Annotated in this window: 41 protein-coding genes, 3 tRNA genes and 1 pseudogene; 31 read left to right on the plus strand and 14 right to left on the minus strand. The window is 32.7% G+C overall.

The window, feature by feature from the left end; translation table 11 throughout:
• A partial coding sequence (locus AAC053_RS02710) for a zinc-dependent peptidase (RefSeq protein WP_339752579.1) occupies positions 1 to 140 on the plus strand: 140 nt, incomplete at its 5' end.
• 207 nt (positions 141 to 347) lie between these two features.
• Here the strand turns inward: AAC053_RS02710 and AAC053_RS02715 are convergent.
• Positions 348 to 432 (minus strand) — tRNA-Ser (locus AAC053_RS02715).
• 176 nt (positions 433 to 608) lie between these two features.
• Between AAC053_RS02715 and AAC053_RS02720 the strand changes: the two genes are divergently transcribed.
• From AAC053_RS02720 to AAC053_RS02735, 4 genes are all read left to right on the plus strand, one after another.
• Positions 609 to 1,388, plus strand: coding sequence for a DUF3108 domain-containing protein (locus AAC053_RS02720; RefSeq protein ID WP_339752476.1), 780 nt, complete (start codon positions 609 to 611; stop codon positions 1,386 to 1,388).
• A gap of 49 nt (positions 1,389 to 1,437) precedes the next feature.
• Positions 1,438 to 1,776: an FUSC family protein gene (locus AAC053_RS02725; protein WP_339752479.1), complete on the plus strand. Its 339-nt coding sequence runs from the start codon at positions 1,438 to 1,440 to the stop codon at positions 1,774 to 1,776.
• A 68-nt stretch (positions 1,777 to 1,844) separates the two neighbouring features.
• Complete coding sequence (locus tag AAC053_RS02730) at positions 1,845 to 2,876, plus strand: M28 family metallopeptidase (protein ID WP_339752481.1); 1,032 nt, start codon at positions 1,845 to 1,847, stop codon at positions 2,874 to 2,876.
• A gap of 128 nt (positions 2,877 to 3,004) precedes the next feature.
• Entirely contained in the window at positions 3,005 to 4,585 is a 1,581-nt protein-coding gene (locus AAC053_RS02735; protein ID WP_339752484.1) for a M28 family metallopeptidase, read from the plus strand.
• A 117-nt stretch (positions 4,586 to 4,702) separates the two neighbouring features.
• On the opposite strand, the gene AAC053_RS02740 is transcribed toward AAC053_RS02735, so the two are convergent.
• Positions 4,703 to 4,778 (minus strand) — tRNA-His (locus AAC053_RS02740).
• 60 nt (positions 4,779 to 4,838) lie between these two features.
• On the minus strand, positions 4,839 to 5,561 hold the full coding sequence (gene bshB1, locus AAC053_RS02745) for a bacillithiol biosynthesis deacetylase BshB1 (protein ID WP_339752485.1): 723 nt from the start codon (positions 5,559 to 5,561) through the stop codon (positions 4,839 to 4,841).
• Between the two features lie 221 nt (positions 5,562 to 5,782).
• On the opposite strand from bshB1, the gene AAC053_RS02750 reads away from it, so the two are divergent.
• Genes AAC053_RS02750 through AAC053_RS02760 form a run of 3 tightly spaced genes read left to right on the plus strand, consistent with a single transcriptional unit; the run spans position 5,783 to position 10,040 of the window.
• Positions 5,783 to 7,621, plus strand: coding sequence for an SLC13 family permease (locus AAC053_RS02750; RefSeq protein WP_339752487.1), 1,839 nt, complete (start codon positions 5,783 to 5,785; stop codon positions 7,619 to 7,621).
• 58 nt (positions 7,622 to 7,679) lie between these two features.
• The gene (gene pckA, locus AAC053_RS02755) at positions 7,680 to 9,290 is read left to right on the plus strand and encodes a phosphoenolpyruvate carboxykinase (ATP) (RefSeq protein WP_339752489.1); all 1,611 of its coding nucleotides are present in this window, start codon (positions 7,680 to 7,682) and stop codon (positions 9,288 to 9,290) included.
• A gap of 57 nt (positions 9,291 to 9,347) precedes the next feature.
• Positions 9,348 to 10,040, plus strand: a complete 693-nt coding sequence (locus AAC053_RS02760) for a DUF2490 domain-containing protein (RefSeq protein WP_339752492.1) — start codon at positions 9,348 to 9,350, stop codon at positions 10,038 to 10,040.
• Here the strand turns inward: AAC053_RS02760 and AAC053_RS02765 are convergent.
• The 4 genes from AAC053_RS02765 to AAC053_RS02780 all read right to left on the minus strand — a co-directional run bounded on the left by AAC053_RS02765 (position 10,015) and on the right by AAC053_RS02780 (position 16,506).
• The gene (locus tag AAC053_RS02765; protein WP_339752495.1) at positions 10,015 to 11,172 is read right to left on the minus strand and encodes an aminotransferase class I/II-fold pyridoxal phosphate-dependent enzyme; all 1,158 of its coding nucleotides are present in this window, start codon (positions 11,170 to 11,172) and stop codon (positions 10,015 to 10,017) included. The genes AAC053_RS02760 and AAC053_RS02765 overlap by 26 nt on opposite strands.
• Positions 11,173 to 11,223: 51 nt before the next feature.
• Positions 11,224 to 12,630, minus strand: a complete 1,407-nt coding sequence (locus AAC053_RS02770) for an MATE family efflux transporter (protein ID WP_339752498.1) — start codon at positions 12,628 to 12,630, stop codon at positions 11,224 to 11,226.
• 165 nt (positions 12,631 to 12,795) lie between these two features.
• Positions 12,796 to 15,993 carry a cytochrome c biogenesis protein CcsA gene (gene ccsA, locus AAC053_RS02775; RefSeq protein ID WP_339752500.1) on the minus strand — a complete coding sequence of 1,066 codons (3,198 nt, stop codon included), beginning with the start codon at positions 15,991 to 15,993 and terminating at the stop codon, positions 12,796 to 12,798.
• Positions 15,994 to 16,116: 123 nt separating this feature from the next.
• A complete protein-coding gene (locus tag AAC053_RS02780; protein WP_339752502.1) occupies positions 16,117 to 16,506 on the minus strand; it encodes a group III truncated hemoglobin in 390 nt (129 codons plus the stop codon).
• 70 nt (positions 16,507 to 16,576) lie between these two features.
• Between AAC053_RS02780 and AAC053_RS02785 the strand changes: the two genes are divergently transcribed.
• The 10 genes from AAC053_RS02785 to AAC053_RS02830 all read left to right on the plus strand — a co-directional run bounded on the left by AAC053_RS02785 (position 16,577) and on the right by AAC053_RS02830 (position 27,034).
• Positions 16,577 to 17,389, plus strand: a complete 813-nt coding sequence (locus AAC053_RS02785; RefSeq protein ID WP_339752505.1) for a DUF2520 domain-containing protein — start codon at positions 16,577 to 16,579, stop codon at positions 17,387 to 17,389.
• The gene (locus tag AAC053_RS02790; RefSeq protein ID WP_339752508.1) at positions 17,376 to 17,909 is read left to right on the plus strand and encodes an HAD-IIIA family hydrolase; all 534 of its coding nucleotides are present in this window, start codon (positions 17,376 to 17,378) and stop codon (positions 17,907 to 17,909) included. Before AAC053_RS02785 ends, AAC053_RS02790 begins: the two co-directional genes overlap by 14 nt.
• Before the next feature lie 8 nt (positions 17,910 to 17,917).
• The gene (locus tag AAC053_RS02795) at positions 17,918 to 18,232 is read left to right on the plus strand and encodes a hypothetical protein (RefSeq protein WP_339752511.1); all 315 of its coding nucleotides are present in this window, start codon (positions 17,918 to 17,920) and stop codon (positions 18,230 to 18,232) included.
• Between the two features lie 8 nt (positions 18,233 to 18,240).
• A complete protein-coding gene (locus AAC053_RS02800) occupies positions 18,241 to 19,170 on the plus strand; it encodes a geranylgeranylglycerol-phosphate geranylgeranyltransferase (RefSeq protein WP_339752513.1) in 930 nt (309 codons plus the stop codon).
• A 1-nt stretch (position 19,171) separates the two neighbouring features.
• Positions 19,172 to 19,765, plus strand: a complete 594-nt coding sequence (locus AAC053_RS02805) for a Maf family nucleotide pyrophosphatase (protein WP_339752516.1) — start codon at positions 19,172 to 19,174, stop codon at positions 19,763 to 19,765.
• Positions 19,766 to 19,871: 106 nt separating this feature from the next.
• Positions 19,872 to 20,813 (plus strand): septum formation inhibitor Maf, encoded by a 942-nt coding sequence (locus AAC053_RS02810; RefSeq protein ID WP_339752518.1) that lies wholly within the window; start codon positions 19,872 to 19,874, stop codon positions 20,811 to 20,813.
• A gap of 36 nt (positions 20,814 to 20,849) precedes the next feature.
• On the plus strand, positions 20,850 to 21,383 hold the full coding sequence (locus AAC053_RS02815; protein ID WP_339752520.1) for a mechanosensitive ion channel domain-containing protein: 534 nt from the start codon (positions 20,850 to 20,852) through the stop codon (positions 21,381 to 21,383).
• 3 nt (positions 21,384 to 21,386) lie between these two features.
• Entirely contained in the window at positions 21,387 to 22,463 is a 1,077-nt protein-coding gene (gene corA, locus AAC053_RS02820) for a magnesium/cobalt transporter CorA (protein WP_339752522.1), read from the plus strand.
• Positions 22,464 to 22,566: 103 nt separating this feature from the next.
• Positions 22,567 to 25,089, plus strand: coding sequence for a PIG-L family deacetylase (locus tag AAC053_RS02825; RefSeq protein ID WP_339752524.1), 2,523 nt, complete (start codon positions 22,567 to 22,569; stop codon positions 25,087 to 25,089).
• Positions 25,090 to 25,225: 136 nt separating this feature from the next.
• Positions 25,226 to 27,034 carry a sodium:solute symporter gene (locus tag AAC053_RS02830; RefSeq protein ID WP_339752525.1) on the plus strand — a complete coding sequence of 603 codons (1,809 nt, stop codon included), beginning with the start codon at positions 25,226 to 25,228 and terminating at the stop codon, positions 27,032 to 27,034.
• 378 nt (positions 27,035 to 27,412) lie between these two features.
• Here AAC053_RS02830 and AAC053_RS02835 read toward each other — a convergent pair whose 3' ends face one another.
• Complete coding sequence (locus AAC053_RS02835; RefSeq protein ID WP_339752528.1) at positions 27,413 to 28,261, minus strand: DUF2911 domain-containing protein; 849 nt, start codon at positions 28,259 to 28,261, stop codon at positions 27,413 to 27,415.
• A gap of 645 nt (positions 28,262 to 28,906) precedes the next feature.
• On the opposite strand from AAC053_RS02835, the gene folE reads away from it, so the two are divergent.
• The 7 genes and pseudogenes from folE (at position 28,907) to AAC053_RS02870 (ending at position 33,300) form a co-directional block, all read left to right on the plus strand.
• Positions 28,907 to 29,599, plus strand: a complete 693-nt coding sequence (gene folE / locus AAC053_RS02840; protein WP_339752530.1) for a GTP cyclohydrolase I FolE — start codon at positions 28,907 to 28,909, stop codon at positions 29,597 to 29,599.
• A 3-nt stretch (positions 29,600 to 29,602) separates the two neighbouring features.
• A complete protein-coding gene (locus tag AAC053_RS02845) occupies positions 29,603 to 29,830 on the plus strand; it encodes a hypothetical protein (RefSeq protein ID WP_339752533.1) in 228 nt (75 codons plus the stop codon).
• A gap of 193 nt (positions 29,831 to 30,023) precedes the next feature.
• Positions 30,024 to 30,533, plus strand: a pseudogene (locus AAC053_RS02850) (glutathione peroxidase).
• 7 nt (positions 30,534 to 30,540) lie between these two features.
• Positions 30,541 to 30,711 carry a Lacal_2735 family protein gene (locus AAC053_RS02855; RefSeq protein ID WP_339752536.1) on the plus strand — a complete coding sequence of 57 codons (171 nt, stop codon included), beginning with the start codon at positions 30,541 to 30,543 and terminating at the stop codon, positions 30,709 to 30,711.
• A 1-nt stretch (position 30,712) separates the two neighbouring features.
• Positions 30,713 to 31,177 carry a TspO/MBR family protein gene (locus tag AAC053_RS02860; protein ID WP_339752539.1) on the plus strand — a complete coding sequence of 155 codons (465 nt, stop codon included), beginning with the start codon at positions 30,713 to 30,715 and terminating at the stop codon, positions 31,175 to 31,177.
• Positions 31,178 to 31,392: 215 nt separating this feature from the next.
• Complete coding sequence (locus AAC053_RS02865; RefSeq protein WP_339752542.1) at positions 31,393 to 32,697, plus strand: deoxyribodipyrimidine photo-lyase; 1,305 nt, start codon at positions 31,393 to 31,395, stop codon at positions 32,695 to 32,697.
• A 243-nt stretch (positions 32,698 to 32,940) separates the two neighbouring features.
• Positions 32,941 to 33,300 carry a SnoaL-like domain-containing protein gene (locus tag AAC053_RS02870; RefSeq protein WP_339752545.1) on the plus strand — a complete coding sequence of 120 codons (360 nt, stop codon included), beginning with the start codon at positions 32,941 to 32,943 and terminating at the stop codon, positions 33,298 to 33,300.
• 113 nt (positions 33,301 to 33,413) lie between these two features.
• Here the strand turns inward: AAC053_RS02870 and murA are convergent, their stop codons facing one another.
• The 3 genes from murA to AAC053_RS02885 form a co-directional block, all read right to left on the minus strand.
• The gene (gene murA, locus AAC053_RS02875; protein WP_339752548.1) at positions 33,414 to 34,730 is read right to left on the minus strand and encodes a UDP-N-acetylglucosamine 1-carboxyvinyltransferase; all 1,317 of its coding nucleotides are present in this window, start codon (positions 34,728 to 34,730) and stop codon (positions 33,414 to 33,416) included.
• 6 nt (positions 34,731 to 34,736) lie between these two features.
• Positions 34,737 to 35,399 (minus strand): DUF4290 domain-containing protein, encoded by a 663-nt coding sequence (locus AAC053_RS02880; protein ID WP_339752551.1) that lies wholly within the window; start codon positions 35,397 to 35,399, stop codon positions 34,737 to 34,739.
• A 90-nt stretch (positions 35,400 to 35,489) separates the two neighbouring features.
• Positions 35,490 to 35,783 carry a DUF493 family protein gene (locus AAC053_RS02885; RefSeq protein WP_339752554.1) on the minus strand — a complete coding sequence of 98 codons (294 nt, stop codon included), beginning with the start codon at positions 35,781 to 35,783 and terminating at the stop codon, positions 35,490 to 35,492.
• A 91-nt stretch (positions 35,784 to 35,874) separates the two neighbouring features.
• Between AAC053_RS02885 and AAC053_RS02890 the strand changes: the two genes are divergently transcribed.
• The 5 genes from AAC053_RS02890 to AAC053_RS02910 all read left to right on the plus strand — a co-directional run bounded on the left by AAC053_RS02890 (position 35,875) and on the right by AAC053_RS02910 (position 40,422).
• The gene (locus AAC053_RS02890) at positions 35,875 to 36,417 is read left to right on the plus strand and encodes an ATP-binding protein (protein ID WP_339752557.1); all 543 of its coding nucleotides are present in this window, start codon (positions 35,875 to 35,877) and stop codon (positions 36,415 to 36,417) included.
• Entirely contained in the window at positions 36,417 to 38,312 is a 1,896-nt protein-coding gene (locus AAC053_RS02895; protein WP_339752560.1) for a RecQ family ATP-dependent DNA helicase, read from the plus strand. The genes AAC053_RS02890 and AAC053_RS02895 overlap by 1 nt, the downstream gene beginning before the upstream one ends.
• Positions 38,309 to 39,268 (plus strand): methionyl-tRNA formyltransferase, encoded by a 960-nt coding sequence (fmt, locus tag AAC053_RS02900; RefSeq protein WP_339752563.1) that lies wholly within the window; start codon positions 38,309 to 38,311, stop codon positions 39,266 to 39,268. Before AAC053_RS02895 ends, fmt begins: the two co-directional genes overlap by 4 nt.
• Positions 39,269 to 39,465: 197 nt before the next feature.
• Positions 39,466 to 39,738 (plus strand): HU family DNA-binding protein, encoded by a 273-nt coding sequence (locus AAC053_RS02905; protein ID WP_008271173.1) that lies wholly within the window; start codon positions 39,466 to 39,468, stop codon positions 39,736 to 39,738.
• A gap of 129 nt (positions 39,739 to 39,867) precedes the next feature.
• Positions 39,868 to 40,422, plus strand: coding sequence for a YqgE/AlgH family protein (locus AAC053_RS02910; protein ID WP_339752581.1), 555 nt, complete (start codon positions 39,868 to 39,870; stop codon positions 40,420 to 40,422).
• Positions 40,423 to 40,505: 83 nt separating this feature from the next.
• Here AAC053_RS02910 and AAC053_RS02915 read toward each other — a convergent pair whose 3' ends face one another.
• Entirely contained in the window at positions 40,506 to 41,357 is an 852-nt protein-coding gene (locus tag AAC053_RS02915) for an aminotransferase class IV (protein WP_339752571.1), read from the minus strand.
• Positions 41,358 to 41,424: 67 nt separating this feature from the next.
• Positions 41,425 to 41,817, minus strand: coding sequence for an START-like domain-containing protein (locus AAC053_RS02920; protein WP_339752573.1), 393 nt, complete (start codon positions 41,815 to 41,817; stop codon positions 41,425 to 41,427).
• Positions 41,818 to 41,947: 130 nt separating this feature from the next.
• Here AAC053_RS02920 and AAC053_RS02925 point away from each other — a divergent pair.
• Positions 41,948 to 42,021 (plus strand) — tRNA-Met (locus AAC053_RS02925).
• A 264-nt stretch (positions 42,022 to 42,285) separates the two neighbouring features.
• Here the strand turns inward: AAC053_RS02925 and AAC053_RS02930 are convergent.
• On the minus strand, positions 42,286 to 45,609 hold the full coding sequence (locus tag AAC053_RS02930) for a PKD domain-containing protein (RefSeq protein WP_339752576.1): 3,324 nt from the start codon (positions 45,607 to 45,609) through the stop codon (positions 42,286 to 42,288).
• Positions 45,610 to 45,955 lie beyond the last annotated feature (346 nt).

Genomic DNA, 45,955 nt, shown 5'->3' on the forward strand with positions numbered 1-45,955 from the left:
GTGGCACAAACCAAGCTGAATTCTTTGCAGTAGCTTCAGAATACTTTTTTGAACGCCCAGACTTACTGAAAAAGAAACATCCAGAACTTTATAAAATGTTGGTGGAGTGTTTCAAACAGAAACTTAGTCGTGGCGAATGATTAACTCGGCACATTACCATTCTATTACGTCGCAATCCATTTTTGGGTGTTTATTTTTTAAAAAGGGTTTACAAAATACTAATTTTGATTTACAATTGTGTTGACTAGACGTGCTTTTGAAACTATTTAAAAAAGAAAAAACCCTTTAAAGATAAACTTTAAAGGGCTTAGTAATCTATTAAGCTTCATTTGAAACCTAAATCTCAGCGGAGAGTAAGGGATTCGAACCCCTGGAGGTGTGACCCTCAACAGTTTTCAAGACTGCCGCATTCGACCACTCTGCCAACTCTCCTTTAGCGGGTGCAAATATAAAATCCTTTTTATTGTAGCCAAAGGTATTTTGTAGTTTTTTTTAAAAAAAACAATAGATTGATTTACAAAACAAAAATTAGTATCATTTAATAAAGCATTGTATTTTTCGGCATAATATATGCTAGTTATAACGTTATTATCAATAAATCAATTTTTATGAAACATTTTATTTTTGTATTTATCGCTTTTATAAGCCTTAATAACTTTGCTCAAAATAAAACTATTGCAGCTGGTGAAAAGCTTGTTTATACAGCATCATATAACATGTCAGGTTTACTGACTGATATTGCACAAGTAAAAATGGAAACAAGTAAAATTAAGACATCTAAAAGCACTCTTCTTCGTTTAAAGTGTACTGCAGTAACTTATAAAAAATGGGACAACTTCTTTAAGATAAGAGACCTTTATGAAAGTTATGTTAACCCAAAAACACTTACTCCATATTTATATAAAAGAGATATTAGTGAAGGAGGGTATTATAAATTTATGCAATATAAATACAATCATAAATCTAAGCTCGTAAAAAGTCTAAAGCGTAAAAAAAATAAAGAAGGTAAAACTTGGGATGAAAATAAAAATATAAAGATTGGCGCATCAACTAAAGATCTTGTAAGTACCTTGTATAGTATTAGAAATATGGATATCCATAAAGCGAGTCCTGGAGATCAACAAAATTTCACAGTTTTATTTGATAATAAAGAAATAATTATCACAGTAAAATATCTTAAAAAAGAAACTATTTCTACAAAGTTAGGTAGCAAAGAATGTTATAAACTCGCTTTATCAATTAAAGGTAGTGATATACTAAAAGGTAATAATAATAACCTTTTATGGTTAACAGCTGATGACAATAAAATTCCTGTTTATGCAAAGTTCAAAATTCCTGTAGGTAATGGTGAGTTAAAAATTGTTTCTGCAACCGGACTTAAAAACTAATTGACATGAAATTGAAGATTTACGAATACCATACAAAAATAAAAATAGCATGAGTAAAAAATTATTCATCATTTTAGGTTTTATAGCAGCAATACTAGCCGTAATTATAGCAGTTACACCTTTATCTAATTTAGCGGTTGCACCAATTATTGTAGCTTTCCTAAGTGGATTAATCGTTCTCTTTCTTTCAAAAAAGCACAAAACTAAAACGAAGTCAATTCAATATATCTTTCTTCTAGTGATTATTTCATTAATCTTAACGATATACAAAGGTGTTTTTTCAACTACAAAAGTAGGTGATACAGAACAACTTGAACAGCGTGATGAAGAAAACCTAGAAGATTCTAAAGAAATTCTTGAAGATATTGAGATTGACGAAGATTTTTAAAATTTGGATAAAATTGTAAGAAACCATTTCGTCTATTTACCTTATTTTTGTTTAAATCAATCACTTATATGAAAGTATTAGTTGCAGCTGCACTTATTCTTGTTGGTTCTTGCTCAACCCTTAGACATAGCAAAAAAATTGACAACCTTAAAAACAGTATCTCTTTTGAAGATGAAGCTGTTGTTAAAAAGTATTTAAATACCATCAAAATTAGTGAATTAAAGATACAGGTTGAAGAAGTATCTTCAGACAAGTATAATGGTAGAATGACAGGTGAAAAAGGTCATAATGAGGTTTGTAATTATATTAGAAATTATTATATATCTCAAAATATAAAGGCTCCTGAATCTCATTCTAATTACTATCAAAAAGTTCCTAAAGAAATTCTACCCAACGATTTAAATGATTCTCAAAACATTATCGCCTATATTGAAGGTTCAGAATTTCCTGATGAATATATATACATATCTGCCCACTCAGATCATGAAGGTGTAATTGATGGAGAAATTTATAATGGTGCAGATGATAATGGCTCTGGTACTGCAGCCGTTTTAGAAATAGCTGAAGCTTTTAGCAAAGCCGTTAAAGATGGTTATCGTCCAAAAAGAAGTATCGTATTTTTGCATGTAACAGCTGAAGAAGTTGGTCTTCATGGTTCTCGCTATTATACTCAAAATCCTGTTTTTCCATTAGAAAACACTATTTCTACACTTAATATAGATATGATTGGTCGTGTTGACCAAAGACATAAAGATAACGAAAACTACATCTATCTCATTGGTTCCGATAGGATGAGTACTGAATTGCATTTTATTGCCCAAAAAGCAAATGAGACATTCACTAACTTAAAACTTGATTATAAATTTAATGAAGAGAATGATGTTAATCGTTACTACTACAGATCAGATCACTATAATTTTGCAATAAAAGGTATTCCTGTAATTTTCTTCTTTAATGGTGAGCATGAAGATTATACGAAACCAACTGATACCGCTGATAAAATTAACTACCCATTATTAGCTAAGCGTACAAAGCTCATATTTGCTACAGCATGGTATTTAGCAAATTCTGACAAGCGTTTAAACCCAGAAATAATCTAATGTTAAAGTTTGTTAAAAGAAATTTAACCTAAACTTAAAGCCTTTGCTATTTTCGTAGTTTTACAATGTACCTCTATTAAAATCAATATAGAGTTTCCTTAAAAACTAACAATCTAACAATTTATTTAATGAAAAAAATACTATTAATTTTTTGTGTCTCTGGTTTAATTATAAGCTGCGGAACATCTTCAAAGAGTAATACCTCTTCTATAAAAAAATCTAAAACCAAAATTGTTGATCCTTCTGAATATGCATCAACAATTACTTCAGAAGAATTAAAAACGATGCTCTTCAAATATGCATCAGATGAATTTGAAGGTAGAGAAACTGGAGAAAAAGGTCAGAAAATGGCTGTAGAGTATTTAAAAGAGCAATACAAAGCTATGGAAATATCAACTCCATTAGGTGGAGATGATTACTTCCAAGAAGTACCATTAGTAAAACAAAAAACGGCAACAGCTAAATTGAGCGTTAATGGAAAACCATTTAATAGTTTTGAACATCACATAGTGTTATCTGTTTCAGAAAGTATCGATATTTCAGTTGATGATATCATCTATGTTGGATCTGGTATTGATACAGACAATTATTCTGACTACGCTAAAGTAGACGTAAAAGGAAAATTTGTGTTAGTAAAGTCTGGTGAGCCAAAAGATGGCGATGGTAATTACGTAACTTCTGGTACTTCTGAAGAAACGAAATGGTCTAGTGGCCGTCAATCAATATCAAGTAAAAGAGATGCCGCAAAAGAACATGGAGCAAAAGGAATGCTTTTAATGGACAGTGCGTTATTCCCTAGATATGCACTTTCTTTCAAAAGGCGAGCAGAGTCTGGTGCTTCTGGACGTTTATCTCTAAAAAGTAATGAAGCAGGAATGGTACTGATAATGATTAACGAAGATTTGGGCAAAGCATTAAATCCATCAATTTTAGAAGATGATGAGTCTAAAGTTATTGAAATAAAAATGAATTTAGCCATCGAAAATAAATCTGAAGCTGTTACTTCTGAAAATGTTGTGGCATTCATAAAAGGTTCAGAAAAACCTGATGAAATTGTAGTCATCTCTGCACATTTAGATCATGAAGGCATTAAAAATGGTGAAGTATATAATGGTGCAGATGACGATGGGTCTGGCACAATAGCTTTATTAGAAATAGCTGAAGCTTTTAAAATGGCAGAAAAAGCAGGTAGTGGACCTAAGAGATCCATTCTGTTTTTACATGTTACAGGTGAAGAAAAAGGTCTTTTAGGCTCTAGACATTACACAGACAATGACCCAATCTTTCCTTTAGCAAATACGGTTGCAGACCTTAATATTGATATGATAGGTAGAATAGATCCAAAACGTAAAGAAGATACAAGAAACTACGTTTATTTAATTGGTAGTGATAAATTAAGTACTGAACTACACAATATTTCAGAAGATGTAAATACAAAGTATACTAATATAGAATTAGACTATACCTATAACGACGAAAATGATCCTAATCGTTTTTATTACAGATCTGACCACTACAACTTTGCAAAAAATAATGTTCCTGTTATATTTTACTTTAATGGTACTCACGATGATTATCATAAACCAAGTGATACACCAGATAAAATTGAATACGATTTATTAGAAAACAGAACGCGCTTAGTTTTTCATACAGCTTGGGAAGTTGCTAACAGAGCTGAAAGAATTGTGGTAGATAAGGCTACAGAATAATAAAGTTTTAAATATTTATAAAAAGACCTTTCTAATCATTGAAAGGTCTTTTTCTTTTAGGCACAAAAAAAGCTTCTCTCCCAATAGTTATTGGGACTGAGAAGCTTTACTAATTTAGGGTGGAAGACCGGTCTCGAACCGGCGACCTTCGGTACCACAAACCGACGCTCTAACCAACTGAGCTACAACCACCATTTTAATTAGGACTGCAAATGTAAATTATTTACATTTTTCTACAAAGTGTTTTTTTAACTTATTTTAAATCAAATAAAGAATCAACAGCAAGATAACGTTCAACTGTATAACCCTCAGCAAATTCTGCTCCAATTAAGCGCCCTAAATTACGTGCTCGATAAACAATACTGTCTGTAAAGTTTTTACTAGAGATAGGCGTTTGTGGCTCATCATTATTAGGGTCAAAAAACTGTGTTTTGTAGGCCATGACAGAATCCATTTTCTTGTCCATAAAACCAGTAACATCTACTGCAAAATCTGGCTCTAAATCTTTCCATTGTATATAATGATAGACGGCTTTAGGCCGCCAAGGTTCTTGTACTTTATTTTCATCTTTATAAATAGTTTCAATCTTTCTTAAACCACTCAAAAAACAAGCATCACTTACTAGCTGACTTCCTTTACTATGATCAATGTGTCTATCATCAATAGCATTACAAATTACTATTTCTGGTCTGTAATATCGTATCATTTTAATGATTTCGATTTGATGCTCCTTATTATTAATAAAAAAACCATCTGCAAAGCGCATATTAAACCTAGTATTAACACCAAGAATTTTTGCTGCATTATAGGCTTCTTCATCCCTAGTTTTTGCAGTACCTCTAGTTCCTAACTCTCCACGAGTTAAATCTATAATTCCAACTTTTTTACCATTAGAAACCTCTTTCGCTAAAGTAGCTCCGCAACCTAATTCTACATCGTCAGGATGTGCACCAATGGCTAATATGTCTAATTTCATCTCTTATTATCTTTTCTGTAATGCCAAAAATATTAAAAAGAAGATAGATTCTCGCTTTCTTTTTATTTCGCAAACGGTTTCGTTTACATATTTCAAGATTTATAAGCCTCAATACTGCCTAAAATTTAAAAATTCACAATTACCTCAAAGTATGATATTCGTCATAAAAATTGCCTTATAATGCTTTTAACTTTACAGTATAATTACAGAATGTATTCATTATGAGCTTAATGTTAGTCATCTTAATTGTCACAATAGCCTTATTTATTTGGGGCAAATTCACACCAGATATTATCGCTCTTATTTCTATGTTAAGCTTATTTCTTTTTGGAATATTGGACCTATCAGAAACCTTAAGTGGCTTTAGTAATCCAACGGTAATTATGATTGCTGCATTGTTTATTATTGGTGAAGGATTATCTCAGACGGGCTGGACAGCATTAGCAGGAGAAAAATTTATTAAAATGGCTGGCAAAAGCACAACTAAACTTCTATTAATTACAACATTAGGTTCTGGTTTATTATCTGGTGTGGTAAGTAATACTGGTACAGTTGCCACCTTAATGCCAGTAACTATTTCATCTGCTTGGAGTATAGGCACCTTACCCTCTAAACTACTTATGCCAGTAGCCTTTGGCTCAAACACTGGAGGACTATTGACCCTAACCGGTACACCTCCAAATATTATTGTTAATAATACGATGCTAGAAAGCGGCTTGGAGGGTTTTTCATTTTTTGAATTTGGTCTAATCGGACTGCCATTACTACTAATAGCCTTAGTATATTTTAGATATATAGGTTACCGATTATTACCTAGCAACAAAACTAATAACAAACCTGTGGACATAAGTACGACAGTACACAAATGGATTGAAGCTTATAAGGTAGATGATGATTACTACAGACTAAGAGTCCGCTCAGTTTCACCTTTTTTGAATACAAAAATTGGTGATTGGGATTTTGAAAATGAGCATGACGTCTCTATTCTAAGAATAAAGCGAAGACATCCAAATGTATTAAAAGGAAATGATCCTTTTATTGAATTCCCTGCTAATTCAACAGAATTTTTATACCACGATATTATCACTGTTAAAGGGGATACTGAAGCGATTAATGCCTTAATGATAAAGTTTAGATTAGGCCTATTGCCATTAGAACCAATAGAAGATGAATTAAGAAACAACTTAATAAATCAAGAAGTTGGTATGGCAGAAGTCTTAGTGACACCAAAATCAGTTCTTGTTGGTCGAAAAATACGATTAGGTATTTTCTTTAAACGTTTTGGTGTGCAATTAATGGCTGCCTCTCGTAATAACAAACCATTTACAGAACGTGAAATTATTGTAAAAGCAGGTGATGCTTTTTTAGTAAGAGGAATCTGGAATGATATAGAACAATTAAAAGAGCATCACGAAAATTTAGTGATTTGTGGTAGCCCTGAAGGTATGGCGAAAACCGTAACAAATCTTACCTATAAATCTTATATCGCATTGTTTGCATTAGTAATCATGGTCGCTCTATTAGTATTCAAAATTGTACCTGGAGCATTAGCAGCACTTATATCTGCTGGTATTGTCTTAATCTCTGGTTGTGTGCCAATTGCTAAAGCATACAAAGGTATCAGTTGGATTAGCGTTGTAATGATTGCCGCTATGATACCTATGGGAATAGCACTTCAAAAAACAGGTACTGCAGAACTTATAGCAAATGGTTTAGTAAACACCTTAGGTAGTTTACACCCTGTTGTATTACTTGGAGGAGTATTTCTATTAACTACATCATTTAGTCAGGTGATAAACAATTCTGCTACTGCTGTACTTATGGCACCTATTGTAATTATTGCTGCTAACACGCTAAATATTTCGGCAGCACCATTTATGATTGTTGTTGCAGTTAGTGCTTCAACTGCATTTTTAACACCAGTTGGCACCACAACTAATGCAATGGTAATGACTGCTGGAGGCTACAAATTTATAGATTATTTAAAAGTAGGTGCACCACTGCTTCTACTCTTCTTAATAACCACATTAGTATTAGTGCCATTGATATGGCCATTTTAAATCGAAAGTCTAATTAAAAAATTATTAAATCATGGAAATTTTATTAAATAAACCGATTATGAAAACAAGAGACCTTACTCAGTATGGACTAAAAGACACCAATGCACATTGGAACTTATCTCCAGAAAAACTACAAGCCATTACCATTAAAAAAGGAATGGGAAAAGAAACCTCTAATGGTACTTTAGCCATTAATACCGGAAAATTTACAGGGCGCTCACCTCAAGACCGTTTTATTGTAAAAGACGATTACACAAAAGATCTTGTGTGGTGGGGAAAAACGAATAAAGAAATTTCTCCAATAAACTTTGATCATTTACAATCTGAAATCACAAATTATTTAAGCGGAAAAGAAATCTATGTAAGAGATGCTTATGTTTGTGCAGATCCTGAATATAAAACAAATGTTAGAACCGTTACAGAATATCCATGGTCTAACATGTTTACATATAATATGTTTTTAAGATCTGACGAATCTGAATTAGAAAATTTTGAAGAAGATTGGTTAGTTCTTTGCGCACCAGGTTACGAGGCACCAGATCCTAAAAAATATGGTCTTCGTCAAGAGAATTTTTCAATTTTAAATTTTACTAAAAAAATTGCTTTGGTTGGTGGTTCTGCTTATACTGGTGAAATAAAGAAAGGGGTTTTCTCTTCACTAAACTTTATACTTCCTGTTGAAAAAGAAGTCTTACCAATGCACTGTTCTGCAAATGTTGGCGAAGATGGTGATACCGCAATTTTCTTCGGATTATCTGGTACTGGCAAAACGACTTTATCTGCAGATCCGAATCGTAAATTGATTGGTGACGATGAGCATGGTTGGACGGCAAATAATAACATCTTTAATTTTGAAGGTGGTTGCTACGCTAAAGTTATTGACTTAACAGAAGACAAGGAACCAGACATTTTTAGAGCTATTAAACCAGGTGCAATTCTTGAAAATGTCGTTTTTAAAGACAATGGAGAGATAGATTTTATGGATAGTAGTATTACACAAAACACACGTGTAAGTTACCCAATTTATCATATTGATAATATTCAAAAACCATCATTTGCAGGAAACCCAACAAATATATTCTTCCTAACAGCTGATGCTTTTGGTGTATTACCTCCAGTTTCTAAGTTAACTCCAGGTCAAGCTGCATATCACTTTACTTCTGGCTATACTGCAAAAGTGGCTGGTACAGAAGCAGGTATTACTGAACCTGTACCATCATTCTCTGCATGTTTCGGTGAGCCATTTATGCCTTTACACCCAACCGTATATGCTGAGATGCTAAGTAAAAAAATGCAAGATGCAGGTGTTAACGTTTGGTTAATAAACACTGGCTGGAGTGGTGGCCCTTATGGTGTAGGATCTCGTATAAAATTAAAATATACTAGAGCCATGATCACTGCTATTCTTAATGGTGATTTAGACCAAGTAGATTATAACCAGCATCCAATATTTGGATTACATATGCCAAAGTATTGTCCTAATGTTCCAACAGAAATATTAGACCCAATGAATACTTGGTTACAAAAAGGAGGCTACATCAGTAAGGCTATTCAGTTAGCACACTCATTCCACTTAAATTTTGAAAAATTTGCGAGTGAAGCTTCAGAACAAATCATTGAAGGAGGCCCATTAATTGACGAACACCACCACTTAGGTGACCATGTTTAATAATTCCATGACTGAAAAGAGCTCTGAAAAGGGCTCTTTTTTTTAATATAGAATAGAATGAAAAGGTTTATCTTCCTACTTGCGTTAATCTTATATCAAGTTTCATTGTTTGCTCAAAATCCATCTGAAGACTTTTTGGGCTCATGGTATACTTACGGAATTAATCATCGCATAAATGAGCATTTTAGCTTAACCCCTTATGCAGAGCTTCGGTTTTATGAACTCGCTACAAACTATAACTTAGCTTTTATTTCACTGCGTGGAAACTATCATTTAAGTTCAAATTCTACATTAGGACTTGGATATGCTTTTTTAGATATTGATACCGCTTTTGAATTTGACAATGCGCCTAATATCAAAGAAAATAGAATTTACGAACAGTATATTTTTAAACACCGGTTTGGAAAACTCAAAATGCAACATCGCGGACGTTTAGAACAGCGTTTTTTTAATTTTACAGATAGAAACGAACTACAACAACGCTTTAGATATCGCATCAGTTTTAGATATGATATTAATAAAGCTTTGTACTTAATGATTACAGAAGAGCCTTTTGTAAACTTTCAAGATCAGGTATTTCACGAAAATCGATTTTATACAGGAATTGGTTTTAATGTATTAAAACATTCTCAAATTCAAATTGGTTATTTAAAACAAAATATAAGAAAAAATAACCTCAATAGAATTCAGGTTGGCATAAGTATTCAAACAGATTCTAGAAAACCTAAGACAGCTCTAACGCAACTATAGCCTGATTGATATCTCGTTTTAAATCTTTAGTTTCTTCAATACCAACAGAAAACCGAATTAATTGGTCATTAATACCAACATTGTCACGTTCTTGTTGGCTTAACAAAGCATGAGAAGTTAAATATGGGGAAAGCATGGTACTTTCTATTCCGGCTAAACTCATAGACGATTTAATGAGTTTTAATTTCTTCTGAAACTTAAGTGCATCTATATCACCCAACAATTCAAAAGACATCATTGCTCCAAATCCACTCATTTGCGATTTCGCTAACTTATACTCCGGGTGCGATTTTAAACCAGGATAATTTACTTTCGAAATCTTAGGATGCTTTTCTAACCACTTTGCAAGTTTTATCGCATTTTTGGTTTGTGCTTTAACGCGCAACCCTAGAGTTTTCATGCTACGCTCTAACATCCAAACCGTTATATCACTTAGACTACCACCAAGGTTTTTACCAACATTCCAGATGCGCTCTATATGCTCGCTTGAACTTGCTACTGCGCCAGCACAAATATCGCTATGACCACCAAAATATTTGGTAGCAGAATGCATAACCATATCCATACCTAAATCTATAGGTTTTTGATTTACAGGTGATGCAAACGTATTGTCAATAGAGGTTAAAACACCTTTAGACTTACCCAATTTTGCAATTGCTTTAATATCCGTAATGGTCATTAATGGATTTGATGGTGTTTCAATATGAATCAACTTTGTGTTGGGCTTAATAGCGGCCTCAAAGTCTTCAACAGTATAACCATTAGTAAATGTATATTCAATACCGTATTTAGGAAACTCTTCCTTTATAAAATTTACTGTTCCACCATATAGCGTATTTTGAACAACCAAATGATCTCCTTGTTTTAAAAAGGCAAAAAACATAGTACTAATAGCTGCCATACCAGAACCAAAAATCATAGCTGCTTCTGTATGTTCTAAAGCTGCAATCTTCTTTGATAAAAATTCTTGATTTGGTGTATTAAAATAACGTGGATATCGTTTTACATCAACATCTAAAAACTCATACGACGAACTCAGATACATAGGTGACACAGCGCCTTTAAATTGTTCATCTTTAACTTCACCTACATGTGTGCAAATAGTATTTAGCCCAAATTTTTTCTTAGACATAGCATTTTCTTTGAATTTTTATAAATTTAGTGAAAAGCTTCTAATACATCATTAGACTTTAACGGATTTCCAATAGCCTTTTTTAAACCAAATAATACCTATTACTGCTATTAGTAGTTCAGCAAAAGTTATAGCCATAAAAACACCTATTGGACCAAAATCGAATGTTAAAGCCGTGATATAAGCAAAGGGTAATTGAAATAACCAGAAGCATATAAAGTTAATCCATGTTGGTGTTTTGGTATCACCTGCACCATTAAACGAATTAATAACAACCATACCATAACCATAAAAGATATAACCAGCTGCAATAATTCTTAGGCATAAAGCTCCGTTTTTAACTACTTCAGCCTCTTGTGTAAACCATGAGATGATTTGTGGTGCAAATACTAAATAAATAAGAGAGACCAATCCCATAAAAATAGCGCTGTATTTTCCTGTTTTCCATACAGAATCTTCAGCGCGTTGCGGTTTTTTAGCACCTAAATTCTGACCAACTAAAGTAGCTGCAGCATTACTCATTCCCCAAGCTGGCATTATGGTAAACATCATTACACGAATAGCAATAGTATATCCAGCAAGGACTTCACTACCAAATTCACTCATAATTCGCATTAAAATCACCCAAGAAGAAGTTCCTATTAAAAATTGGCCAATACCACCAATTGAAACCTTAATAAGGTTAATCATTACTGCAACTCTTAAAACCAAGTCTTTAAATTCAATTTTAATTTTACTCCAACCGTAAAACAAAATAAATATTTGAAATATTACTGCAGTACCTCTTCCTATCGTTGTAGCAATTGCTGCTCCTTCAACACCATAAGCCGGAATAAGTCCAAATCCAAAAATGAACATTGGATCTAAAATGATGTTGAGTCCATTTGATAATACTAAAGCCCACATTGCAATAGAAGCATCACCAGCTCCTCTAAAAATAGCATTAATTAAGAAAAGTAGCATTATGGTTACGTTACCTCCTAATAGCACTTGGGTATAGCCATAACCTTCTGCAATCAGCTCAGGTTCACCTCCCATTAGTTGCAATATTTCTTTAGGATATAAAATGCCTAAAACACTTATTAGAGCTGCTACAAAAACACCAAGAAAAATAACTTGAACTGCTGCCTTAGACGCTCCTTCCCTATCTTTTTCACCTATACGTCTAGCAACAATAGCTGTCGCAGCAATACTTAAGCCTATGGCTACGGCATATACTAGCGTAATAACTGATTCAGTAAGTCCTATAGTTGCGACGGCATTGACACTGACTTTAGAAACGTAGAAAATATCTACAATAGCGAAGATAGATTCCATAAGCATTTCCAAAATCATTGGAACTGCTAGCATAAATACAGCTCTACGAATACTACCACTTGTAAACTCTTGTTCTTTACCAGAAATAGCGATTTTAAAATAAATAAAAAATTGTTTTATCGAAATTTTATTAGATTGCATGGCTTGAGTATTTAATATAATAGACAAGTCAAACAAAAAAATATTTGACTATTGACATCGCAAGAATACGCGATAATTTTTCCGAATATTATTACTTATGCAATCATAATGACACAAATATGTGTATTAAGATTTAAAAATCTAGAATTAAAAAAAAAAACCTGGCTACTTCTTATAATAGATATTATATTTTCTGTAAGCTAAGAATCCTAGCACAGCAATAATACCGATAGTAGTAGCGATAAACTGAAAACTTAATATCTGATCTCCACTAGCATAAGCATGTAGGCCAGATAAATAGAAGTTAACACCAAAATAGGTCATTAAAATACTTGCAAAAGCTATTATTGACATTAAATTATAGAACCAACGACTTCGCAAACCTGGCACTAAACGCATGTGTATTACAAAGGCATATACCATAATGCTTATTAAAGCCCAAGTTTCTTTAGGATCCCAGCCCCAATATCTGCCCCAACTTTCGTTAGCCCACATGCCTCCAAGAAAGTTTCCAATAGCTAACATCACTAAACCAACGGTTAAAGCCATTTCATTAATAATGGTTAGCTCTTTAATGTTAATGAGCATGCGTTCTTTATTTTCTTCATTAGTAAGAATCATTAATAACAAAGTTACAACGCCTAAAATCATGCCTATTGCAAAAGGGCCATAACTTGCCACAATTACAGATACATGTATCATTAACCAATACCCTTGAAGAACAGGTTGAAGATTTGCAATTGCAGGATCCATCCAATTCAAATGAGCTACCATCAATATCATAGAACACACAAATGCAGAAGCAGCAACTGTGAGATTACTTTTGCTACCTAATAAAAGTCCAAACAGCATTACTGACCATGCTACATATATCATAGATTCATAGGCATCACTCCATGGTGCATGACCAGATAAATACCAGCGCATCACAAGTCCTGCCATGTGTAAAAAGAATAAGAAAACTATTACTCCGATTAAAACTTTGATGGCAATCTTAATCCATTGACTTTTATACTTAAATATCTGAACAATAATAAATATAAACAACAATGTACTGGCATACATATACCAGCTAAAGAGACGTTTAAAAATGTCATATTTATTATAGATGATTTCTGTTTTAATTTTCTCATCTGATAGCATCACCTCTCCTCCTAATTTTTGCTGTGTTTTTTTAAAATCGTTTAAAAGCTTATCGGCATTAGAGTAATCACCAGATAGTTTGGCATTATTTAGAGTCATTAAATAAAATCTAAAGCCATTATTTATAAAGTTACCATAAAGAGTATCCTTTATTTTTTGGCTATAGCCTTCATTTCTATATTCTAAAGACGATATCCATTTATTATTTTCATCTTCAGGCAAAGGGAAAATCTTTAATGAACGGCCTTCAATTGCATCAGACAATAAACTTAAACGACCATAAGTATCTTTTACTTCTTTTTGAAAACCATTTGGTACTTGAGCTTTAAAAGATTCCTCAATATATGGCCCTAATTTATTTCTGCCTTCTGGAGTAAAAAAATCAAGCAAACTAACATATTTCTTGCTTTTATCTACACCAATTATAGTTCTTATAGAATCTGCTTTTCTAGGTGTTAGGTATATGACTGGCATGTTATACCAGAGTATCGAGCTTTCTTGAATAGATAGAAATACCTGTGTCGCATCCATGTCTTCATAAACATCGCTCTTACTAATTTTCCTAAGCATTTCAGACGCATAAGTATGAATTGGCATCATACGACCACTATAATCTTGAATCACCATCTCAGCAAACTTATCAGTATGTGCTTTTGGTGTTATATTGGCTTTTAGGAGAGAATCTAACTGTGCTTTTAGTGGTCTCTCTACACCGATATTATGACCATCAGCAGTAGAATGCTCCTGTGAAAAACCAGACAAACAAAATAATAAAGCAATAACACCCATCATCTTAGCCTTCTTATCTTTTAATTTATTAAGACGACTTCTGATATCATCGAAACGTGTGTTTTTAGCAAATAGAATAGCCAATAAACCGAAATACAATAGCATGTATCCAGCATAGGTAATGTAAGTTCCCCAACGATCGTGGTTTACAGAAAGGATAGTTCCTTTTTCATCAGGATGAAAACTCGCCTGAAAGAAACGATAACCCTTATGGTCTAGAACATGATTCATATATATATGGTAATCAAATTCACTCTGGTCTTTATCTAAAACTGTTACTTTACTTTCATAAGATGAATAAGCTTTTTCTGTACCAGGATACTTTTCGGCAATAAAATCGTTCAGTTTTATTTGAAAAGGAAGCTGTTCTAAACGAGAACCATAGCGTAATGCTATTTCTAAACCTCCAACTTTTATTTCTTCAAAATTATTATAAGTTCCTATTCCTCCTAAAAGATTAGCGCTTATAGTTTCTCCATTAGCAGTAACATCTAAAACAATACCGTCCTCATCACTCTTTAAAATGACAGGTTTTTTAACAATATCAAAAATACCCTTTACAACAGGCTTAGGGAAAACCAATTGCATATTCCCGATAATGTATCTAGATCGAAGTACTAAAGGTTGCAAACTATCTTTAACCAACTTACCAGTAGTACCAGTTGCCATGGTCATATACTCACCATCGTAAGGTGATTTAATAAATAAGCCTTGATCTGTATTTGTAATGTTTATAGCTCCGTCTTGTTCTTTATTTAAAGAAATCAAGACATTATGCATATTAGAAACCTTACCACTTTCTAAAAAGTGATTATGTGGCGCTCCATCGCCTGCTTCAACAATTTTTAAATAACTATCACCAGATTCATCTGGTATAATATCCTTTTCTGCTCCCTTAACAAATTTTTGAAGATTAAAATTTACAGGAATATTATCATAGTTAATGGTTTCATCAAAGTCATTATCTAATCGGTGCGAAAAATCTACTTCACGCTGAAAATTATAACGTTGTAAAACTCCATCAACTTCATAATTACCAACAACGTATGCTGTAACATAAGTTTTAAGCGATCTAAATTGACTTTCAGTCTGACCTTCTTCTATAGACATCTTGCCTTCATGCCCAATATAGCGTGTAATAAATGCACCTAAAAGAATAAAGATAAATGATAAATGAAGGATTAAAGTCGCCCACTTTTTCTTTTTATGTAATCCATATCTAAAGATATTACCAACAAAATTGATGACAAAGAAAACCATGATTGCTTCAAACCACCAAGCATTATAAATTAATTGTCTTGTATATGGCGTAGGAGACGTATCCATGTTTCGATCTAGAATAGTTCCTGTTGCCATGGCAACAGCAAAAACAATAAATAAAACAGCGGTAAGTCTTGTGGAAAATAGGAAATTAGCGATTTTTTTTTGCATAGCTTTAGGCTTATTTTAAGCTCGCACAAAGATAAGACTTTTTGTCCATTTTTATATGACTTTTTAACCTGCAAAAGATGTTAAAATTTAAAACACAAATTATAGGAAGAAGGTTATAAATGATTATGAATTTCTTGCTTCAAAAATCTTTAAGTACATATAGGTACCCATTTTACGTGCTCTACGTTTAGCGTTTTCTGCATAATCGCCTTCAAATAATTCATCAATAGTTTGAAACCACAAGTTTAACCAAAGTCCAAAATGTAATTCGGTTATACTATGATTATGTTCTGCATCTACTTTAGCATGAGCTTCTAAAGGATTGCCATAATACTTTGTTTTTAAAAATAAACTCGATTCCCAAAACGTTGTAAGATGCTCTAAATGCGCATCCCAATCTTTAATAGTATCGTTAAAAAAAGGACCTAAGACATCGTCTTTTCTAACTTTTTTATAGAATTTAGACACCAAACTAAATACATCTTCTCTATTCTTAATGTCTTTTTTACTCATATACATCAAAGTTATTCTTTTAATTCTATTCTTGTTATACTAGAATAAGAAATCTTAGTATTTTTACACTATGATATCAGTTGTATTACTTGGCGCTGGTAATGTTGCCACACATTTATATAAAGCATTTTCAAAAGCCGAAACTGTTTCAGTTGTACAATGGTATAATCGTACACGTTCGTCAATTTTATCTTATGCAAACGAGGTTGAGATTACAGATAATTTAGAAGAATTAATAGAAGCTGACATATATATTATGGCTGTTAGCGATGATAGTATTGCTAAGTTATCACAAAATTTACCTTTTACAAATCGATTGATTGCACATACATCTGGCAGTGTGGCTATGCACGATTTAGATAAAAAAAATCAAATTTCTGTATTTTATCCTTTACAAACGTTTTCTAAAGATGCTGATATAGACTTCTATGAAGTTCCTATTTGTATTGAAGTTTACCAAAAAGAAAATCGACAACTTTTAAAAGATTTAGCAAAGGCAATTGGATGTAAATCTCATAAAATATCTACCGAACAAAGACAAAGCATACATTTGGCAGCTGTTTTTCTTAATAATTTCACTAATCAATTATATAGAATTGGACATGAAATTTGCGAATCTAATAATTTAGAATTCGATATTATGAAACCTTTAATTTTAGAAACAGCAAAAAAGATTCAGAACGTGTCACCATACGTAGCTCAAACTGGACCTGCAAAACGCAACGATAAAAAAACTATAAAACGGCATTTAAAGCAAATTGAAAACGAAGAGCATAAAGCTATTTATGAACTGCTTACGGCTTCAATAAAGAAGACACATAAATATAATTTACCTCTGACAAGTAGCAAAAAAAAAAACGAAATAGATAATGAACGACGATAAAAGTTACAAAGAATATTTATCCAATATCAGCACCTTTGTTTTTGATGTTGATGGTGTTCTCACAGATGGTACAATTACAGTGACTACTGACGGAGAAATGTTACGCACTATGAATATTAAAGATGGTTTTGCTTTAAAAACAGCTGTAGATGCTGGTTTTAATGTTTGCATTATTTCTGGTGGCTCTAACGAAGGTGTTCGGAAACGTTTAGCTGGTTTAGGTATAAAAGACATCTATTTAGGTGCTCATAATAAGATAGAACAACTGAATGATTACATGAACAAGCACAACATTAAAAAGCCACAAGTGTTATATATGGGAGATGATATCCCAGATTATCCTGTTATGAAATTAGTTGGCTTGCCATGTTGTCCGCAAGACGCTGTTACAGAAATTAAAAGTGTTTCAAAATATATTTCGCATAAAAGTGGTGGAAAAGGAGCTGTAAGAGATGTTATAGAACAAGTACTTAAAGTACAAAACAAATGGAATGGCAATTTTAATGCGAAATACGATTAGTCAATTTTATGAGCAGAAGAAGCAGACGGCATAGCACAGGATTTGGATATATTGGGTTTGGCAATAGTCAATCAACATTTAACCAAAAAACGAGCACTCCGTTTTCTGTGTATAAGGACAAACTAGACCTTGAAGCACACCTGCATTACAAAATGCACTTTTTGCATAAAGACCTAAGTAAGGCAGACAAGGAAAAAATAAAAGATAAAATAAGAAAAGAAGAGCGTAAGCTTTTTATAAGAACAGCAATTATTAGTTTAATCGTTTTTATTGGTGTTGCCTACACGGTTTACTACCTAATTAAACAAATACTTTCGCACTAAACCCAAACATGATTCACATTTTAAAATTAATACGTTGGAAAAACCTGATTATGATTGCGCTTGTGCAATACTTAATAAAATATGCCTTACTTCTACCCTTTTTTGAATCTCATGGAATCGTTACCACGCTAAAACCTTTAGGCTTTACAATACTTATCTTAGCTACAATATTTATTGCAGCAGGTGGTTATGTTATCAACGATATTTATGATATCGAAACCGATGAGCTAAATAAACCAAGTAAGGTGATTGTTGGCAAATTTGTTAGCGAAAAAAATGCCTTATACTTATTTATTATTCTGAATGTGATTGGTGTTGGCTTAGGATATTATTTATCTAATGGTATAGGTAAACCCGGCTTTTTCGTCATATTTATTATTGCTTCTGCACTACTTTATATTTATTCCTCTTATTTCAAGCAAATGTTTTTAGTTGGCAATATTGTAGTATCATTGGTGGTATCTCTAAGTATTTTGTTAGTTGGTGTTTTTGAATTATTACCTGCTATAACAGACACCAATAGAGAAATTCAAATCACTTTTTTTAAAATTATTTTAGACTATGCCATATTCGGTTTTTTGATAAGCCTAGTTAGAGAATTAGTAAAAGATATTGAAGATCTAGATGGAGATTATAAAGCTGGTATGCAAACACTACCTATTGTATTGGGTAGAGAGCGCGCAAACAAAATTGTATTTATACTGTCTTTAGCACCCTTATTCGCCGTTATCTATTATGTTATTACCTATCTATTTAAACAAACCGAAGTTGTTGGTTATTTTTTAGTTCTTGTTATTGCACCTTTAATTTATATCAGTATAAAATTATTTAGTGCTGAACAAAAAAAACATTATAAGCACATAAGTCTAATCCTTAAGTTAGTTATGCTAACAGGTATGCTCTCAATGCTGCTTTACAAATTCATTTTACTAAAGTAATATGCTAAAAGACAAATTCAAAAGTTTCAATATAATTCTAGCTTCTGCATCACCACGTCGCCATGCGTTTTTTAAAACTATGGATTTAGATTTCGAAATTCGACTTAAACCTGTGGATGAAATCTATTCAAAAGATTTAAAAGGTCACGAAATCACAAACTATTTGGCTAAACTGAAAGCTGAACCATTTATTGAAAATCTTAAAAACAATGATATCCTTATTACAAGCGATACCATTGTTTGGTTAGATGGTAAAGCTGTTGAAAAACCAAAAAATGAAGATGATGCTTTTAGAATGATAAAATCATTAAGTGATACAACTCATAAAGTGGTTACTTCTATTTGTTTTACTTTAAAATCAAAACAAAAAATAGTCAATACCATAACAAAAGTAACTTTTAAAGCACTTACAGATGACGAAATCTGGTATTACGTTAATACATACAAACCTCTTGATAAAGCCGGAGCTTACGGCATACAAGAATGGATTGGAGCCATAGGTATTACAAGTATTGAAGGCTCATATAATAACGTTGTTGGCTTACCTACCCATTTGCTTTACGAAACGTTAAATACCATTGCAGAAAACACATAGGGTTGTAACTTTGTTTAATTATATTTAAACATAATATTTTTTTAATTCTGAACTGTCACACTTAGCACAGTAGAAGTGTTGTTTCAGTATCTTAAATACTAAAGCTATGATAACGATTATAAAACCAAAATCTATTTTTTGGATTGGCATAGGATTCACCTCATTACTGATTTCCTGCAAAGAGAGCAAAGCTGAAACCTCAGAAACTCTTGCTATTTCAGAACCTGAAACCGAAGTATTAGCACCAAAAACAATTCTATCAAAAGAATTTAAAGACTATTGGTATAATGGAGAAGCCGAAATTACCGCTTATAAATTAGAACAAGCGCGTTATGGCGAAATGAGAGATGGTAAAGCTGTATTGATATTTGTTACCGAAGATTTCTTACCAGAAGTACAAGTTAAAGCAGATAATTATAGTAAGACCAATACACCTGTTTTAAAGCTCAACGCGACTAAAAACTTCAATACAGGTATTTACCCGTATTCTATAATGCAGAGCACATTTTATCCTGTAGTAAATAATCAGCATGCCTTAAAGGTTTCGGCATCTGTACAAGAATGGTGCGGCCATGTTTATACACAACTCAATAATCGCGAAAAATTTGAAGTTAAGTTACATTCTTACTTTCAAAATGAGGCAGATCAATCTTTCAAAATAGAAAAAACATGGACAGAAAACGAACTGTGGACAAAGCTACGTGTAAATCCAAACTTACTTCCTGTTGGAGAATTAGAAATAATACCTTCTCTAGAATACACAAGGCTTAGACATAAAGACCTAAAAGCTTACACAGCTTATGCTAGTTTAAAAAATGGCACATACACAGTGTCCTATGCAGAATTAAACAGAACTTTAAAAATTAATTTTAACACAAATTTTCCTTATGATATTTTAGGTTGGGAAGAAACTTCATTAAGTGGCTCTGGTGATTCTGCTAAGAAGCTCATTACTAAAGCTACAAAACTAGAGTCTATTAAATCTGCATATTGGAGTAAAAATAATAATGCTGACGAGGGACTTAGAGAAACTTTAAAATTACAATAATCTAAACTATATTTGTAAGGCAATAATCAACTTTACATGAGTGAATTTTATTCTAATTTTAAAGATGAAATCATCTACACGGCTATATTACTAGTTATATTAACAATAATTAGAGCTATTATTGTTTTAACAGTAAAAAAAATCGGAAAAAAAAGCGGAACTACAGAGGCTAGAGCTGGCCTCATTGGCAGATATGTAACAGTTACACTTGTACTTATTGCTATTTTGGTTGAAGCCTTTATTTTAGGTGCAGAAACGAGCCAAATTACAGTTGTTTTTTCTTCCGTTTTTGCCGTAATTGGTATTGGACTCTTTGCTATTTGGTCTATACTTAGTAACATAACTTCTGGTGTTATAATGTTCTTCTCTTTTCCATATAAAGTAGGAGATAAAATAAAGATTCATGATAAAGATTATCCTTTAGAAGCCATTATCGAAGACATTAGAGCTTTTCAATTAATCCTAAAAGACGACAATGGGGATTTGGTCACATATCCAAATAATCTTATTCTTCAAAAAGCAGTAACTTTATTGCAAAAGGATGCTTTGGATGATAGTAGTATTCTCTAAGTTATGAAGAAAACAGCAAAAAAGCGTACACAGAATTACAAAAAACATGTTGGACAGGTTCCTGGCACACTAGTTTATACAGGTAAAAAATCAGGAAACAAGCTTCAAATTCAATCTTTTGATTATAATAAAGATACTATTAAAGAAAACATACTTCAACATATTGAAAATGCTGTTTCTTATAAAGATACAGATACTGTAACTTGGATTAACATCAATGGCTTACATTATGTAGAAGAGATTGAACGTGTTGGGGAACAATTCGGTTTACATCCTTTAGTATTAGAAGATATTGTTAACACCTCACAACGACCAAAAATAGATGAGTACGAATGTTATTTATTCGTAGTTTTAAAAATGCTCTATTACGACAAAGATGAAAACATTGCCATAGAACAAGTCAGTCTTGTTTTAGGCAAAAATTATGTTTTAACATTTCAAGAATCGGAAGGTGATGTTTTTGATATCGTTAGAGATCGCATTAGACTGGGCAAAGGAAGAATTAGAACTCTAAAATCCGATTACCTACTTTATACTTTAATAGATGCTGTAGTCGATCATTATTTTAGTATAGTGGAAATCTTAGGTAATAAAATTGAGGATTTAGAAACCGATTTATTCGCAGGCCAAGCGAAAGAAAATATTAATGTAGAAGTGCAACAATTAAAGCGAGAAATACTAAAGGTACGTCGATCCATATTCCCACTCCGAGAAGTAATTAATCGCATCGAAAAAATAGAACACCCATTAATCTACAAGCGAACAATCACTTATTTTAGAGATGTTTACGACCATTTATCTCAAGTGTCAGAAAACATAGATATTTACCGAGAAATGATTTGGAGTTTAATGGATATGTACATGACTACAATTAGTAATAAAATGAATGAAGTGATGAAGGTCTTAACCATCATTGCAACTATTTTTATTCCACTAACTTTTATCGCAGGTATCTACGGGATGAATTTTGATAACATACCAGAGTTACATTTCAAATATAGTTATTATGTGCTTTGGGGAATTATGATTCTTATTTTTGTTGCAATGCTCTTCTATTTTAAGCGTAAGAAATGGCTTTAATAAATATTTAGCGAACATTTAATCCAACGTTAAACAAAACCTAAAAAACGGTCATAAGTAAGATACTTTCTTATATTTGGAGAGCAACTAACTAATAACCTCAATGTACCAGATTAGACTCTGTCTTTTGCTTTTTATAGGCGTCATATTTTCATTAACAGCACAACAACCCAATAAACTTAATTCTTCCAAAATCTACGAAGCCGTTCAAAAACTTAATGTTTTAGGATCAGTGCTCTATATTGCTGCACATCCAGACGATGAAAACACAAGGCTTATTTCTTATATGTCTAATGAAATTAAAGTACGTACAGCATATTTATCGCTGACGCGTGGTGATGGAGGACAAAACTTAATTGGATCCGAAATTAGAGAACTTTTAGGCGTGATTAGAACACAAGAACTATTAGCTGCAAGACGTGTTGATGGTGGCGAACAACGCTTTACAAGAGCCAATGATTTTGGCTATTCTAAACATCCAGACGAAACCTTAGAAATTTGGAATAAAGATGAAGTGCTTTCTGATGTGGTTTGGGCTATAAGAACATTTAAGCCAGATATAATTATCAATCGTTTCGATCACAGAAGAGCTGGTCGTACACATGGTCATCATACCAGTTCTGCGATGTTGAGCCTAGAAGCTTTTAATTTAGCTAGTGATGCTTCAAAATACAGTTCGCAACTAGAGCTAACCGAAACGTGGCAATCTAAACGCTTATTTTACAATACCTCTTGGTGGCGTTACGGAAGTCGAGAAGCATTTGATAAAATAGACAAAACCAATATGCTCAGTTTTGATATTGGTGTGTATTCAGCAATCAAAGGTCTTTCTAATAACGAAATTGCATCTTTGGCCAGCAGCCAACATTTATCCCAAGGTTTTGGTCGTTTGTCTCAACGCGGTAGGCAACAAGAATATATAGAATTTTTAAAAGGTGAACCTTTAGACGAAAGTAACAACATTTTCGCAGGTATTGATACCTCTTGGAATCGTATTGAAGGTGGACAAGCAGTTGGTAATATTCTCAACAAAATTGAAACTGAATTCAATTTTATAAACCCAGCATCTCACCTCCCGCAACTTTTAGAAGCATATAAATTACTTCAAATTGTAAAAAATGAGCATTGGAGAACTATTAAAACCAAAGAACTAAAAGCTATAATAGAAGCCAGTGCTGGTTTATATTTAGAGGTTTCTGCAAATACACCGCATGCTTCACCTAACTCTGCTGTAAAACTTCAAATGGAAGTTTTAAATAGAAGTAATACTCAAATCAGCTTAGTATCATATAACCTATCTACACTTCAAAATGGTATTGAAAAAAATATGGAATTACCAGAAAATCAACTTTTAAATTTTGAAGAAGGCATTACCATCCCAAATAATATGGCCTACACAGCGCCATATTGGCTGAATACTAAAAGTACACTTGGCATGTACCATGTAGAATATCAAGATTTAATTGGCTTACCAGAAACACCAAGAGTAGTATTTGTTGATTTTAACCTCAATATTGAAAGTACACCTATTACAATTACTAAACCAGTTGTTTATCGTTATTCTAAACTCGATAAAGGCGAATTATACAGACCGTTCGAAATTATTCCTGAAGTTTCTGCGACCATAAGTGATAAAGTATTCATTTTTGAAAACGACCAACAAAAAGAAATCGAAGTCATTGTAAAAGCTGGTAGAGATAATATTGATGGTTATGTACAAATGGCATACCCAAACGATTGGAGTGTGTATCCGCAAAAGCAAAAGGTAGATATTGCCAATAAAGGGGATATACAAAAAGTAGTATTTACAGTAATCCCTCCAAAGAATAAAAGTGAAGGTTTAATTACTCCTATGGTAAATGTAGATGGCGAATTCTTTACTGATGAGTTAATTGAAATTGATTACGCACACATTCCGTTTCAAACGGTTTTAATACCAAGTGAAAGCAAAGTTGTGCGTTTAGACATAAAAAAACGTGGTAATAATGTAGGCTATATTAAAGGAGCTGGTGATGTGGTTCCTGAAAGTTTACGTCAAATTGGCTATAATGTAACCATCATTAAACCAGATAAAATATCCACTGAAAATATAGTAAATTTTGATGCTATTGTTATAGGCGCAAGAGCTTATAAAACAGTACCAGAATTAGAGTTTAAGCAAATAATTCTTCTAGAATATGTAAATAACGGTGGTAATCTTATTGTACAGTATAACAAGACTGTAAGACGAGGTGGTGCAGATCCACAAGCTCCTTATAAACTAAAAATATCTTATGATAGAGTGACCGAAGAAAAAGCTTCAGTGCGAATTTTAGATCCAAACCATCCGCTTCTAAATTTCCCTAACAAAATTACATCTCAAGATTTTGATGGCTGGGTTCAGGAACGCGGCTTGTATTTCCCTAGCGAATGGTCCGAAGAATATACACCACTATTCTCAATGAATGATAAAGGAGAAAACCCAAAAGAGGGAAGCTTACTAATTGCTAAATACGGAAAAGGGAATTACATCTATACTGGCTTGAGTTTCTTTAGAGAATTTCCGGCAGGTGTTTCTGGAGCTTACCGCTTATTTGCCAATCTTCTTTCTGCAGGCAAAGAAGATAAAACACAACTTAAAAACTAACTACAGATTAATATGCACAACCAAGACCAACCACAACTAAAACAGAAATGGAACAAAATGTACACTATTGTTCTAATTGCTAACGCCTTATACATTGTACTCTTTTACTTTATAACAGCATCATTCGCATAAAACTATGCAGCAAACTTTAGACTGGGTTGACTGGGCCGTTTTAATTGCCACCTTAACCACAATAGTAGGTTACGGCACCTGGAAAACAAGAGGTAGTAAGAATGTTCAGGATTATGTTAGAGGTGGTAATACATCTAAATGGTGGACTATAGGTCTGTCTGTAATGGCTACTCAAGCGAGTGCTATTACGTTCTTATCAACAACAGGTCAAGCATTTTCTGATGGCATGGGCTTTGTTCAATTTTATTTTGGACTCCCAATTGCTATGGTCATAATTTGCCTAGTCTTTATACCACTATACCATCGTCTTAAAGTTTATACAGCATACGAATTCTTAGAAAATCGGTTCGATTTAAAAACACGAAGTCTTACAGCTATTCTATTTTTAATTCAACGTGGATTAGCTGCCGGGATTACCATTTTCGCACCTGCTATTATACTTTCTGTTGTATTAGGATGGAATATTGTGACACTAAACATTGTCATTGGTGTTTTAGTTATAATTTACACGGTTTCTGGTGGAACAAAAGCAGTAACCGTAACTCAAAAACAGCAGATGTTTGTGATTTTTGCTGGGATGCTTGCAGCTCTATTTATTATCATAGATTTAATTCCCGAAGAAGTCTCATTTACAGATGCAATAGATATTGCAGGTGCAACTGGCAAAATGGAAGTCTTAGATTTTTCTTTCGATCTAGAAAATAGATATACAGTTTGGACAGGACTCATAGGCGGTACATTTTTAATGTTGTCTTATTTTGGAACAGACCAAAGCCAGGTGCAACGTTACCTTTCTGGTAAATCCATGAAAGAAATGCAAATGGGATTACTGTTTAATGGTTTGCTAAAAGTACCAATGCAATTCTTCATTTTATTGGTAGGTGTTATGGTATTTGTATTTTATCAATTTAATCCAGCTCCATTAAACTTTATTGATGCATCTACACAAACTGTTTTAGCTTCAGAATATGGTGATGACTACAGAACGCTTCAAGAAAAGCAAAAGGCTTTATTTTCAGATAAACAAACCTTAAGTCTAGCGTATTCTAAAAATGAAAATCCAGCTACTAAGCAACAACTTTTTGCATTAGATAGTATTGAAAAATCGTATCGATTAGAATCTAAATTTTTAATCAAAAAAGCGGTAGATCCTGAATATACTTCAGATTACAATACACTTCAAAAAGAAGTGGAAGCGCTAAAATCTAATTCTGAAAGCGAAGCTTATCTCGAAAAATCAGCAGAGTTAACCGCTCTGTATAAAGACTCTGCAAAAGATACTCAAACCAATGACAGAGATTACATGTTCATTCGGTTTATATTAAACAATTTACCTAAAGGGCTTATTGGCTTATTATTAGCCGTTATTTTATCTGCAGCAATGTCATCTACAGCTTCTGAGATTAATGCTTTGGCAACCATTACTTCTATTGATTTGTACGGACGAAACCTAAAAGAAGACAAAGGTGAAGCACATACTGTAAAAATGACCAAATGGTTTACGCTAGGTTGGGGAATTGTAGCCATTATAATTGCTTGTTTTGCTAATCTTGCTGAAAACTTAATTCAGTTAGTAAACATTATTGGCTCTATCTTTTATGGAAATGTATTAGGTATTTTCTTACTAGCCTTCTTTTTTAAACACATTAAAGGTAATGCAGTATTTATAGCAGCCTTAATTACACAATTTGTCGTTTTGATTGGTTGGTGGTACGATTGGATGCCATATTTATGGCTAAATCTATTTGGCTGTGTGGTTGTCATTTTTGTTGCACACCTTCTACAACTCTTATTACCTAAAAAGTTGACGTAATTAGCTCTAAAATCATTAATTAAAGAGTTAGTGGAGCTGGTAAAACTAAGAGTCTAGTCACGAATTTTGAACTTATGCCACGTTAGAAACTATAAGAAAACTCATTGGTCTAAACAATTCTTTAGAATATAGGCTTTGAAATCAAAAATTGGAATGTCATTTCGAGCATGGCATACAATCTCATTAATAGATTACCACATTATGCGAAAAAGCATGATTCCCGAGATATAAAATTTAGAGTATTTTCAATTTCATCAGATCTCCACGACGCCGATAATAATCGGAATGCAGGCAATGATGTATATAAAAAGCGCAACTCATTGAGTTGCGCTTCTTATATTTAATTAGCAAAAAGCTAATAGCACTAATAGCTAAAACCTACATTGCGCCCCATTCTTTTAGAGAGTCTGTATTCATTTTAATATAAGCGTTATTCTTAGCTTTTTCAGCTCCTTCTAAAGATTTTTTCGCAGCTGCAATTGCCCCTTTTTTATCACCATTAGCAGCGTGGATTAATGATTGTTGTCTTAAATACCAAAAACGAGGTTGATCTTTTGTCAATTCAACAGCTTTATCAATCCAGTCCATTGCTTTATCTAAATTCTTATCCGTAGATAAAGTATAAACAGCGGCTGAATAATAATCATTTGCGGAAGGACCAGCCATAATTTTATCTATACTAGCAGAAACTTTTTTATCTGTTGGGACGGAAAAAGGAATAGCCACATAACTTTTTTCCCAAATCATATCAATTGTTCCACCACTGGCTGTGATATTATTAATATCTATAGTAAAAGTTTCAACGTTAAAAGGAATTTCGTTTACGTTAACTTTCATACTTGCTGCTACTTTAGTATCATCCCAATTTTGAGGCACTCCACTATTATTAGTATCTGTGTAGAACATTACTTCCCAAGTCTTTTCTTCTAACTTTGTGAACATAGCATATTTACCAGCTTTTAAAGTGCTATCACCAATGGTTACATCATCACTAAAATCTATTGTGGTATTAGCATTAGCGCCAGTTCTCCATACAGTTCCATAAGCTTCTAATCCACCAAATATTTTTCTTCCTTTTACACCAGGGCGAGAATATTCAATAGTAACGTCAGTTAATCCAACCTTCTGCTCTACTTTGCTAAAAGGACTAGGTTGTGGTGTTTCTAATTGTGCATTTGCAGAAAACATTAAAGTTAAAGCGCATACAAAGAGTACAAATTTCTTCATTTTGTTAAGTGTTAAGTGTTTTGTTTTTAAACTGCTATAAAATTACGACTTAAGCTAAGCTATATATGTTAATAAATTCTTAAAAAGAATGATTTTATATATTTTGAAAACACTTTATTGCTTATCAATAATTAAAAATTTAAACGATTATTCGCAATATTGTAAACTAATAATACTCAATTATAGGAGTAACTAAAAGTAAAGAAATGGATGCTATTACAGATATTGTAGTTAGAGCAGTTATTCTCTCCAATGCTATTCTTGTTTAAATTAGCTGCAAGTTGGTGAATGACGAGAAGTGTAGTGATGAGGATTGCAAAACAGCTAAATATAATCTCTTGTTTTTGAAAGTAATTGCGGTTTTTTTCGACTAAATTTAAGTTATTAAATGTTAATAATTGTTTAACATTATTAATAATAAATTAAACATTAGTAAATTTGAATTGAAATTACTATAATTGGTAGTTTTTATAGTTTGGTATAGAAATTGACCATTTAGATATAAAGACAAACAATAACAAAGTCTTTGATAAGCACAAATAATTTGCTTAATTAAGAAAATATATAACAACTCTAGTACAAGACGTTAACACGTGCTTTGATTTAAGCTTGGAGTACTTAAAGACAGCACATTAAAAAGATTCTATGAATACAGAAACAATTTCCAAAACAAATGGTCATAAACTCAATGGATTTACTTCAGAAAACATTGGTGACGACCATTTATTTACAAGTTTAGACACACCAATGAAAGCTAATGCTTTTGACATATCTAACAATGAAAAGAAAAAGCGCATCTCTATCTTATTCTCTGAAATAATGGATGTACTTGGTTTAGACTTAACTGACGACTCATTACAAGGCACACCAGATCGAGTGGCTAAGATGTACGTCGAAGAAATATTCTCTGGTTTAGACCCAGAAAATAAACCCGAAATAGCATTGTTTGATAATAAGTACCAATACAATCAAATGCTAGTGGAGAAGAATATTACATTCTATTCTAATTGCGAGCATCACTTTGTGCCAATTATTGGAAAAGCACATATTGCTTACAAATCGTCTGGTAAGGTTATTGGACTTTCAAAATTAAACAGAATTGTGCAATATTACGCTAAGCGTCCTCAAGTGCAAGAACGTTTAACAAATCAGGTTGCAAATGAACTTAAAACTGTTTTAAAAACAGAAGATGTTGCTGTAATTATTGATGCTAAACATTTATGTGTATCTTCGAGAGGTGTACAAGATGATACATCATCTACAGTAACAACATATTATGGAGGCGAATTTAATACCGCTTCAAAAATTTCAGAATTACAAAACTATTTAAACAATTAAGCTATGGATACATTAGAAAAAGCTATAGAATTTGAAAACAGAAAGTTTTCTTTTAAAACAACAAGCGACAGAATTGTAGCTGCAAGAGAAGCTAAAGATTTAATCTTAGCAGTAAACGAATTATATAAAAAAGATAAAGATGCTAAACTTATGGATTTAATGAAGCGTCTTACTGTTATAAAACAAAAAATAGAAAAGCGCTTAAAGGGTAGACCTTTAACAGCATCATAAACAATGAACGATTAATAGTGATTGTCGGAAGCAAAGGTAAAGACATCAATTGTCTTAATCTTTGCTTTCTTATTATTGTAAAGTCGTAAACATAGGCCGCATCATTTACCTGGTCTAGTTTTTGAAATAGATTGTGGTATTGTAAGCTTTAAACTTATAATTAACGAATCTATTAAAAGCTTTTATTGGCACTATTTCTACAACCGATAATGATGTTGTGCAAAAAGCATCACATCCTATTTACGACATTCAAATAAATAATTTACAAAGAGAATCTATTGCTTTGTTTGAATTTAAAGGAAAAAAAACACTCTTCGTTAATGTAGCGTCTAAGTGCTGTTTTACTCCTCATACAAAGATTTACAAAAACTGCAAGACACTTACAAGGATCAGCTTGTTGTTATCGGTGTACCTTGCAACCAATTTGGTAAGCAAGAATCTAGCAACTCATATCAAATTCAAGAATTTTGCTAAGTCAATTATGGTGTTTCATTCTTAATTACAGAGAAAGTAGATGTCAAAGGATCTAATCAACATCCTTTATACGAATGGCTGACTAAAAAAGCATTAAATGATAAGCAAAACTTTAAAGTAAAGTGGAATTTTCAGAAATACTTAGTAGATGAAGATGGCTCGTTTTTACGACTACTTCTACTCTATTACTAAATCTATGAATTCTAGAATTAGATCCTATTTAAAATAAAAATAAAATGTTCGGATTATTTAAAAAAACCTCTGAGTTAGATAAGCTACAAAAGCAGTACGAAAAGTTAATGGCAGAGTGGCATAGACTATCTACCACTAATAGATCTGAAAGTGATAAAAAGTATGCTGAAGCTGAAAAAATTATTGCTCAAATTGAAATTTTAAAGCAAAAGTGATTTGAAAAAAATTTATCTATTTATACTTTTTCTTATTATCAATTTCGGTGGACTAGCACTTGGTAGTTGGTCTATGGGAGATGCCGTAACTGGTGAATGGTACGCCAGTTTGAATAAAGCTCCATGGACTCCACCAGGTTGGGTATTTGGTGCCGCTTGGACAACAATAATGTTATGCTTTTCGATTTATCTAACGTTTTTATTCTCTATTAGAAAGTCAAGATTTGTAGTTATAGTATATAGTATAGCGGTATTGCTAAACATAAGCTGGAACTACATATTTTTTAATCAACAATTAACTCATTTCGGATTAGCTACAATCATTGCCTTAACACTAGTAATATCCTATTTCTTTATCAGTTGTAGTGATGAAAAATTAAGTAAACTAAAATATCTACTTATTCCTTACATTATTTGGCTTTGCATTGCTACATCACTAAACGGCTACGTCGTTTTATATAATTAGATTAAACATAAAAATATATACACTACATAAAACCAAAAATTATCAATTTCTGTTACGCAAGGATGGAAGTCTTTTTCAAGTCTTGCAAACTTAAAAACAAAAGCGCCAGATTAAATAGGATTTAAAATCTTATCTGGAGCAGACAGGCCAATCTTTTCTGTGACATATTCATACACACATAGACAAGTTTAGTTTGCCACTGTAATTATATAAGCATGAGTAAAAAAATAAACATCTTCTGGTTTAGAAGAGATCTAAGGTTAGATGACAATATAGGTTTTTATAATGCTCTAAAAGCCGAATATCCTGTACTTCCAATTTTCATTTTCGATTCCGAAATATTAGAAAAATTACCAAAAGATGATGCTCGTGTTAGTTTTATTTATGAAACGCTTCAAGACATGAGGCAAACACTACAAGATCATCACAAGAGTGGTATTGCCATGTTTTATGGCAAACCAATTTCTATATACAAACAATTAATTAAAAATTACGAAATTGATACGGTTTACACAAATCATGATTATGAACCTTATGCAGCTGAACGTGATAAAGAAATCGAATCATTATTAGAAACGCATAATATTGAGTATAAAACCTATAAAGATCAGGTCATTTTCGAAAAAAATGAAGTTGTAAAAAAAGACGGTAAACCTTATGTTGTCTATACTCCTTACATGCACACTTGGAAAGAAAAGTTTAAAACTATAGATTTTAAAATATCCCATCCAGAAGATTATTTCAATAATTTCATAAAAGACAATGCTTTACCAAATTTGAGCTTATCTTACATTGGCTTTGAAAAATCGGCACAACACATTGTACCTTATAAGGTTACTCCAACTTTAATTCAACACTACGAAGACACTCGAAATTTTCCTGCTAAGGACTCAACATCACATTTAGGACCACATTTACGCTTCGGAACAGTTAGCATTCGTAAAATGGTAAAAAAAGCCATTGCAGAAGAAAATGAAATCTTTTGGCAAGAATTGATATGGCGCGAGTTTTTTATGCAAATCTTATGGCATTTTCCAAACACGTCAAAAGAATCCTTTAAATCTAAATACGACAGAATTGAATGGAGAAATAATGAAGTCGAATTTAAAAAATGGTGTGAAGGTAAGACTGGTTATCCATTCGTAGATGCTGGTATGCGTGAGTTAAATGAAACAGGTTTTATGCATAATCGTGTTCGTATGATAGTTGGTAGTTTTCTTTGCAAACATCTTTTGATTGATTGGCGTTGGGGAGAAACCTATTTTGCAGAAAAACTGCACGACTACGATATGTCAAGTAACGTTGGTAATTGGCAATGGGTTGCTGGCTCTGGAGTAGATGCAGCTCCATATTTCAGAATATTTAACCCAACATCACAGATTTTGAAGTTTGATAAAAATCGCGAGTATATTAAAAAGTGGGTTCCAGATTATCAAGAGCTCACCTACCCTCAACCGATAGTAGATCATAAAATGGCTCGAAAACGTTGCTTAGAAACTTACAAATCCGCACTTAATTAACAGTAATATAAATTATTTTCTATTTTTTTAACTATTTTACACAATAAAACAAAATTTGTAACGTTGTTGTAAATAAGACGTTTTACGTCTTTACTGAATAACCATTTCTGTAAACAATTTTAAAAGCTCTGATTAGTCATCAGAGCTTTTTACATGCCATCACAATAAAACTCTAACATTAATTTAAGATAATACAATAAAGTTTTAACTAACTTAAATGCACTAATTTAAAATTAAAACAATATGAATACTTGGGATGTTGCAAAAAAATGGAAAGACATGTGTGAACAAGGAAAAAACTTGGAATGCATTAACGAACTCTATGCAGAAAATGTAGTTAGTAAAGAAATGCCTGGAATGCCTGGTGAAGTCATTTCTGGAAGACAAAATGTTTGGAATAAAAGCAAGGATTGGTTAGAGAGCGTTGAAGATTTTCATGCAAGCAGTATAAGCGAACCAGTAGTTGCAGGAAACTTTTTTACCGCTAAAATGGATTTTGATTGCACATTTAAAGAAAGAGGAAGACAGAAAATGGAGGAGGTTTGTGTATATGAAGTAAAAGATGGGAAAATTGCTAGTGAACAGTATTTTTATACCATGTAAAAAAGTATTATACCCAAAAACTTTAAAAGCTTCAAGATAAACTTGAAGCTTTTATTTTTGCTAATCTCGTCTAAATTCAGGATTCTAAAAGCGAAACAGTCTAAACTCTATATTTAATTCCCATCTAAACGTTCAATCTTAGCTCCGATAGCTCTTAAACGTTCATCAATATTTTCGTAACCACGATCAATCTGTTCTATATTATGAATTATTGAAGTTCCTTTTGCAGATAATGCCGCAATTAATAAGGATACTCCTGCCCTAATATCTGGAGACGTCATAGTTGTAGCCTTTAATGTCGATTTAAAATCATGACCAATAACGGTTGCTCTGTGTGGATCGCAAAGAATAATTTTCGCTCCCATATCGATCAATTTATCAACGAAGAATAAGCGACTTTCAAACATTTTTTGATGTACAATTGCACTTCCTCTTGCTTGGGTTAAAACTGTTAAAATAATACTCAATAAATCTGGAGTAAATCCGGGCCATGGAGCATCTGCTATTGTTAGAATAGAACCGTCTATAAAATTTTGTACTTCGTAACCATCTTTATGAGCTGGTATATGGATATCATCTCCTTGACGTTCTACGGTAATACCTATTTTTCTAAATACATTAGGTATTAAACCTAAATCGTCCCAACTTACATTCGTAATTGTTAATTCACTTTTTGTCATGGCAGCTAAACCAATCCAGCTACCAATTTCAATCATATCTGGTAACATTCTATGTTTAGTTCCACCAAGACTATCTACACCTTCAATGATTATTAGATTAGAGCCAATACCAGAAATTTTGGCTCCCATTCTATTAAGCATATTACAAAGTTGCTGTAAATAAGGCTCGCAAGCAGCATTGTAAATTGTTGTTGTGCCTTCAGCCAAAACTGCAGCCATAACAATATTAGCTGTTCCGGTTACAGAAGCTTCATCTAAAAGCATGTAAGTTCCTTTGAGCTTATCTGCTTCTACTCCGTAAAATAAATCTTCTCTATTGTAACGGAATTTTGCACCAAGGGCAATAAAGCCTTCAAAATGTGTATCTAAACGACGACGACCAATTTTATCTCCACCTGGTTTGGGGATATACCCTTTTCCAAAACGTGCTAATAAAGGACCTACAATCATTATAGAACCTCTCAATCCTTTTCCGTCTTCTTTAAATTCGGTAGATTCTAGGTATTTTAAATTGACTTGGTCGGCTTTGAACGTATAAGACCCTTTACCTAGTTTATTAATTTTTACTCCTAGCTTTTTTAATAAAGCAATGAGTTTATTTACATCAATAATATCTGGGATATTGTCTATCTTAATTTCTTCGGCAGTTAAGAGTACTGCACATAAAATTTGTAATGCTTCGTTTTTAGCACCTTGAGGCTGTATCTTCCCTTTTAATTGGTGGCCTCCTTCTATTTTAAATGTTCCCATACGTTGCTAGTAACGTTTTCTGTTGCTGGAATATTTTTTCTTATTCGAATTATTACTCTTTTTGTTGGTATTGCTTCTACTATTACTGTACTTAGTTTTAGTGCGCATCAAACTAGAAGAATCACTTAACTCTTCATCACTATTCTTAAGATCTAATTTTCCATTAGAAAGTTCAAATAAGTGATTAAAAATCACATCATCTTCAACTGTATCTTTGTTCCAATTAAGGAAGCATTTCTTCATATGGTTAGCGATCGTAAACTTTAAAGCCTCTTTTAGCTCACCTTCATCCCAACTTACAGCCACATCTATCATCGTTTTTATGTTATTTCCATAAAAACGATACTTTGGGAAATTTTGAGGGTAACTTAAAGGTTCTGGTCTGGCTTGTAATACCTCTCTCTCTGGCTTATCGTATGGAGAGTCTACATCCAATTCAAAATTAGCCATGATAAACAATTGATCCCATAGCTTATGCTGAAAATCTGGCACATCTCTTAAGTGTGGTTGTAGATTTCCCATTACTGAGATAATTGCCTTTGAAACTTTATTACGTTCTTCTTTTGTTTCTCGCGACTTGGCATAATTAATCATCTTTTGAAGATGACGTCCATATTCTGGAATAATTAAATGTTCGCGCTCTGTGTTGTATTCTATATCGTCAATCAAAATTGTAAAATGTGTAGTAAATAATTTTAAAACCCGCAGTCTTTAGGTTTTGCTGCAAAGTACAAAAAAATACGAAGGATGTAATAAATTTTACAGGGAAATTACTCCATCTACATTTTCTGCAACTTCCTTGTATTTAGTAATAACTTCCTCTGGATTTTTCATTCTAACATTTATGGAAACACTTGTATATTTCCCTTTCTTAGATTCGTTGGTGTTTATAACCGCACCTAAATCATTAAAAAGATCTTCAATGTCCTTAATTCCTGTACCATTAGAAACTACAATGAATTTATATAAATATTCTGTTGGCCAAAGTGCAGTATCGTACAATTGTGACTTTAGCTTATCGTAAAATTCGTCTGTTTTTTTAGAGCTGTCCATATTAAAAATTTTCAGTTGCAAAGATACGTTTAACTTTACATTTTTATGTCTAATTTTTTATCACGAATTTTACTGCAAAAATATTGCCAATTTGAATCCAAAGAAAATCGTCATAGCTGGTGGTCCTGGAACAGGGAAAACAACAATCATTAATCATTTGAAAGCGCATGGTTTTTTATGTTATGATGAAATCTCTAGACAAGTGACTTTACAAGCCCGAAAAGATGGCATCGAGCAAATGTTTCTTACAGAACCTCTACTCTTTAGTAGAAAACTTTTAGAAGGCAGAACACAACAATTCTTAGATGCTACAAAAGAGTCTGAATCTTTTGTGTTTTTAGATAGAGGCTTACCAGATGTCTTAGCCTATTTGGATTATATTGGTGACACTTATCCTGAATATTTTGTAAAAGCTTGTGAAGTTTACCAATACGATTATATCTTTGTTTTAGCTCCTTGGCAAGACATCTTTAAAAGCGATAGTGAGCGCTATGAAAGTTTTGAAGAAGCCATCGAAATACATCAGCATTTGTTAGAAACTTACAAGCGTTTTGGCTATAAATTAATAGATGTCCCATTTGGTAGTATTAAAAACAGAGCAGATTTTGTTCTAGAGTCCTTAAATTTGCAGTAATGCATCCTATAGAAGTTTTAGAACGGTATTGGAATTACACTTCCTTTAGACCATTACAAGAAGACATTATTACTTCGGTTTTAAATAATGAAGATACCTTTGCTTTATTACCAACAGGTGGTGGAAAATCGATTTGTTTTCAAGTTCCTGCTCTAATTAAAGATGGTATTTGTATTGTCATTTCTCCTTTAATTGCTTTGATGAAAGATCAGGTAAATACTTTAAAAGCAAAAGGCATAAAAGCAATTGCATTAACTTCGGGCATGGCTTACAAAGATTTAGACACGCAATTAGACAATTGCATCTATGGTAACTATAAATTCTTATACCTCTCTCCAGAACGCTTACTACAACCTTTAGTACAAGAACGTGTTCAGCAAATGCAAGTCAATCTAATTGCCGTTGATGAAGCGCATTGTATTAGTCAATGGGGAAATGACTTTAGACCAGCCTATAAAAACATTAATGTCTTACGACAAATACATCCGCATGTTAATTGTATTGCATTAACAGCGACGGCAAAACACAATGTGGTTGAAGATATTATAGATAATCTCGATTTTGTTAATCCAAAAACTTACAAAGCATCTTTTGCAAGACCTAATATTGCTTTCAGTGTTATTCATACAGATGATAAATTTTATCAGCTAGAATATATTTTAAAAAAACACCAAGGGGCTTCTATTATATATGTAAGAAATAGAAGAGCAACCACAGACATTCATAATTATTTAAGTGCAAAAGGCTTCTCTACGACCTTCTACCATGGCGGCATTACCAATAAGGAAAAACAAGAACGTTTATATCAATGGACCAACGACCAAAAACAAATTATGATTGCCACTACCGCTTTTGGAATGGGAATTGATAAGGCTAATGTAAAAACCGTAATTCATTTTAATTTACCAGAAAGTTTAGAAAGTTATTATCAAGAAGCAGGTAGAGCAGGTAGAAATGGTCAATTGGCTTATGCCATTATTTTAAAACAACATATTGATGAAGATCACCTTCGAAGTCAGTTTTTAAGCTCACTTCCTTCTGTTGACTTTGTAAAAACAGTATATAATAAGTTGTGCAACTATTTTCAAATTCCTTATGGCGAAGGTGCGGACAGCACACATCAATTCGACTTTAAATCATTTTGCAATACATATAAATTAAAGGCCAACATTACTTACAACGCTTTATTAATACTCGATAGAAATGCGATTATTACGCTAACTCAACATTTTAATTTTAGAACGAAGATTCAATTTATTACAACAAATGCAGCGTTATTTCAGTATTTAGAAACGCATTTAGATTTAAATACATTAGTTAAAATTTTATTGAGAACCTATGGCGGTATTTTTGATTATGAAACAAAAGTGAATCTTAGTCTCATTATTCAAAAATCCAATCTACCAGAAAAGCAAATTATAGAACAATTACAGCGTTTAAAAAAAGATGAAATTATTAACCTACAAATGGCAAACACAGATTCTGAAATCACATATTTAACACCACGAGAAGATGATATTACAATCAACCCTATTGCTAAAACTATAGAACAACAACATCAATTGAAGCATCAACAGATTGAAGCTGTTCTTAATTATGTTAAAAATGATTCGGTATGTAGAAGCCAGCAGTTGTTGGCTTATTTTGGAGAAAAGACTAGTACTAATTGTGGAAAATGCTCAGTATGTCTAAATAAAAATTCAGGAATAAGTTATTCTAATAAAGTTAGTATTTCAAATCTTATCTTAAAAAATTTAAAAGGTAAAGATTTATCTTCGCGACAATTATTACAAATCATAAAATGTTCTGAACAAGAACTGATACATAGTCTTTCAGAATTGATGGAAATTAAAAAAATTAAAATAACACAAGCTAATACCTATTCACTTACATGACAAAGAAGCGCGATTTACGAATTGTTTTTATGGGCACACCAGATTTCGCTGTGGCAACTTTAAAAGCACTCCTTAATAATGGTTATAATGTGGTTGGTATTATAACGGCTCCAGATCGACCAGCAGGTCGTGGACAGAAGTTAAGAGCGTCTGCAGTAAAACAATTTGCTCTAAAGCATAATCTAAATATATTACAGCCAAAGAATTTAAAAGCAGAGACCTTTATTGAAGAACTAAGTTCTTTAAATGCCAATTTGCAAATCATAGTTGCTTTTAGAATGTTACCTAAAGTGGTTTGGCAAATGCCAAAATATGGTACGTTTAACCTACATGCATCTTTATTACCAGATTACAGAGGAGCTGCTCCAATTCATTGGGCTATTATTAATGATGAGACTAAAACTGGTGTCACCACATTTTTTATTGACGAAAAAATTGATACTGGCGCTATTATCTTAAGCAATGATGCTATCATTGAAAAAGCTACTACTGTAGGAGAACTACACGATGATTTAATGACAATTGGAAGTGAACTGGTAATTAAGACTCTGAAACTGATAGAATCAGATTCAGTATCAACAACTATTCAGCCTCAATCTAAAGATTTAAAAACGGCATACAAACTTAATAGAGATAACTGTAAAATAGATTGGTCTCAATCCATAGATACCATATATAATAAAATTAGAGGACTAAACCCTTTTCCAACGGCTTGGTGTTATCTAGATAATAAGGATGATGAGTTATTGATGGTAAAACTCTATGCAATCGAAAAACATATATACAGCCACAAACATCCTAACGGACTCATTATTGCTTCTAAAGATCAATTAAGAGTTGCATGTGAAGGTGGTTACATTAATATTAAAGAAATACAACTCCCAGGAAAACGGAAAATGGATGTAAAACCACTCTTAAATGGGTTTCAATTTTCTGAATTAGCAAAACTGCTGTAAACCCTTATTATCATTGGTTAAATAAAAAACCCGATGAAATACATTCTCTTTATTAACAAATGTTATAAGTTATCAACAAAATGCCTTATTTGCCTTGCTATTACTTGCGTAGCTTAATATTCCTAATAATTTTGTGTACGGATTTTTAACAACTATTATTTAAAAACCGATTTTTTAACAATTTAAATTTAACATTTATGAACAAAACAGATTTAATCAATGGTATGGCAGAGAATGCTGGAATTACAAAAGCAGCTGCAAAAAAAGCATTAGATTCTTTATTAGTAGACATCGAAGGATCTTTACAAAAAGGCAACAGAGTATCTTTAGTAGGATTTGGTTCTTGGTCAGTATCTAGAAGAGCTGCAAGAGATGGAAGAAACCCACAAACTGGAAAGACTATCAAGATTAAAGCTAAAAATGTAGTGAAATTTAAGGCAGGTTCTGACTTAAGTAGTGCTGTAAACTAAGACATTTTTTGTTTAAAATACAGAGCCTGCTCAATGAGCAGGCTTTTTTTTACTCTAATTTTAAGAGGTTTGAGTTGCTTATTTAAGAAAAAAACTATAGATTTAGTAGTCTATAATGCTGATAAAACAATGACCAAACCCGAAAAAGGCAACTTATTAATTGCTGAACCGTCCATAATCGGTGACATATCATTTAATCGTGCTGTGATTCTTTTAGCAGATCACAATGCGTTAGGATCTGTTGGGTTTATCTTAAACAAGCCTTTAGATTATAATCTTAAAGACCTAATTGATGGCACCGAATCTGAGTTTACAGTTTATAATGGAGGCCCTGTAGAACAAGACAACCTTTACTTTATCCATAAATCACCTGAGTTAATACCAAATAGTATTGAAATATCGAACGGTATTTTTTGGGGAGGAGATTTTAATGTCGTCTTAGATCTTATAAATGAAGATAAGATATCAAAAGACGATATACGCTTTTTTCTAGGTTATTCTGGCTGGGACGAGCAACAATTAGATAATGAACTTCAGTCTAACGCTTGGTTAGTTTCTAAAAATGTTTATAATAACGATATTATAGCAAAGCCATATAATTCCTTTTGGCGCGAAAAAATGTTAGAACTTGGTGGTGATTATAGTATATGGTCTAACGCACCCGAGAACCCTAGCTATAATTAAACACATCATTGCGAGGCACGAAGCAATCTGTTTATTGTTAGTTCTTCACTTAATGACATATAGATATGTGTACGGCTTTACTTTTATTGAAGCCTTAATTTCGTATTCAACTTCGCAACAACGTTTTGAGCAAAATCAGTTCCATAAGTTTTTTTACGATACTGAGTAATAGGCACAATACCTTTAATCACATTCGTAATAAACAGCTCATCAGCTTTTTGAAGCTCAAAAGGACTAATTGAAGCTTCTTCAACAAAAAGATTAACATCCTTAACTAATAGTTCCAAGATTTGTTTTCGCATCACACCTTTAAGACAGCCATCTTCCAATGGAGGCGTTTTAATCCTATCAGCCTTAACTAAGAATAGATTACCGTTTAAAGCTTCAATAACGTTTTTATTTGTGTTGAGTAACAAACAATTATCAAAGTCATTTTCCTTTGCATAAATACTCCCAATTATCTGAATAGCTTTGTTATTAGATTTTAATCCCGATAATAAGCCAGGAGCCACAAAGTAGTCTTTATACAAATCTACAACGCAAGTAGCATCTGTATCTATAGTATAAGATGGATTAGAATTTGGTTCTGCAACAATATTGAAATTTATTTTTGCATCATCAGTAGGTAAGTATTTACCTCCTTCACCTCTATCTACATTTAGACGTACTCGAGCTGTTGTGTTTAATAATTCGTTGACTTCAACCGTTTTTATAATTTCAGCTTCAAGAAATTCCATGGTAAAGCTCATTGGGATATCCATTCTTAGAATACGCATTGATGACATGAGTCTAAAATAATGATCTTCCCAAAAGAAGATTCTACCATTAACCACTTTTAGAGTTTCAAAAAGTGCATCTCCATATTTATAACCTCTGTTATGAGTTGGGATTTTTGAATCTGTTTGAGGTAGAAGAGTTCCGTTAAAATTCACCATAGAAAAGTCTCTATTTAATTTTTTAAATAAATCGAGACAAATATATAATAGATAATTTAGTTACTTGTTAAGCAGAACCTAAAACTTGTTTAAGACTAGAAATTTGATTAGCCCATAGCATTTTACCTTCTTCCACTTCATCTTCTTCTGCAAAGTCGGTAACCATTAAAGAAACATCTTTAGTAATCTCATCAACTTGGATGCGGATTTCAAAATAATATGATGCGTCGTCTTCATCATCAATGAGCCATCTAAATTTAATGCGCTCTCCATTCTTTTTACTTAATAATTTAGCTTGCTCTTCTGAGCCATCCCAAATAAAAGTAAATAGTTCGCCACGAGAATTTACATTGTCGGAAAACCACTCTGATAGGCCTGAAGGTGTTGATATATATGTATATAGAAGAGCTGGTGATGCGTGTATCACAAACTCCATTTCATATTTTACTTTATCGTCCATAGATGCATTATATTATATGCTCAATATATACAATTATGGGTCAATTCAAAACTTTAAATTAAAAATTATTTTTTTAGAATGTTATGTTTGTTGTCGTAGAATTTGTTTTTATATTTGCAGCCGCAATAATGGCGAGGTAGCTCAGTTGGTTAGAGCGTCGGATTCATAACCCGGAGGTCACGAGTTCAATTCTCGTTCTCGCTACAGTAGTAAACCCAGAATGGATGTTCTGGGTTTTTTTATGCCTTGTATTTGAGCTCGCTCAAAAATACAAAAGCATAAAAAAACCCATAAACAAAACGCAGTTTTGTAGGTTTTACTATTGTATAGCTCAACTGCGAAGAATCACCGACAGGTAATTCTCTCACTCTATTCCATTATTTATTATACACATTTCTAGTGAGCAATAAAAAAGCCCAATAGATAAAGATTATCTATTGGGCTTTAAACCTATTAGAGCTAAACTTATTATTGCTTTATTATCAGTTTTGCTTGGTATAACATTCCAGAATTTGCAATGGCTTTAATATTATAAATACCATTAGGTAATCCATAAACAAAAATCTGTTTACCATCTTTATCTATTTTACCACCTTTGATCTGTTGAACTAACCTACCTGTGAGATCAAAAATCTCTATCGCTTCGATGTCTTTTGCTTCTTCAAAGCTAAGCAATGTTTTACCAGAAGATGGGTTTGGAGATATTCTCATCTCATCTTTAGTTACTGCATTACGTATTTCTGCTGGTGTTAAAGCTGGTAAATACTGAATAAGTGTAGCCTTAGTCGTTGTAGATCTATCATCAATTCTATTTGACAATCCTCCACGACCTCTAAGATGAATACTTACTAAATCGTTACTACCATCACTGTAAACTTGCACTCGTAAGGCTTCTGCAGTTAACGCTGGTCCGTTTCTACCGTCCCATAGATAAATACCACTATCTATCCAACCTCCTTGGCCTGCTTCTAAAATGGTCCACAATCCATCATTAAGATAACTAATTCTCCATAACGAATTTGGCTGTGGTTGATTTGAATACGTTCCACCAATAGTAACGTAGTTCATTAATTTTGGTGTCTCCCAATCTACTTGCCACAAGAAGCCATTATCTGCATCTGGTGTCCCAAGATTTTCATTAAAAGCAACTCCGTATTCATTCCAATCGGTTCTAATAAAATAATCATCTATTGCAGGATCATATAAAATAGCGTCTGGTGTACCACGTCCATTAGAAACTGAACCTGATAAGGTTGCATCATCTAACAGTGCTAGGTTGATACTATCATCCGGATCATTATCCGCATTACCATCACTTACTGTGATTACTTTAGTCTTAACACCTGTTTGACCATCATTATCTGTAACTGTTAAAGTCACCGTATAAGTTCCTGATGCTGCATACGTATGTGATGCCAAAACTCCTGATGCTGTATTACCATCACCAAAGTCCCATGCATAATTAACAATACTACCATCGTCTGTAGAATTATTAGCATCAAAATCTACATCAAGCATGTTTTTTGCTACTGTAAAATCAGCAACTGGCGAACCTGATGGTGGTAAATACATAAAAAGTGTAGCCTTAGGTGTTGTAGCACTATCATTAATTTTAGTAGATATACCTCCACGTCCTCTTAGGTGAATACTTACTAAATCACTATTTCCATCGCTATAAACTTGAATACGCATTGCATCTGCTACTAAAGGTGGTGAATTTGTACCATCCCATTCGTATATACCACTATCTATCCAACCGCCTTGGCCTTCTTCTAAAGTCGTCCAGTCACCATTGTAAAGGTAACTAACTCTCCATAACGCATTTGGTTGTGGCTGATTTGCATACGTACCTCCAATAGTTATATAATTAACTGCTTTTGGTGTATCCCAATCTACTCTCCAGAAAAAGCCATTATCTGCATCTGGTCGTCCCAGATTTTCTTGATAATTAACGCCATATTCATTCCATTTGGTTATAATACGATAATCTTCTATTAATGGATCGTATAATATAGCCAATGGTGTACCACGACCATTTGAGACAGAACCTGATAAAGTCGCATCATCTAAAAGTGCTAAGTTGACACTATCACTTGGCTCGTTATCTGTATCTGGTGCATCACAACCATCTGGTGTGCCATTGTTATTAACATCAATATTATCATCGAAACCTTCACAAATATCAAATTCATCACAGACACCATCTCCATCTGAATCTGACTCAGTTGTAGTGGTTACCGAAACATCTTGAGGTAGTGTTAATATATTACCATTACCATCATCAAAAGTCCAATTAACTACATAATCTCCTGCCATAGTATATTCAGTAGAATCGATAGTAGTACCAACAATTGTACCTCCACAATTATCTAAAGCTGTTGGTGGCACAAGAGACACTGAACACTCTTCAGTAATACTTGGCACTGACGTAGCACCTTCAATACACTTATAAATTTCTATATTTCTTAAACAAAAACTATATCCATCTCCTAAAGCCGCATATTGCGTTATAAAGTCTAATGCTCCTGCTAAAGTAAGTTGACTAATATCAAACTGACTAATATCTATATTCTCTACATCAATTGCGTTGGTATCTACGGTTAAAACTAAAGTTTGGTCTAAAAAAATTTTACCAACACCTCCTATATATTTAACCTCCACGGTATGCCATTCATTTAATGGTACATTAACCTCAGCATATAATATATCTCCATTCTCGAGTAAAACGCCTACTTGTTCTGTAACAACATTGAGTACTACACCTAAAAAGTTAAGATAAGGATTATCAATAGCTCCTAAGGTAACTACTGAGTTTTGTGATTTAACTATGGCACCCTCTATTTCAAACGCTCCATCAGATTCTACCGCAATAGCTGGGAAATACGATAAATTAAAATCTAGTTTTATACCAAAGTTATGAGGATCGAAATTGTCTTCTAAAGGAGTAACATCAAAACTATCTATGATACTTAAAAGATCTGGGTCATTTATTACATTAGAAATATCATCGAAATTATCTACGATAGCATTATCTAAACAAAGACCATCAGTATCAGAAATGTTTACTCCTGGTAATATATCAGTGTTGTTATTACCTGATGCATCGCTTAAATCCGTTAATGGGAAAGAAGCTATAATCTCTTTTAAAACTGGCGCTTCTGAATCTGCATCACAAAGGTCTTCTAAAGTAGGTGTACCACAACCATAAACTGAAAATCTTAAATCATAAACAGCAAAAAAAGGATTTGCTACTAAACCACTAGCAGTTAAGAATGTAATCATACCATCTGCATAAGGATCATTATTTGATGCTCCAAAAGTCACATTCACAACTCCAAATACTGGTGTTATAATTAAGTAATAATCAGTCCCAGAGTTTAATGTCACTGGATTATCAAACAGAAAATCTCCGCCTTCATCACCCATTGAGAGAGGATCAACTCCGTTATTTGGATCGTATGAATACGTACCAGAAGCTAGAGAGCTAGCCGGTAAAGCTCCTGATGCTGCACCCTCATATACATTTAAAGTAAATTCAACAGGACCTGTTGCATTATGTGGCGTCATTTCAACTTCAATACCTCTTGCCTCGATAGTTTCAGGAACCATAAATGATTGCCCAAATCCTAAATATATTGGATTAGCTGGTGCTAAACCACTATTAGTCGTGACAGTGTTTCCTGCCAGTGATTCTTTAGTATCACAAGATCCTTGTGCACTTAGAACATACGACATTAGTAATATTGGTATAAAAAACCAATTCTTTAAATAATTAGTAGTTTTTGTTTTCATCTTTAAAAGTTTAGTTTAAAATTCAATATCCCATAACTAAATAATACAAATACAAAAAGACCAATACCAGTTTCTGGCATAGCCTATAATAATACTATATTAGATATAGTGTAAAACATTGAGGGTTGATTAATTAAATAATAGCTTAATAAAAATCGTGTTTAAATAGCGCTTGTGCAAATGATTAATACTACTATTCGACAAAACGCCCTACAAATCAGTTAAGTAGAAAAAAAAAATCGATAAACAGTGGCAAAACATAGATAAATGTTATACATTATTTGCAAATAAAAATTGATTTATAAAGTATATACTTTAAAAAATAAAACACTAAGCATAAAGAATT

This window comes from uncultured Winogradskyella sp. (genome assembly GCF_963975125.1).
In the GTDB taxonomy this organism is placed as follows: domain Bacteria; phylum Bacteroidota; class Bacteroidia; order Flavobacteriales; family Flavobacteriaceae; genus Winogradskyella.

What these genes read in the sequence shown, in the direction of transcription:
- AAC053_RS02720 (WP_339752476.1), top strand. Translation starts at nt 609, where the DNA reads ATGAAACATTTTATTTTTGTATTTATCGCTTTTATAAGCCTTAATAAC.
- AAC053_RS02725 (WP_339752479.1), top strand. Translation starts at nt 1,438, where the DNA reads ATGAGTAAAAAATTATTCATCATTTTAGGTTTTATAGCAGCAATACTA.
- AAC053_RS02730 (WP_339752481.1), top strand. Translation starts at nt 1,845, where the DNA reads ATGAAAGTATTAGTTGCAGCTGCACTTATTCTTGTTGGTTCTTGCTCA.
- AAC053_RS02735 (WP_339752484.1), top strand. Translation starts at nt 3,005, where the DNA reads ATGAAAAAAATACTATTAATTTTTTGTGTCTCTGGTTTAATTATAAGC.
- bshB1 (WP_339752485.1), bottom strand. Translation starts at nt 5,561, where the DNA reads ATGAAATTAGACATATTAGCCATTGGTGCACATCCTGACGATGTAGAA.
- AAC053_RS02750 (WP_339752487.1), top strand. Translation starts at nt 5,783, where the DNA reads ATGAGCTTAATGTTAGTCATCTTAATTGTCACAATAGCCTTATTTATT.
- pckA (WP_339752489.1), top strand. Translation starts at nt 7,680, where the DNA reads ATGAAAACAAGAGACCTTACTCAGTATGGACTAAAAGACACCAATGCA.
- AAC053_RS02760 (WP_339752492.1), top strand. Translation starts at nt 9,348, where the DNA reads ATGAAAAGGTTTATCTTCCTACTTGCGTTAATCTTATATCAAGTTTCA.
- AAC053_RS02765 (WP_339752495.1), bottom strand. Translation starts at nt 11,172, where the DNA reads ATGTCTAAGAAAAAATTTGGGCTAAATACTATTTGCACACATGTAGGT.
- AAC053_RS02770 (WP_339752498.1), bottom strand. Translation starts at nt 12,630, where the DNA reads ATGCAATCTAATAAAATTTCGATAAAACAATTTTTTATTTATTTTAAA.
- ccsA (WP_339752500.1), bottom strand. Translation starts at nt 15,993, where the DNA reads ATGCAAAAAAAAATCGCTAATTTCCTATTTTCCACAAGACTTACCGCT.
- AAC053_RS02780 (WP_339752502.1), bottom strand. Translation starts at nt 16,506, where the DNA reads ATGAGTAAAAAAGACATTAAGAATAGAGAAGATGTATTTAGTTTGGTG.
- AAC053_RS02785 (WP_339752505.1), top strand. Translation starts at nt 16,577, where the DNA reads ATGATATCAGTTGTATTACTTGGCGCTGGTAATGTTGCCACACATTTA.
- AAC053_RS02790 (WP_339752508.1), top strand. Translation starts at nt 17,376, where the DNA reads ATGAACGACGATAAAAGTTACAAAGAATATTTATCCAATATCAGCACC.
- AAC053_RS02795 (WP_339752511.1), top strand. Translation starts at nt 17,918, where the DNA reads ATGAGCAGAAGAAGCAGACGGCATAGCACAGGATTTGGATATATTGGG.
- AAC053_RS02800 (WP_339752513.1), top strand. Translation starts at nt 18,241, where the DNA reads ATGATTCACATTTTAAAATTAATACGTTGGAAAAACCTGATTATGATT.
- AAC053_RS02805 (WP_339752516.1), top strand. Translation starts at nt 19,172, where the DNA reads ATGCTAAAAGACAAATTCAAAAGTTTCAATATAATTCTAGCTTCTGCA.
- AAC053_RS02810 (WP_339752518.1), top strand. Translation starts at nt 19,872, where the DNA reads ATGATAACGATTATAAAACCAAAATCTATTTTTTGGATTGGCATAGGA.
- AAC053_RS02815 (WP_339752520.1), top strand. Translation starts at nt 20,850, where the DNA reads ATGAGTGAATTTTATTCTAATTTTAAAGATGAAATCATCTACACGGCT.
- corA (WP_339752522.1), top strand. Translation starts at nt 21,387, where the DNA reads ATGAAGAAAACAGCAAAAAAGCGTACACAGAATTACAAAAAACATGTT.
- AAC053_RS02825 (WP_339752524.1), top strand. Translation starts at nt 22,567, where the DNA reads ATGTACCAGATTAGACTCTGTCTTTTGCTTTTTATAGGCGTCATATTT.
- AAC053_RS02830 (WP_339752525.1), top strand. Translation starts at nt 25,226, where the DNA reads ATGCAGCAAACTTTAGACTGGGTTGACTGGGCCGTTTTAATTGCCACC.
- AAC053_RS02835 (WP_339752528.1), bottom strand. Translation starts at nt 28,261, where the DNA reads ATGAAGAAATTTGTACTCTTTGTATGCGCTTTAACTTTAATGTTTTCT.
- folE (WP_339752530.1), top strand. Translation starts at nt 28,907, where the DNA reads ATGAATACAGAAACAATTTCCAAAACAAATGGTCATAAACTCAATGGA.
- AAC053_RS02845 (WP_339752533.1), top strand. Translation starts at nt 29,603, where the DNA reads ATGGATACATTAGAAAAAGCTATAGAATTTGAAAACAGAAAGTTTTCT.
- AAC053_RS02855 (WP_339752536.1), top strand. Translation starts at nt 30,541, where the DNA reads ATGTTCGGATTATTTAAAAAAACCTCTGAGTTAGATAAGCTACAAAAG.
- AAC053_RS02865 (WP_339752542.1), top strand. Translation starts at nt 31,393, where the DNA reads ATGAGTAAAAAAATAAACATCTTCTGGTTTAGAAGAGATCTAAGGTTA.
- AAC053_RS02870 (WP_339752545.1), top strand. Translation starts at nt 32,941, where the DNA reads ATGAATACTTGGGATGTTGCAAAAAAATGGAAAGACATGTGTGAACAA.
- murA (WP_339752548.1), bottom strand. Translation starts at nt 34,730, where the DNA reads ATGGGAACATTTAAAATAGAAGGAGGCCACCAATTAAAAGGGAAGATA.
- AAC053_RS02885 (WP_339752554.1), bottom strand. Translation starts at nt 35,783, where the DNA reads ATGGACAGCTCTAAAAAAACAGACGAATTTTACGATAAGCTAAAGTCA.
- AAC053_RS02895 (WP_339752560.1), top strand. Translation starts at nt 36,417, where the DNA reads ATGCATCCTATAGAAGTTTTAGAACGGTATTGGAATTACACTTCCTTT.
- fmt (WP_339752563.1), top strand. Translation starts at nt 38,309, where the DNA reads ATGACAAAGAAGCGCGATTTACGAATTGTTTTTATGGGCACACCAGAT.
- AAC053_RS02905 (WP_008271173.1), top strand. Translation starts at nt 39,466, where the DNA reads ATGAACAAAACAGATTTAATCAATGGTATGGCAGAGAATGCTGGAATT.
- AAC053_RS02910 (WP_339752581.1), top strand. Translation starts at nt 39,868, where the DNA reads ATGACCAAACCCGAAAAAGGCAACTTATTAATTGCTGAACCGTCCATA.
- AAC053_RS02915 (WP_339752571.1), bottom strand. Translation starts at nt 41,357, where the DNA reads ATGGTGAATTTTAACGGAACTCTTCTACCTCAAACAGATTCAAAAATC.
- AAC053_RS02920 (WP_339752573.1), bottom strand. Translation starts at nt 41,817, where the DNA reads ATGGACGATAAAGTAAAATATGAAATGGAGTTTGTGATACACGCATCA.
- AAC053_RS02930 (WP_339752576.1), bottom strand. Translation starts at nt 45,609, where the DNA reads ATGAAAACAAAAACTACTAATTATTTAAAGAATTGGTTTTTTATACCA.